The organism is Roseibium polysiphoniae, from assembly GCF_014842925.1.
Lineage (GTDB): Bacteria > Pseudomonadota > Alphaproteobacteria > Rhizobiales > Stappiaceae > Roseibium > Roseibium polysiphoniae.
Window position 1 is genome coordinate 346,030 of the sequence record NZ_JACYXJ010000004.1, and the last position, 56,919, is coordinate 402,948.

Annotated in this window: 54 protein-coding genes (2 of these 54 cut by a window edge); 29 read left to right on the top strand and 25 right to left on the bottom strand. The window is 58.1% G+C overall.

The window, feature by feature from the left end; all coding sequences use genetic code 11:
* The 5 genes in view from IG617_RS11795 to IG617_RS11815 are tightly spaced (at most 33 nt apart) and all read left to right on the top strand, a layout consistent with a single transcriptional unit that may run on beyond the window.
* Positions 1–35, top strand: partial view of an ABC transporter ATP-binding protein gene (locus IG617_RS11795; protein WP_192109410.1) — the end only. 1,033 nt of this gene lie to the left of the window's left edge; 35 of the gene's 1,068 nt are visible here — the last part of the coding sequence; the start codon falls outside the window, past its left edge; the stop codon is at positions 33–35.
* Positions 36–68: 33 nt separating this feature from the next.
* Positions 69–1,133, top strand: a complete 1,065-nt coding sequence (locus tag IG617_RS11800; protein WP_192109411.1) for an ABC transporter ATP-binding protein — start codon at positions 69–71, stop codon at positions 1,131–1,133.
* Positions 1,134–1,143: 10 nt separating this feature from the next.
* Positions 1,144–2,007, top strand: coding sequence for a carbohydrate ABC transporter permease (locus IG617_RS11805; protein ID WP_192109412.1), 864 nt, complete (start codon positions 1,144–1,146; stop codon positions 2,005–2,007).
* Positions 2,007–2,807 carry a carbohydrate ABC transporter permease gene (locus tag IG617_RS11810; RefSeq protein ID WP_153772029.1) on the top strand — a complete coding sequence of 267 codons (801 nt, stop codon included), beginning with the start codon at positions 2,007–2,009 and terminating at the stop codon, positions 2,805–2,807. The genes IG617_RS11805 and IG617_RS11810 overlap by 1 nt, the downstream gene beginning before the upstream one ends.
* Positions 2,808–2,820: 13 nt before the next feature.
* Complete coding sequence (locus IG617_RS11815; protein ID WP_192109413.1) at positions 2,821–3,102, top strand: DUF2160 domain-containing protein; 282 nt, start codon at positions 2,821–2,823, stop codon at positions 3,100–3,102.
* Positions 3,103–3,112: 10 nt separating this feature from the next.
* Here IG617_RS11815 and IG617_RS11820 read toward each other — a convergent pair whose 3' ends face one another.
* The 22 genes from IG617_RS11820 to uxaC all read right to left on the bottom strand — a co-directional run bounded on the left by IG617_RS11820 (position 3,113) and on the right by uxaC (position 30,504).
* Positions 3,113–4,192, bottom strand: a complete 1,080-nt coding sequence (locus IG617_RS11820; protein ID WP_192109414.1) for a siderophore-interacting protein — start codon at positions 4,190–4,192, stop codon at positions 3,113–3,115.
* Positions 4,189–5,481 (bottom strand): MFS transporter, encoded by a 1,293-nt coding sequence (locus tag IG617_RS11825; RefSeq protein ID WP_192109415.1) that lies wholly within the window; start codon positions 5,479–5,481, stop codon positions 4,189–4,191. Before IG617_RS11825 ends, IG617_RS11820 begins: the two co-directional genes overlap by 4 nt.
* Positions 5,482–5,568: 87 nt before the next feature.
* Positions 5,569–7,740 carry a TonB-dependent receptor gene (locus IG617_RS11830; RefSeq protein WP_192109416.1) on the bottom strand — a complete coding sequence of 724 codons (2,172 nt, stop codon included), beginning with the start codon at positions 7,738–7,740 and terminating at the stop codon, positions 5,569–5,571.
* A gap of 188 nt (positions 7,741–7,928) precedes the next feature.
* Positions 7,929–9,713 (bottom strand): IucA/IucC family protein, encoded by a 1,785-nt coding sequence (locus tag IG617_RS11835; RefSeq protein ID WP_192109417.1) that lies wholly within the window; start codon positions 9,711–9,713, stop codon positions 7,929–7,931.
* The gene (locus IG617_RS11840; protein WP_192109418.1) at positions 9,710–10,765 is read right to left on the bottom strand and encodes a GNAT family N-acetyltransferase; all 1,056 of its coding nucleotides are present in this window, start codon (positions 10,763–10,765) and stop codon (positions 9,710–9,712) included. Before IG617_RS11840 ends, IG617_RS11835 begins: the two co-directional genes overlap by 4 nt.
* The gene (locus IG617_RS11845; protein WP_192109419.1) at positions 10,762–12,570 is read right to left on the bottom strand and encodes an IucA/IucC family protein; all 1,809 of its coding nucleotides are present in this window, start codon (positions 12,568–12,570) and stop codon (positions 10,762–10,764) included. The genes IG617_RS11840 and IG617_RS11845 overlap by 4 nt, the downstream gene beginning before the upstream one ends.
* 26 nt (positions 12,571–12,596) lie before the next feature.
* Entirely contained in the window at positions 12,597–13,952 is a 1,356-nt protein-coding gene (locus IG617_RS11850; RefSeq protein ID WP_192109420.1) for a lysine N(6)-hydroxylase/L-ornithine N(5)-oxygenase family protein, read from the bottom strand.
* Positions 13,949–15,199 carry an MFS transporter gene (locus IG617_RS11855; RefSeq protein WP_338109969.1) on the bottom strand — a complete coding sequence of 417 codons (1,251 nt, stop codon included), beginning with the start codon at positions 15,197–15,199 and terminating at the stop codon, positions 13,949–13,951. The genes IG617_RS11850 and IG617_RS11855 overlap by 4 nt, the downstream gene beginning before the upstream one ends.
* 284 nt (positions 15,200–15,483) lie before the next feature.
* Positions 15,484–16,770, bottom strand: a complete 1,287-nt coding sequence (locus IG617_RS11860) for an amidohydrolase family protein (protein WP_192109422.1) — start codon at positions 16,768–16,770, stop codon at positions 15,484–15,486.
* A gap of 33 nt (positions 16,771–16,803) precedes the next feature.
* Positions 16,804–17,748, bottom strand: a complete 945-nt coding sequence (locus tag IG617_RS11865) for an ABC transporter permease (protein WP_192109423.1) — start codon at positions 17,746–17,748, stop codon at positions 16,804–16,806.
* Entirely contained in the window at positions 17,745–18,827 is a 1,083-nt protein-coding gene (locus IG617_RS11870; RefSeq protein ID WP_192109424.1) for an ABC transporter permease, read from the bottom strand. The genes IG617_RS11865 and IG617_RS11870 overlap by 4 nt, the downstream gene beginning before the upstream one ends.
* Complete coding sequence (locus IG617_RS11875) at positions 18,824–20,371, bottom strand: ABC transporter ATP-binding protein (protein WP_192109425.1); 1,548 nt, start codon at positions 20,369–20,371, stop codon at positions 18,824–18,826. Before IG617_RS11875 ends, IG617_RS11870 begins: the two co-directional genes overlap by 4 nt.
* Positions 20,372–20,473: 102 nt before the next feature.
* A complete protein-coding gene (locus IG617_RS11880) occupies positions 20,474–21,484 on the bottom strand; it encodes a BMP family protein (RefSeq protein WP_192109426.1) in 1,011 nt (336 codons plus the stop codon).
* Positions 21,485–21,703: 219 nt separating this feature from the next.
* Positions 21,704–22,888 carry a mannonate dehydratase gene (uxuA, locus tag IG617_RS11885; protein WP_192109427.1) on the bottom strand — a complete coding sequence of 395 codons (1,185 nt, stop codon included), beginning with the start codon at positions 22,886–22,888 and terminating at the stop codon, positions 21,704–21,706.
* The gene (locus IG617_RS11890) at positions 22,885–24,342 is read right to left on the bottom strand and encodes a mannitol dehydrogenase family protein (RefSeq protein ID WP_192109428.1); all 1,458 of its coding nucleotides are present in this window, start codon (positions 24,340–24,342) and stop codon (positions 22,885–22,887) included. Before IG617_RS11890 ends, uxuA begins: the two co-directional genes overlap by 4 nt.
* Positions 24,320–25,048, bottom strand: coding sequence for a 2-dehydro-3-deoxy-D-gluconate 5-dehydrogenase KduD (kduD, locus tag IG617_RS11895; protein ID WP_192109429.1), 729 nt, complete (start codon positions 25,046–25,048; stop codon positions 24,320–24,322). The genes IG617_RS11890 and kduD overlap by 23 nt, the downstream gene beginning before the upstream one ends.
* Positions 25,045–25,869, bottom strand: coding sequence for a 5-dehydro-4-deoxy-D-glucuronate isomerase (gene kduI, locus IG617_RS11900; protein ID WP_192109430.1), 825 nt, complete (start codon positions 25,867–25,869; stop codon positions 25,045–25,047). Before kduI ends, kduD begins: the two co-directional genes overlap by 4 nt.
* Before the next feature lie 24 nt (positions 25,870–25,893).
* Entirely contained in the window at positions 25,894–26,211 is a 318-nt protein-coding gene (locus tag IG617_RS11905; protein WP_192109431.1) for a cupin domain-containing protein, read from the bottom strand.
* A gap of 9 nt (positions 26,212–26,220) precedes the next feature.
* Positions 26,221–27,501, bottom strand: a complete 1,281-nt coding sequence (locus IG617_RS11910) for a TRAP transporter large permease (protein ID WP_192109432.1) — start codon at positions 27,499–27,501, stop codon at positions 26,221–26,223.
* A gap of 1 nt (position 27,502) precedes the next feature.
* The gene (locus IG617_RS11915) at positions 27,503–28,069 is read right to left on the bottom strand and encodes a TRAP transporter small permease (protein WP_192109433.1); all 567 of its coding nucleotides are present in this window, start codon (positions 28,067–28,069) and stop codon (positions 27,503–27,505) included.
* Positions 28,070–28,089: 20 nt separating this feature from the next.
* Positions 28,090–29,070 (bottom strand): TRAP transporter substrate-binding protein, encoded by a 981-nt coding sequence (locus IG617_RS11920; protein WP_192109434.1) that lies wholly within the window; start codon positions 29,068–29,070, stop codon positions 28,090–28,092.
* Between the two features lie 27 nt (positions 29,071–29,097).
* A complete protein-coding gene (uxaC, locus tag IG617_RS11925; protein ID WP_192109435.1) occupies positions 29,098–30,504 on the bottom strand; it encodes a glucuronate isomerase in 1,407 nt (468 codons plus the stop codon).
* 96 nt (positions 30,505–30,600) lie between these two features.
* Here uxaC and IG617_RS11930 point away from each other — a divergent pair, with 96 nt between their 5' ends.
* The 8 genes from IG617_RS11930 (at position 30,601) to IG617_RS11965 (ending at position 39,079) form a co-directional block, all read left to right on the top strand.
* Entirely contained in the window at positions 30,601–31,305 is a 705-nt protein-coding gene (locus IG617_RS11930) for a GntR family transcriptional regulator (protein WP_192109436.1), read from the top strand.
* The gene (locus tag IG617_RS11935; RefSeq protein WP_192109437.1) at positions 31,302–32,210 is read left to right on the top strand and encodes a PfkB family carbohydrate kinase; all 909 of its coding nucleotides are present in this window, start codon (positions 31,302–31,304) and stop codon (positions 32,208–32,210) included. The genes IG617_RS11930 and IG617_RS11935 overlap by 4 nt, the downstream gene beginning before the upstream one ends.
* A 121-nt stretch (positions 32,211–32,331) precedes the next feature.
* Positions 32,332–33,342 carry an NAD-dependent epimerase/dehydratase family protein gene (locus IG617_RS11940; RefSeq protein ID WP_192109438.1) on the top strand — a complete coding sequence of 337 codons (1,011 nt, stop codon included), beginning with the start codon at positions 32,332–32,334 and terminating at the stop codon, positions 33,340–33,342.
* Positions 33,343–33,756: 414 nt separating this feature from the next.
* Positions 33,757–35,367, top strand: a complete 1,611-nt coding sequence (locus IG617_RS11945) for an ABC transporter substrate-binding protein (protein ID WP_192109439.1) — start codon at positions 33,757–33,759, stop codon at positions 35,365–35,367.
* Positions 35,368–35,383: 16 nt separating this feature from the next.
* Positions 35,384–36,451: an ABC transporter permease gene (locus tag IG617_RS11950; protein WP_192109440.1), complete on the top strand. Its 1,068-nt coding sequence runs from the start codon at positions 35,384–35,386 to the stop codon at positions 36,449–36,451.
* A gap of 1 nt (position 36,452) precedes the next feature.
* A complete protein-coding gene (locus IG617_RS11955; protein WP_192109441.1) occupies positions 36,453–37,400 on the top strand; it encodes an ABC transporter permease in 948 nt (315 codons plus the stop codon).
* A 10-nt stretch (positions 37,401–37,410) separates the two neighbouring features.
* Complete coding sequence (locus IG617_RS11960) at positions 37,411–38,277, top strand: ABC transporter ATP-binding protein (RefSeq protein WP_192109442.1); 867 nt, start codon at positions 37,411–37,413, stop codon at positions 38,275–38,277.
* Positions 38,270–39,079 carry an ABC transporter ATP-binding protein gene (locus IG617_RS11965; protein WP_254170525.1) on the top strand — a complete coding sequence of 270 codons (810 nt, stop codon included), beginning with the start codon at positions 38,270–38,272 and terminating at the stop codon, positions 39,077–39,079. Before IG617_RS11960 ends, IG617_RS11965 begins: the two co-directional genes overlap by 8 nt.
* A gap of 36 nt (positions 39,080–39,115) precedes the next feature.
* On the opposite strand, the gene IG617_RS11970 is transcribed toward IG617_RS11965, so the two are convergent.
* Genes IG617_RS11970 through IG617_RS11980 form a run of 3 tightly spaced genes read right to left on the bottom strand, consistent with a single transcriptional unit; the run spans position 39,116 to position 44,033 of the window.
* A complete protein-coding gene (locus IG617_RS11970) occupies positions 39,116–40,240 on the bottom strand; it encodes an ABC transporter permease (protein WP_192109443.1) in 1,125 nt (374 codons plus the stop codon).
* Between the two features lies 1 nt (position 40,241).
* Entirely contained in the window at positions 40,242–43,013 is a 2,772-nt protein-coding gene (gene rbbA / locus IG617_RS11975; protein WP_276529823.1) for a ribosome-associated ATPase/putative transporter RbbA, read from the bottom strand.
* A gap of 27 nt (positions 43,014–43,040) precedes the next feature.
* Positions 43,041–44,033 (bottom strand): HlyD family secretion protein, encoded by a 993-nt coding sequence (locus IG617_RS11980; protein WP_192109444.1) that lies wholly within the window; start codon positions 44,031–44,033, stop codon positions 43,041–43,043.
* A gap of 253 nt (positions 44,034–44,286) precedes the next feature.
* Here IG617_RS11980 and flgB point away from each other — a divergent pair, with 253 nt between their 5' ends.
* From flgB to fliK, 16 genes are all read left to right on the top strand, one after another.
* Positions 44,287–44,664, top strand: coding sequence for a flagellar basal body rod protein FlgB (flgB, locus tag IG617_RS11985; RefSeq protein WP_153772058.1), 378 nt, complete (start codon positions 44,287–44,289; stop codon positions 44,662–44,664).
* 2 nt (positions 44,665–44,666) lie between these two features.
* Positions 44,667–45,083: a flagellar basal body rod protein FlgC gene (gene flgC, locus IG617_RS11990; RefSeq protein WP_192109445.1), complete on the top strand. Its 417-nt coding sequence runs from the start codon at positions 44,667–44,669 to the stop codon at positions 45,081–45,083.
* A 4-nt stretch (positions 45,084–45,087) separates the two neighbouring features.
* Positions 45,088–45,420 (top strand): flagellar hook-basal body complex protein FliE, encoded by a 333-nt coding sequence (gene fliE, locus IG617_RS11995; RefSeq protein ID WP_192109446.1) that lies wholly within the window; start codon positions 45,088–45,090, stop codon positions 45,418–45,420.
* Positions 45,421–45,457: 37 nt separating this feature from the next.
* Complete coding sequence (gene flgG / locus IG617_RS12000; RefSeq protein WP_192109447.1) at positions 45,458–46,246, top strand: flagellar basal-body rod protein FlgG; 789 nt, start codon at positions 45,458–45,460, stop codon at positions 46,244–46,246.
* A gap of 21 nt (positions 46,247–46,267) precedes the next feature.
* Positions 46,268–46,732 (top strand): flagellar basal body P-ring formation chaperone FlgA, encoded by a 465-nt coding sequence (flgA, locus tag IG617_RS12005; RefSeq protein ID WP_192109448.1) that lies wholly within the window; start codon positions 46,268–46,270, stop codon positions 46,730–46,732.
* A gap of 4 nt (positions 46,733–46,736) precedes the next feature.
* Entirely contained in the window at positions 46,737–47,837 is a 1,101-nt protein-coding gene (gene flgI, locus IG617_RS12010) for a flagellar basal body P-ring protein FlgI (protein ID WP_192109449.1), read from the top strand.
* A 76-nt stretch (positions 47,838–47,913) separates the two neighbouring features.
* A complete protein-coding gene (locus tag IG617_RS12015; RefSeq protein ID WP_192109450.1) occupies positions 47,914–48,450 on the top strand; it encodes a MotE family protein in 537 nt (178 codons plus the stop codon).
* Positions 48,450–49,154, top strand: a complete 705-nt coding sequence (gene flgH / locus IG617_RS12020) for a flagellar basal body L-ring protein FlgH (RefSeq protein ID WP_192109451.1) — start codon at positions 48,450–48,452, stop codon at positions 49,152–49,154. The genes IG617_RS12015 and flgH overlap by 1 nt, the downstream gene beginning before the upstream one ends.
* 18 nt (positions 49,155–49,172) lie before the next feature.
* On the top strand, positions 49,173–49,679 hold the full coding sequence (locus IG617_RS12025; protein ID WP_192109452.1) for a flagellar basal body-associated FliL family protein: 507 nt from the start codon (positions 49,173–49,175) through the stop codon (positions 49,677–49,679).
* Positions 49,679–50,419, top strand: coding sequence for a flagellar type III secretion system pore protein FliP (gene fliP, locus IG617_RS12030; RefSeq protein ID WP_153772066.1), 741 nt, complete (start codon positions 49,679–49,681; stop codon positions 50,417–50,419). Before IG617_RS12025 ends, fliP begins: the two co-directional genes overlap by 1 nt.
* 166 nt (positions 50,420–50,585) lie before the next feature.
* Positions 50,586–51,503, top strand: a complete 918-nt coding sequence (locus IG617_RS12035; protein ID WP_192109453.1) for a flagellin N-terminal helical domain-containing protein — start codon at positions 50,586–50,588, stop codon at positions 51,501–51,503.
* Between the two features lie 147 nt (positions 51,504–51,650).
* Positions 51,651–53,300 (top strand): flagellar basal-body MS-ring/collar protein FliF, encoded by a 1,650-nt coding sequence (gene fliF, locus IG617_RS12040; RefSeq protein WP_192109454.1) that lies wholly within the window; start codon positions 51,651–51,653, stop codon positions 53,298–53,300.
* Positions 53,300–53,929: a hypothetical protein gene (locus tag IG617_RS12045; protein ID WP_192109455.1), complete on the top strand. Its 630-nt coding sequence runs from the start codon at positions 53,300–53,302 to the stop codon at positions 53,927–53,929. Before fliF ends, IG617_RS12045 begins: the two co-directional genes overlap by 1 nt.
* Positions 53,926–55,233 carry a MotB family protein gene (locus IG617_RS12050; protein ID WP_192109456.1) on the top strand — a complete coding sequence of 436 codons (1,308 nt, stop codon included), beginning with the start codon at positions 53,926–53,928 and terminating at the stop codon, positions 55,231–55,233. The genes IG617_RS12045 and IG617_RS12050 overlap by 4 nt, the downstream gene beginning before the upstream one ends.
* Positions 55,233–56,441: a chemotaxis protein gene (locus IG617_RS12055; RefSeq protein ID WP_192109457.1), complete on the top strand. Its 1,209-nt coding sequence runs from the start codon at positions 55,233–55,235 to the stop codon at positions 56,439–56,441. The genes IG617_RS12050 and IG617_RS12055 overlap by 1 nt, the downstream gene beginning before the upstream one ends.
* 4 nt (positions 56,442–56,445) lie before the next feature.
* Positions 56,446–56,919: the 5' portion of a flagellar hook-length control protein FliK gene (fliK, locus tag IG617_RS12060; RefSeq protein WP_192109458.1), read on the top strand. Its footprint extends 786 nt past the window's final position; 474 of the gene's 1,260 nt are visible here — the first part of the coding sequence; its start codon is at positions 56,446–56,448; its stop codon lies beyond the right edge, outside the window.

Genomic DNA, 56,919 nt, shown 5'->3' on the forward strand with positions numbered 1-56,919 from the left:
ACTTCGATGCCTCCGGCGCATTGATTGCTGGCTGACGCGCAAGCGAAACGAATTGGGAGACTGCCTTCATGGCAAAAATCACGCTCAAGGGCTTGCGCCACAGTTACAAGCCGGATCCGCAGGAGGATGCGGACTATGCGTTGCAGCAGCTCGACGTGGACTGGGAAGATGGCGGTGCCTACGCGCTTCTCGGCCCATCAGGCTGTGGTAAGACCACGCTGCTGAACATCATTTCCGGCCTTCTGACGCCGAGCCACGGTCAGGTGATCTTCGGCGACAAGGACGTGACCCAGCTGCCGCCGGACCAGAGACATATCGCGCAGGTGTTCCAGTTCCCGGTCGTCTACGACACGATGACCGTTTACGACAATCTGGCGTTCCCTCTGCGCAATCGCGGCGTTCCGGAAGCAGAGGTCGACAAACGCGTCCGCGAGATCGCCGAAATGATCGACCTGACCGCGACACTGGACAATCGTGCCTCTGGCCTGACGGCCGATGGCAAGCAGAAGATTTCCCTGGGCCGGGGGCTCGTGCGGACGGACGTCAATGTCATCATGTTCGACGAACCGTTGACCGTGATCGATCCGCACCTGAAGTGGCAACTTCGGTCCAAGCTCAAGGAGCTTCACCAGCGGGTCCGGACAACGATGATTTATGTGACCCATGACCAGACCGAGGCACTGACCTTCGCAGACAAGGTCGTGGTCATGAAGGACGGTCAGGTGGTTCAGATCGGAACGCCGGTGGAACTCTTCGAAAGACCGCAGCATACCTTTGTCGGCCACTTCATCGGGTCGCCGGGCATGAACGTGATGCCATGCGAAGTTCGCGGCGGAAAGGCCTTCTACCAGGACACGGAAATTTCCAGCTGGAATGCGGCATCCTGTACGGATGCCTCTGACCTGGAGCTCGGTGTCCGGCCGGAGTTCGTGGAATTCGGCCCCACCGGCGTCCCCGTCGAGGTCGCCAAGGTTTCCGATGCCGGCCGGTTCCGGATCGTCGACACCCGCAAGGGAGATCAGAGCATCAAGCTGTTGGTGCCTGAAGGCGGTGAGATTCCGGAAGGAAATGCATTCCTGCAGTTCGCGCAAGACCACACGCAGGTCTACCGCGACGGTTGGCTGATGAGTTGAGGACAAAGCCATGAACAAGACAGAAAACCAGAAAGCCTGGCTCTTCGTCCTCCCGGTGGTCCTGCTGGTCGCGTTCAACGCGGTCATCCCGCTGATGACGGTCGTGAACTATTCGGTCCAGGAAACCTTTGGCGACAACACGTTCTTCTGGGCCGGAGTGATCTGGTTCCAGGACGTGCTGAATTCGGATCGCTTCCACGCATCCCTTGGCCGGCAAATGATCTTCACCTTCTCGATCCTGGCCATCGAGATTCCACTGGGTGTTCTGATCGCGCTGACCTTGCCGCGAAAAGGCCCATGGGTGCCGGTGTGCCTGGTGCTCATGGCTCTGCCCCTGCTGATCCCCTACAATGTGGTCGGCGCAATGTGGAACATCTTTGCGCTCCCGGATATCGGCCTTCTGGGTTACGGTTTGAACGCACTGGGCTTCGACTATAATTTCACTCGTCAGCCGGGAGATGCGTGGTTCACGCTGATCCTGATGGACGTGTGGCACTGGACATCTCTGGTGGTGCTTCTAGCCTATGCGGGTCTGGTATCCATCCCCGACGCTTACTACCAGGCGGCCAAGATTGACGGCGCCAAGTCCTTCGCGATCTTCCGCTATATCCAGCTGCCGAAAATGAAGCGGGTGCTGACCATCGCCGTGCTCTTGCGGTTCATGGACAGCTTCATGATCTACACGGAGCCTTTCGTTCTGACGGGCGGCGGGCCGGGCAACTCCACGACCCTTCTGTCGGTCGATCTTGTGAAGATCGCGCTGGGCCAGTTCGATCTGGGTCCTGCTGCGGCGATGTCGCTGATCTATTTCCTCATCATTCTGCTTTTGAGCTGGGTCTTCTACACTCTCATGATGCGAAACGAGGCCAACTGATGAAAAACCCAAGCCGCTTCGTTCCGGCCCTCTATATTTTCTTCCTGATGTTGCCGATCTACTGGCTCATCAACATGTCGTTCAAGACGACCAACGAGATTCTCGGCTCGTTCTCGCTCTGGCCGCGAGAGTTCACGACCGAGAACTATGTCGCGATCTTCACAGACCCAACCTGGTATATGGGCTATGTGAACTCGCTGGCCTATGTCTCGCTTAACACTGTCCTGTCGGTGTCTGTGGCGCTTCCGGCGGCCTATGCCTTTTCGCGCTATCGTTTCCTGGGCGACAAGCATCTGTTCTTCTGGCTGTTGACCAACCGAATGGCCCCTCCGGCGGTCTTTGCCCTGCCGTTCTTCCAGCTCTATTCGGCCGTTGGACTGTTCGATACCTATTGGGCAGTCGCGCTTGCCCACACGCTGTTTAACATCCCGCTGGCGGTCTGGATCCTGGAAGGGTTCATGTCCGGGGTGCCTAAGGAGCTCGATGAGACAGCCTATGTTGACGGCTATTCCTTCCCGCGATTTTTTGTGAAGATCTTCATTCCCACAATTGCAGCCGGGATCGGCGTTGCTGCCTTCTTCTGCTTCATGTTCTCCTGGGTTGAGCTGTTGCTGGCCAAGACGCTGACATCGGTGGCTGCCAAGCCTATCGCGGCTGTCATGACACGAACGGCTAGCACGTCAGGTTACGAGTTGGGGCTTCTTGCGGCAGCGGGAACACTGACCATCATCCCCGGTGCCTTTGTCATCTACTTCGTTCGCAACTACATCGCCCGGGGCTTTGCCCTCGGCAGGGTCTGAGGAGGATATCGCCATGGGTCTTTCATGGATGGCCTGGACCTGGCCGACTGCTGCGTTCTTCTGTTTCGTCGCTCTGGCAATCGCGACGATGGGCGTTTGGGAGTATTTCTCGCCAGGCGGTGGTCCTCGCGACGGCGTTCTCGGACTTCACACCACGCGCGGAGACCGTCTGTTCATCTCCCTGCTGGGCAGTGCCTTCATCTTCCTCGCGTGGCTGGGATTGATCGGAACGCCACTTTGGGCGCCGCTTGCGATTGCCATCGTTTACGGCCTGGCGGTGTTCCGCTGGGTCTGAGGCTCGAGCTTCAGGCGGTGCCTTTGGCATCGCCCGAGCGGCCGCGCTTCCAATAGGAAATCGCGTATTGCCGCCCTTTGCCGAGCCCAAACTCCTGCTTGAAGACTTTTCGCAGTGACTGGGCATTGTCGTGCTCGCCGGCAAACCAGCAAAAGTCCGGCGCGCAGTCACCGGCGAGGGCTTTCAAGCTGCCTTCGACCTTTTCAGGGAAGTCCTTCGAATCCAGGCACGTGATTGGCAACGTGGTCTCAGGAAAATAGTCGAGGCTCGCCTCCGGCAGGGCGGTGACCACGTGACCCGTGCAGGTCTTGGGAAGGGTCCCAAGAAGGTGTGCAAGGGCCGGCAGAGCGGTCTCGTCGGCGGCCAGCAAGACGGATTGGCACTCTTGCGGCACCCTTTCGCCGCCACCCGGGCCCATAAGGCCAATGGTGTCTCCCTCGATGGCTCTTTCGGCCCAATCGGCGATCATCCCACCCTGATGGCGAACGATGTCGATATCGACTTCAGTCAGGTATGCCCGAACGTCTTTCAGTGTGTAGTAGCGCACGTGAAGCTCGTCTTCTCCCTTCGGCCAAAGCGTGGCCCCATTGGAAGCGACATGAGGCCATTGCGGTGCACGCGTGGCATCCGATGGCAACATAAGCTTGACGTGAATGCCGCCCTTTTGGAGTGAGTTTGCGGTTTTGCAGGCAAAGGTCAGGCGCAACATGCCGGGGAAGATCTCGCTCTTCCCGGACATCTGCAACAGGTGAAAGTTCGGCGGCCTGATATCGTCACTTGCGCCTTCACTTTGACGATCGTCGCTCCAGCGGATCGATGCGGCTGCTTCCGGTGTGAGTTCCTCCAGATGCCGCACCACGCCCTCCTTGAAAACGAAGAGCTTGTTGGGGCTGGGCGCCGAAACGGCGAAGGTCAGTGTTTGAGGCGCCTGGGAAACCAGGATCCGACTGTCCTCATCGATCGGGATCAGGACACTGCCATCGCCCTGATCAACGTGGTTCAGATCGTGGCTCTTGAGGTGCTCCAAAAGCGCGCCGAGAACAGATCCTGGATCAGCAACGACAACAGTCGTTTGGGCTTCGAGGCTCATGACGCAGCCTCGTTCTGGGCCGTATTCTGGCGAAGCGATTTCCCTGATCTGCCTGGCAGAAGCTTGATTGTCGCCAGCACCGCGAGGCCCGACAGCACGGCGGCCAGCACGAAGAGACCGTCATATCCGAAGTGGTCCGCGATCATGCCGGACGTCATGGAGCCGATCAGATAGACAATCAGCTGAGCGCAGGCCAGCAGGGTGAAATCTGTTCCCGGCTGCGACCTGGAGGCGACGCTCATGAAGAGCGAGTACAGAATGACGATTTCCATGTAGCGAATGAAGGTCTGGAACGCAGCTGCCGACATCACCGTCCAAAGGGGCTCGTAGATCCCCAGCGCTTGCAGGGCGAAGGCGGTGAAACAGATGGTGCGCAAAAGGCCAAGAATGATCAGCGACCTGTTGGCTCCTTGCCACTTGATCAGGCCAACGGCGATGACCGACCCGACGATGCCTGCTGTGGCGGCAGAGCCTCCGGACAGATAGCCGATCCAGGAAAGAGACAGGCCGACGTCGACGAGATAGGGGCCTTCCATCGCCTTGACCAGGCCTTCGCTTGCCCGAAAGACCAGCGCAATGAAAAAGATCTGGACCGCTTCCGGACGCATGAAAAACGCACGCAGCGATGGTTTTGAAATTGCTTTCTCTTCGGCATCAGATGGCTGAGGTTCCGCCGCTCGTTCCCGCATCAGGGGCGTAACGAGCAGGGGCAACAGAGACAAGGCGGCGACAAAGAGAAGTGTCGGTGTCCATCCATAGGTCTCAAACAGAATAAGGGACAGGGTGCCTCCGATCACGACGCCGAGGGCGACTGCACCGCCTTGAAAGGCGTTGCCGATGCCTCTGTCTTTTTCCGAAAGACTGTTGGTCGCGTAGCCGTCTGTCGCAATGTCCTGTACCGACATGGCCAGCGCCATCGTCAGACAAACCACGAAGAGCCCTGTGACATTCGTTGGTTCGATGAACGCCAGGACCGCGATGCCAGATGCCGTGACCAGCTGCATGGGAACGATCCAGCCGCGCCGGTGTCCGATCTTGAGAAATCTGAAGCGGTCGATGAACGGAGCCCAGAGGAACTTGAGCACCAAGGGTAACATGAGGAGGGAGAAAAAGCCGATCGCGCTCCGGGAAACACCTGCCTCACGCAGGACCGGAGGAAGGGCCGCCGCAATGAGGTAGGTTGGAATACCTTGTGCCAGGTACAGGCCGCCAAGCGTTGCAAACAGGCGGTAACGTTCGGCGTTTCCGGCGGGATCTGTTCCCTTGAGCTTGGCTCTCGACAGACGCATGGCTGGCTCATTTTCAAAAGTGTCGAGGGTAGGCCCTCGGAAAGGAAAAACCGCAGGCGCCAAGCGCCCGCGGTCAACGTTGATGACTTAGAACTTGACCTGGTAAGACAGGGCAATGGTCCGGCCGAGACCTGCGACACTGATGCCGCGCGTGGCAGTCGCCGTCGGGTTGATGTAGTCGGTATCAAGAATGTTGCGAACGCCGAGTGAGAGCTTTCCGTTGTTCTCGAAGGTTTTCGCGACGGCGGCGTTCAGCAGGACAGCACCATCGATCTTGTTGTCTATGTCGCGAGATCTGCCGGAGAAGAATTCGACTTCTGCGCGGGCAGTGATGTCGTGCTCAAAGTTCATTGTGCTGTACAAGAGGCCCTTGAACGTCGTCGGAATGCGGTTGTTCGGCAGATAACTGTCGAACTCGCCATCATCATCCGTGTCGTATTGGCCTTCCGAATATGCCAGTACGCTGCCAACGGTCATCCAGTCCAGGACATGTGCTTCTCCGTTGAACTCGACGCCCCAGAGTCGCTCTTTCTGCTGCGAGACGCTGTTGGACGAGATGTCAAAGGTCGTGCCCTTGTCGGATGTCGAGAAATAGGCGCTCAGGTTCGCGCGGAACATGTCCCAATCACCACGCAGGCCGATCTCGTAGGTGTTCACAAGCTGAGGCTCGGGGGAGATGTCTGAAAAGCTCGTCGTGCCGCTACCGGTACAGACACCGGCAATGCCGGAGATCGAGCAAAGCTCAGCGGTGGTGTTTGCACCCGCACGGCGTGTAAACGCGCCGACGTCCGCCAAAGCGTAGCCTTGAGAAAAGTTGCCGTAGGCCTGCATTTCCTCAGTGACGTCAAACACGCCGCCGATGTTGAAGGTCCACTGATTGTAGCTGAAGTCGCCGCCGGTCACATCGACCGCGCCAATGGTCGCGACCGGCAAGCCGAGGCTCGACAGCAGGTTGGTCTGCGATTCTGGGCGCGTGAAATCGTCGACACTCAGGAAGAACTGGTCGAACCTGGCACCCGCCTGCATGCGGAAACGGTCGACGATCGGAATTTCAGCCTGAGCAAAGCCGGCGATCTGGTTTTGTGTCATGGGTGCGATGACATCTGCGCCACCGATGGTTTCCTGCGTGGTCCGATCGAAGGTATAATCGACTCCCCAAGTGACGTTTGAGCCTTCTGTAAGGAAATCCAGAGCGCTGTTGACCGAGGCGTTCAAGCCGGCGCGATCGCCGTAAAGAACTGTCTGATTGTCCGATGTATAGACAAAGGTGTTCACGCTCGAGAGCTCGGTCATGAGTGACTGCTTCTCGATGTGATTGTAGAACGCCTTGACTTCCAGACTGCCCAGAGAAAAGTCGGCATCCGTGTAGCGGGCAGTGAAATACTGGGAGTTCTCTTCCAGCGGCTCGCCGTCATATGGATTGGAGTAGTCGGGAACAGATGTGCCGGTGGAGTAGTCCGTGTACCAGTCAGGATCCTGGCGGGCGTAGCTGAGGTCGGCACTTATTTCGAAGCGCTTGGCGTCTGTCTCGTAGCCGATGACGCCAAATGCTTCGCCTTCGCTGATACGGTCCGCGCCGCCCTGTCCAAGCATGCCATCCGATGCGAGCTCGTTGCCGGCTCCATCATAGGTGCGTCTGCTGAAGTCACCTGAGAGAGAGAAGAAGTAGTCGAATTTGCCGTTACGACCCTCGACCGAGACATTTGCGTTAGGCGCAATCGATTCCGGCAGGTTCGCGGTAAAGGCGGTTGCGCCAACTGTTGCGGTGACATTGATGCCGTCTTCGACGCCGCGCTTGGTAATGATGTTGATTGTGCCGCCGGTCGCGCCTGCACCGTAGAGACTGGAGGCGCCATTGACGACCTCGATGCGGGCAATGTTTTCCATGTTGATCAGGGACAGAATGCGCGAGTTGTTCCGCAGTGGTGTGTTGCGTGGAACGCCGTCGACCATGATCAGAACGCTGCGGCCGCGGAAGCTCTCGGACGCGCCCGAGATGGTCTGATTGCTCGGCGCGTAGCCGGGCACCAGCCGAGACACAAGATCGGAGGTGTCTGTAGCGAGGATCTTCGTTTCCTCGATCTGCTCTTCAGAAATGATCTCGACCGACTGTGCGACAGTCCCGAGGGACCCTTCGCTACGGTTTGCCGTCACAACAATCTGATCAAGAAAGACGCTCTCGCCGGAGTTGTCCTGAGCGTGTGCTGGCAGCGTGCACAATGCCGTGCTCGCCCACAGAATGCAGGATCTGATTTTCATGGATGCCCACCCAATAAGGTTTTATTTTCAAGGAATTGGGTGGCTCGATAGCGGCTGCAGTCTGGCTTCCCGTTAAATCTACATCAATCATACATGAATAATTTATTCAAGTTTATACACTGTAAATTGTACGGTTTGGTTGTGTTGTTGCAGATCGGACACATTGGAAAACCCCAGATAGAACTGTCTCAGAGATTGTCCTCTGCAAAGCGAACCAGCGGGTTCCGCAAATCCGTCCCAAGCGCGGGAAGAGGTCGTTCGGCCGCGTCGCCATAGCCAATTTCAAACCGAACCTTGTTGATACAAACGCGCGGCAGGGTTGGATGAAACAGTTCGAAGGTTTTGAAGCGTTCCGCCAGCTCGGGATGCTCGGACATGTATGTCTTCAGCGTCCTGGACAGAAGGCCGTAGAAATCGCCCTCGGTGATTGCGCCCGCCGCGTCCAGCCGCGCTGAGAAGAAACGCAAGACGGTGACGAAATGCGCTGTCTGGATATCATGTACGATGTACTCGGGAGGCTTGTTCGGCAGGATTGAGCGGATCTCGTCAGGTAAGCCAGAATGCTCGGCAAAGGTCTGATTGACGATATCCACATCGCCCTGAAGATCCTTGATCGCGAGGCCGAGGGGCCGATGATCTTCAAGAACGACGGTGATGTTCTGACCGTGGGCAATGAAGCCGACGCCATATTTTGCCAGAAAGTGATAGAGCGGAACGACAGTGGTTTGGAAGAGCTCGGTGAGCCACTCCGAGATAGGCATCCCGGCGCGGTTGGCATGATGGACGGCGAGTGGAACTCCATCTCCCGCGACGTGGAGCAGCGCGGCGTAGAGGCAGGCATCCTGTTTCGTTGAGATCCGGCTTTTGGCATTCTCGCGCCAAATCGCGCCGAGCGTCTCCAGATGCTGATAGGGCGCGTTTGGCACTTGGTCATAGATCGGGTGGCGGTACCAGATGCCGCGTTGTTCCCTAAGGATCGTGACGTTGGCGGCGAGGAGCTTATCGCCGGCGACCAGACCTTCGAGCCAGTCCGAGATGGCGCTGCCGAGCGCGATATACTGTCCAGGAATGCCACGCCATGCGGAGGTGTTCAGGATCATGAGGGCAAGTTTGATGTCAGGTGATCCGGGGCGGTCGATGCTTGTCAGCGTTCTGAGGCTTGGACCCGCGACATAGCGGCCTCCGAAGGCTCCGAGGAAGACGAGCCGTCTTTCCATCAGCTCGCCCACATAGGCCTGTCGCAGCACATGATCCCATTGCCATGGATGCGCCGGGATCAACGTATGTGTGGCGAGCGAAAGCCCTTGGGCTTCAAGGGCTCCGAACAGTCTCTGCTCTTCTTCTTGGCCCAGGCATTGCCTCAAGAATGCACGCTCATCGACGCCGGAGCTGTCTCCAATTCGACATTGAGTGCGGTCGGCGGCAAGCCAGACGATTTCAAAGTCCTGCTGGTGCTCGGGAGAAAAGCGGCGGAGGTCATCCATTCCCCAACCGAGACGGCCTTTGTTCGCGACGGCCTTGGGGTGCCCCTCCAAAAGAGCGTGCCTCTCGTGCGAGGGAGCGTTGACCAGGTCTTCGCCTCGCACTCGTTGGTTTTTCTCCAGAAGAACAAGGTCCTGCCTGAGCGTGTTCGAAAGTTCGCGCAGGAATGTCGCCTCGGTGTCTGGTTTCATGGCCATTTCCGCGCGGGCGTCAACGACGAATTGAAGCGGAGACGGGAAGGTTTCTGCTTCAGGCTGTCGCTGAATGCTCCCCGGCTGGACCAGAAGATTGTCCCAGGCTCCGAGCTTCGCCGCGAAGCTGTAGACGGCATCTGATTGCAGCTTCAGAACAAAGCGGTCACCGCCTTGGGCTTCGGGGGCGATCACCTCTTCATAGCTCAGCTCGTTCAGAAGCTTGGCAAGGCTTTCACGGCAAACGGTTTCCCAGCTCGAAACCGTTTCGATCGCCTGAGGTGCGACAACGACGTTCACAGGCGAACCTCATTGAAAAAGCGATCGCGGCGGCAGCGCATAAGGGCTGAACGCTTGTGCGGGAAATCGAATTCCTTGACCTTTTCATATGCAAGCGCATCAGCGTAGGTGAGAAGTTTGGCGTTATCGACGCGTGGCTCTCCCATGATGTTTTCGGTCATCGGGCAGTCGAGGAAAAGATAGTGGGCAAGGCCGCGCAACCAGGCACCTGTCTTGACCCTTCCAAGGTGCCGGCGCTCGCCAATGAGTCCATGCCAGCCCCGGTCCCATGGACCGCTGTCATAGAAGGGGCCGAGCCGGTCTTCGCGCACCCAATAGGTTTCGAAATAGCCGGCATCCTGACCGTTGAAGGCGCCAATCAACGGGTAGGTGTGGGGCTTTGCGATGAGTTGTTTCAGGTAGGCGCGCAGCTCTTCCTTGGGAAGCGCGAGTTCCCAGAAAAAGGCGACCCGCCCGTCGTTCATCCAGCGATGGAACAGATCGAGGTCCTTGTCGATGTCGACGGTACGGAAAGATACGGTCAACCCAGCCACCGGATCAAAGCGCTGGTAGACGAGGCCTTCGGGATGGGGCGCACGAAGGGGATGGTCGCGCCCGTCAGGGCCATCGACAAGTCCGGCGCGGGTCCGGTTGACTTGGGGATGTCCGAGCCACATCTGCGGCACCTGGTAGAACCCGGATCGCGAGACGAACAGATCGGAACCGTCGCGATAAACAAATGGCAGACTGCGCAGCGGGAAGCTCGTTTCATCGAGATTCAGCACCAGCCTGTCGAGCGCCTCATTTGCAGCGAAAAAGCACTCCAGAGCGACCAGCACGGCGGCGATGGTCACCTCCTGGTCGAGGTCCTGTTTCCAGGTGAAGGAAAGGTCCAGCTCTGCGTCGCCTTGCAGTTCTGCCGATGCAACGGCTTCGCCATCGAGAAACAGTTCTGCTTGGGTGTCCGAGACCAGGCGCGTCAGGATTGGCAACGCGCCAGCAAGGTTCGGGCGTACGAGACTCGGAAGAAACGTATTGTCGGCGTCCTTTTGGACGGATGCGTGAATGTTCATGTGGTTGCCTCCGGATCGGACAAGGGATTTGGAATTTCGAGGAAACTGGCGAGTTGCCCACTGGCGTCGCCGGAGGCTTCGTTCACGCCGCTGAGGCTGGTGCGATAGTTGCCCTTGCTGCAAAGGGTCGGCGCTTCGAGAAGCATGTCGTAAAAGGTCGTGTCCGCATCGCAGGCGGTGCGTAAGGCGACCAGTTTTTCGCGCAATATCGCGTAGGCCGCGCTTTCTGCCAGCAGGCCATCAATCGCCAGCATCGAGACAACGTTCATCAGGTTGTTGACGATCACGTAGTAGCAAAGCAGTCCGTCGCCGAGAGCGGGAGGCGCGACGTTCTCGCTGTATCGGCCAATGTCGGGAACATGACGTTCGAGGGCGTCGTGATGTGTGGTCAGATGTCCTGTCCCCTGGCAGTCGCGCACCCAGACCGCGGACGGCAAGCCATCCTTCAACGAGATCATCATGTTCTGCTGATGAGAGCCGAAGAGGAGGCCATGCCGGGAGCGGACCCTTGCAAGGGGAGCGATTGCCACGTCGACGAATGCGGCCAGCCATTCGCCTGCACTGGCCGCAAGAGCCTGGCTGGTCTCTTCGGCGCGTCTTTCAATCAGCGCGCCAAGTGGGGAGCGCTCATCGAGCCGTTCCTCACAAAGGCTTGCCAGCATGACGGGGCCGTCTGATGCCGGGTCGCGGAAGGGATTTTCCCGAAAGACCACGAAGCTTTCTTCAAGCGCACCACCATCTTGCGCCTTGAGCGCGGCGTAGGCCGGCTCACGCAGGATGTGAAGACCGGGCTCCTGTCGAGCGATGTCAGCGCCGACCGGACTGTCGAGAAGGCGGCACATCTGAATTCCGCGTTCGACTTCTTTACGCGACAGCACCCGCTTGGAGTTGGTGAGGCGCATGCTGAGCGAGAATTTCAGCATGGAGGGGGCGTGATAGGCATGAACGCCGCGCATGGAGGCTGTTGCTGCGAACGGCTGCCCTGCGCTGCCGATCAGGATCAATTTCCCTTCGGCGATCCAGTTGATCACTTGCTGGTCGGTCAACAGTCTCGGCGCTTGCCAGGGGTGCCACGGCACCGGAACAAAGCCTTCCGGGATTTCGACCTTTAGGCTTTTCGGCAGTGTTTCGTCCGCCCAGGCAAGATCACGGCAATAGTCTTCGGCAGAGTGCTTGCCTGCGTCTTTCAAGACGAGGATCGAGCGGTCCGCGAGAACCCAAAAAAGCGGGAACTTGCCTCCAAGCTCGGGGCTGTACAGAGCTGAGCTGGTGTCGTCGACCTCGTCCTTGCTGCGCGGATTGGGATGTGTCGGATGTCCGGACATAAGCGCTTGTTCGGCGTCCTGGAACGACCAAAGATCAGCGGGTTTGTTGTTTCTGCAGGACGCATAGGCACGCTCAGTGCCCAGCCGGCTGTCCAGGATCCGCTGCAAGAGCTTGAGTTGAAATGCGGGATCACCGGGGCTTGCCTGGGGATCGAGGACTAGAAGTGTCAGTGCTTCGGCGAGGGCGATTTCGCGGGGCTGTGTTTTTTTGTCCCAGCGCAGGAACGGTAGCGAGATCCTCTGTCTGAAGCGACCTGCGTGCGGCACCTCAATGAGCAGCGCTTCATCGCTTCTGGCGAGCGGCAGATGGGCATAGGTGCCTGACATGCCAAGCTGTTCGGCTTTCTCTTGCGAGATTAGAGACCAGCCATCCCATTCGCGCAAGAGCGCGTTCAAGAAGGCCGTGGTTGTTGCATGGTCGGCCTTGCGTGCCGCGGTTTGTACGGCGTCGGCAAAGCCATCGGCGGACATCTCGTTCATGATGATCTGGTCCTGTTGCGAAGGGCTCAGCCGGCAGCGGCTGCTTGTTCGAGAGACGTCGCGACAGGTTGGTCCAATCGCGGCCAACTGATGATGTCGGCGCCGGGCTCCACATCGAAAACCTGGCTGCCCGCGAGAGCATTGACGATGACACCGGCGCGCCAAGCCATGAGGCTCATTTGCGGGTCAACGATCCCGTGGGACGCGAGGCCCATATTGAGGCCGAATATGCGGTTCTCGGAGGGGCCGTCGAAGGTCATCCGGTAATCTTGTGACAGATGGGGAACACCTGCAGGGTCAAGGTCGATGCGATCGCGTAGAGGTGCCATGAACTCCGGCAGGCTCGGCTTTGCGCCGATCGCCAGGATGATGACATCGGCACTCACGGTTTCCGCCGTCTGGCAGGCGGTCACGTCTGTATGGATGCGATACCCCGCGGCGTCCCGGTCGAGTGCAAAAACGTTGCGACCCGGCAGAAGGGTGACGGTGTCGGGCGCATTTGCCAAATGTTTCCTGCGGTAGATTTCCTCATAGAGGGCGTCGATGGTGGCGGGCGTGAGGCCGTCGCTGGCGAGTTTTTGTCCTGCGACTTCGCTGCGTTTTCCAGCCCGGGGAAGCGTCTGGTAAGTCGAGACATAGCCCGGTGTGAAGACCTGATCGACGAAACCTCCTTCCTCCAAAGGCGAGAAACGGGGGAGGTTGCTGATCCAGGATACTTGTGCCGGCTCACGGCCCGGTGCGGTCAAGAGGTCAAGAACGATCTCGGCGCCTGTTTGACCTCCACCGATTACCGTGACCCGCTTGCCGCTGAAAGATGCTGCACGGTGGAGATAATCGCCGGCATGAAAACACGTCGGACCTATGTGAGGGGCGGCCCAATCCGGCTTGTTTGGTTTCATGCCGGTGGCGACTGACAGGTTCCGCGCACAGCTCTTCAGGCCGTTATCAAGCTCAACCTGGAACGCCTCGCCATCAAAGCTCACTTCGCGCACTCCGCTGTCCCACCGAGTACTTGGCAGGCGATGCGCGACCCAGGTCATGTAGGCCGAAAATTCGGTGCGGCTGACGCCGTTGAAACGTCCGGCCATGAAATCGTAGAAGCGCTTTTGCTCAACGAGATAATTGACGAAGGAGTGGGGGCTTGTCGGCATGACGGGGGTCACCAAGTCCTTCAAAAATGAAGTCTGCAGGATGCTGCCGGGAAACATCAGACCTGCGTGCCAGACGAACTCCGGCTTCTGGTCAAAGAACGTGGCATTCATCTTCGGCATGCTGTCGAGCAGGGCAGCGACGCTGAGATTGAATGGGCCGATGCCTATGCCGATCAGGTCCTTGATTGCTTCAGGAGCGTTGGGTGATCCAACTGGGGCCAAGGTGGTCATTCAGAAGTTCCTTTGCGCGGACTGAGGGGCTGGACGGGCAGTACCCTGCTGACGAGGACGGCGATGAAAACCAGGCAGGCCAGTAGAGCTGCGAGTTGAAGCGCAAACGTCAGGTCGATGTCGCCGAGGTAGGCAAACAGGGTGGTTCCGCAGGCCAGGCCCAGCATTTGCGCGCTGGCGAGCCACGTTGATGTCTGCGGTCTGTCAGCCTTCGGTGTTTCCTGAAGCCTTGCGGTCAGATTGGCACTCAAGGCCAGCGCCGTGCCAACGGCGAGGGCGCTGGCTGCTAGAGACAACTGAAGTTGGGTCGATGCTTCCGCCAGCCCCAGCAGGCCGAGGAACAGAATGAAGGCCCCGCTTGTCAGCGCGAAGTACAGTCTGTCGGAAAACAGCCGTGTCAGCACTAGTTGGGTGAAAATGCCACACAGGAGCGCAAAGGTCAGGGCGATGCCTGCGGCTGATGTGGCCTCTGTGGCGTCGGTTGAAAGCCTTTCGAGGATCAGCGGTGCGAGGAGCACATAGGCGGCGCCGATCGTGACTTGAACCGCCATAGCAATGGCCATTGCGAACATCGGGAGACCGCCGAGACCCAGCCGTGTCTTGCGATCAGCCTCAGAGGTTGTTTCCGAAAGACTTTGTGGCGCGCGCGCGATGCCTATCAGGGCGTAAAGATATGCGGGTATTACAATCAGGATTGGCATGGCTGCACCAGCAAGGAGCAAAGGCGTCACCAGGGCATTGCCGGCAACCCTGCCGATGCCGTTCATGGCATTCAATGATCCGATCGCGCTGAGCAGTGATTTGCCGTTGCCGTGGTTGGAGCTTAGGGCTTGCGCTACCGGCAAGACCGCAGCAGCGGAGGCGCTGTAGATCAATCGCGCCGCAATCAGCAAAAACAACCCAGGGTACTTATCGTCGGTTGAGCTCTGTGCCAAGGCCAAGGAGCAGCACAGCAAAAGGATTCCAATGAGGCTGCCCGTTGCACTGCGCATCAACGCTTTTCGGGCCCCGGTCTTGGTCGCCTCGTGCCCCCATATCGGGGTCGTGCAGGCCGAGACGAGAAGGCCGCCGCCAATGATGGCGCCGAGCGATGAAAGCGAGAGGTCGTAAATCTCCTGAAGGATAGGCACCATAACCACAAGCGTCGCTTGATGGAATGAATTAGACAGCAATATCAATCTTATAGACGAATTTTCAGACATTGACGCCTTGCTGGGCCATCGTTTCGATGCGCATGGTAAATACATGAGTAATTTACTCAGGTAAATAGGTGCATCTCGTATTTATTACGATTTTCTACAACCATACAGTGCTGCGAAACACGTGGCCTTTGCAGCTTTTGACGCAATTTTGGCGCTGCATTTTTCCCTGCGCTCCGAGCGCAGACACGTAAAAAAATGGCCGAATGGCAATGCAACCAAAGATTTAGGTGCGGTGCGCTCGTTTGAGCAGAGCACCGCGGCGTGACACATCAGGCCCGGACGATGAGGATCGGCCAGGCGTCATTTCGGTATGCTGAAAAATTCAGTTTTTAGGCAGGCGCGTAGGACGAAGGGTCAACCGATTCAGGGCGGCCCTCTAGGGACAGATGCGCTATCCGGGGCGGCGTTTGGGAGATGACTTTGCCGGACCGAACGACGGCGAGGCGCGTTGCCTTCAGCCGTATGGCCTCGATCGTGTCCTTGGCCTGCAGCAGCACAAAATCCGCCTTGCAGCCTTTTTCGACGCCATAACCTTCAAGGCCCAGTGCCTTTGCGGGATGTTTGGTTACACAGTCGAAGGCGTAACGGATGTCGTCACGGCTTGTCATCTGGGCAACATGAAAGCCCATGCTGGCGACCTCGAGCATGTCGCCTGAACCTTGCGAGTACCACGGGTCCATGACGCAGTCGTGGCCAAAGGAAACGTTGATGCCGTAGGAGCGCATTTCCGGGACGCGGGTCTGGCCGCGGCGTTTCGGATAGGTGTCGTGGCGACCCTGAAGCGTGATGTTGATCAGCGGATTTGCGATCGCATGGACGCCGGCTTCGGCGATCAGCGGCAGAAGCTTGGAGACGTAGTAATTGTCCATGGAATGCATGGAGGTCAGGTGAGAGCCAGCCGTGCGTCCCTGAAGGCCAAGGCGCTGTGTTTCGTAAGCGAGGGTTTCGATGTGACGGGACAGCGGATCGTCGCTTTCGTCGCAGTGGAGATCGACCATCAGACCGCGCTCGGCAGCGATCTCGCACAGGCGGCGGACGGATTTGGAACCGTCCTCCATGGTGCGCTCAAAATGCGGAATGCCTCCGACCACATCGACCCCCATGTCGAGGGCACTCAAGAGGTTTTTTTCCGCATTCGGCGAACGGTAGAGCCCGTCCTGCGGGAAGGCGACAAGCTGCAGGTCAATGTAGTCCTTGACCTTTTCGCGCACCTCCAAGAGCGCCTTCACGCCGGTGAGCCTGTCGTCGCAGACATCGACATGGCTGCGGACGGCGAGCAGTCCCTGGGACACGGCGAGATCGCAGTAGCGCAGGGCGCGCTCGACAACGGCCTCGACTGTGAGGATCTCCTTCAGTTCTCCCCATAGTGCTATGCCCTCGAGCAGGGTGCCGCTTTCGTTCATCCGTGGCAGGCCGAGCGAAAGCGTCGCGTCCATGTGGAAGTGGCTGTCTACGAAGGGCGGAGAGACAAGTTGACCGTTCGCATCGATCACCTGCGCCGCGTCAGCCGCAATCCCTGCCTCGACCGCGGCGATCCTGTCATCCTTGCAGGCAATGTCGATGCCTGTCTGGCCGTTGGGCAATGATGCGTTCTTGACGAGGAGATCGAAGCTCATTGCGGCAACTTTCCTTTCTTTGTGGCTTTCGCGTCAGCGCTGGCCGCGGAAATAGGGGACCAGCAGTGCGCGCGGATAATCTGCTTTTCGGGCAACAAGGATAAGGGCGGCAATGGACAGGATATAGGGCATCATCAGGAAAACCTGACCTGGAATGAAGCTACCGACCTCGGTCTGCAGACGAACCTGGAAGGCATCGAAAGCACCAAAGAGCAGAGCCCCGATCAGGGCCTTCCCCGGCCGCCAGGAGGCGAAGACGGTGAGCGCGATGCAGATCCAGCCGCGGCCATTGACCATGCCGAAGAAGAAGGCGTCAAAGGCGGACATCGTTAGAAAGGCGCCTCCGAGCGCCATGAGGGCCGAGCCGGCAATAACGGTTCCCATACGCAGAGCATAGACGGAAAGGCCCTGGGATTCGACTGCTGACGGGTTGTCGCCGACTGCGCGGATCGCGAGGCCGAGCGGTGTGCGATAGAGAACGAAGGCTGTGACTGCAACAATAGCTAGGGCGAGGAAGGTCAGAGGTGTTTGTTGGAACAGGGCCGGGCCGATGAAGGGAAGGTCTGACAGGCCTGGAATATCAAGCGGCTTGAAGGCCTCGATGCGCGGAGGCGAAGAGACGTCCGGCAAGGCCGTTCGATAGATGAAATAGCTAAGCGACGTGGCAAAGAGGGTAACGCCGATGCCTGACACATGCTGGGAGAGGCCGAGCGGGACGGTGAGGATGGCGTGAATTAATCCGAAGAAACCACCGGCAAGCGCTGCGACCAGAACGCCGCCCCAAAGCCCGGTGCCGAGCCAGACCGCCATCCAACCGGCCATGGCACCTGCGGTGAAGATGCCCTCAATGCCGAGATTGAGGACGCCGGCGCGTTCGCAGACGAGGGCCCCGATCACGCCGAAGATGAGCGGCGTTGCGATGCGCAGGGCGGCGGCCCAGAAATTTGCGTTCAGGAGAATTTCGAGAATGTCGCTCATTTCGAAACTCCTTCAGTGGATTTCGCGCCGACGAACCGGACCTTGAACCTCAGGAAGAGGCCCGAAATCAGAACGCAGATCAGCGCCATGGAAACGATCAGATCGGCAAGATAGTTGGAGACGCCCGTGGCCCGGGACATGCTGTCGGCACCGACGAAGATGCTTGCGATGAAGAGGGCAGCAATCACGACGCCAAGGGGCGAGAGGCCCGCGAGCATGGCAACGACGATGCCCGAGTAGCCAAAGCCGGGCGACAGGTCAGCGGTCAGATAGCCCTTCAGACCGGCAACCTCGCCAACGCCCGCGAGGCCCGCCAGCGCGCCCGAAAAAAGGCCAACGCGAATGAAGGTCGCCGTCACCGGAATGCCGGCGTGCCGGGCTGCATTGGCGTTTTCGCCGACGGCACGGATCTCGAAGCCCCAGACCGTGCGCTTCAGCAGGATGTGAATGCCAATTGCAGCGATAAAGGCGATGATCAGACCGCCATGGATCCGCATGCGGGCCATGAGCTTCGGCAGCATGGCTTCATCGAGCATGGGTTCCGACTGCGGCCAGCCCATACCCATGGGATCCTTCATTGGTCCTTCCAGCATCATCTGCACGAAGAGCAGAATGATGAAATTCAGGAGCAGGGTGGTCACGACCTCATCAACGCCGAGCCTTGTCTTCAGAAGCGTTGGTCCGAGCATCATGACGCCACCGGCCAGGGCGCCGCAAAAGACCACCAGCGGGATCAGGACGATACTCGGGGCATCGATCATGCCGGAGCCGATAGCGACTGCTGCGAGCGCGCCGGCGTAAAGCTGGCCCTCGGCGCCGATGTTCCAGAGCTTGGCCCGAAAGGCGAGGGCGGCGGCAAGACCGGTCAGGATGAGAGGTGCTGCGCGGGTTAGCATTTCAGTGAAGGCAAAGACAGAGCCGAATGCGCCCGTCAACATCAAGCCGTAGGCATTGAAAACGGAAAGGCCTGCGAACAGCATCGGGATCGCCGCCAGTGCCAGTGCGACGATCGCTGCCGCAACCGGGATCAGGATCAGGCGCGGAAGGGAAGAAGGTTCACGCGGTTCAAAGCGGATCATGCCGCTTGCTCCTTCGATTGTCCGGCCATACGCAGGCCCAGCGTCGCTCGATCGAGCGTCTCGGTCTTGTCGGGCTGTGAAAGGTTGCCTCGGTGCATGACGGCGATGCGGTCGGATAGTCTCAACAGTTCGTCCAGATCCTCTGAAATGAGGATGACGCCAGCGCCCCGGGCTCGCGCTTCCAAAAGGCGGCGGTGAACGTCGGACGTCGCGCCGACGTCGAGGCCTCGGGATGGCTGCGCCGCCAGAACGACGCTCGGACTGGCATCAAGTGTACGGGCCAGAACGATTTTCTGGATGTTGCCGCCTGAAAGAAGCCGCGCAGGTGCCTTGTCCCCCTGGCATCGAATGTCATAAGCGACGATCGCGTCTTTGGCGCGTCGTGCGATCGCTTCAAAGCGAAGAAAGCCAAAGCGCTGGTTTTGAGGTTTGCGGATGGTTTCGATGGCAAGATTTTCCGCCACGGACATGGGGCCGACGATGCCGTCCTTGTGGCGATCTTCCGGAATGCGGGCGATGCCTGTGTCGATCATCCGCCGGGCGTCCGCGCTTGTGAGCACTTCCCCATCGAGAGCGATTGTGCCTGATGAGGGCGGTAGAAGGCCCGAGATGACCTTTGCCAGGGTGCCCTGTCCGTTGCCCGAGACACCGGCAATGCCAAGGATTTCGCCCGACAGCAATTCCAGATCGACTGAATGAAGGGCGTCGCGGCCGGCGCCGGTTGTTACGCTCGACAGGATGAGGCGCGCTGCTCCGGGGACCTGACTGTCGCGGGTGCTTTCGGGAACCGTCTTGCCGACCATGAGCTCGGCCAATTGGCGCTTGTCGCAACCTTCGGTCGGTTGATCCGCGACCTTGCGGCCACCCCGCAGAACGGCCACGCGGTGCGATGCGGCTATCACTTCATCGAGCTTGTGGGAGATGAAGATGATGCCGAGACCATCTGCAGCCAGCTTCTTGAGTGTGGCGAAAAGCGTATCGGATTCCTGCGGTGTCAGGACAGCGGTTGGTTCGTCAAGAACGAGGACCCGGGCGTTGCGATAAAGCGCCTTCAGGATTTCGACGCGCTGCTTTTCGCCAACCGAAAGTGTTGAGATGCGAGCATCCAGATCCACTATAAGGCCCGACCCAGTCATCAGGTCCGAGAGCCTCTCGCGGGCTCGCGCGCGGCCAGACTTGAGCGCCAACAAAGGTTCTGTGCCAAGGAGAATGTTCTCGAGGGCCGTCAGGTTCTCTGCGAGCGTGAAATGCTGGTGAACCATGCCGATGCCAGCGTTAAGCGCGGCATGCGGAGAGCCTGGGTCAAGCTCTGTGAGGGATCCGTCTTCCGTCAGGACCTCAACCGTGCCTTCATCGGCAACATAGTGGCCGAAAAGAATGTTCATCAGGGTGGTTTTGCCGGCGCCATTTTCGCCAAGCAATGCGAGGATCTCGCCTTTGCGGAGCGACAGGGAGACGTCGCCATTGGCCGTCAGCGCGCCAAACCTCTTGGTGATGCCGTCGAGCTTCAGGACGACAGCGGCATCTGGTGAGGTTTTGGTCATGGCGGGTCTTTCGGCGAAGTCTTGGAGTTCCCGATGACGGGAGCCGTGATCTCGGGAGGTGAGCGCGGGCAAGGATCTCCTCGCCCGCGCTCGACGTGTTGATTACATGGTCGACTTGGGTTCGCTGTCGTTCACGTTGACCCGGAACAGGCCGCCGAGGATTTCTTCCTCTTTTTCCTTGGCTGCTGCCACTGCGTCAGCAGGTGCCAGGGTTTCATCGACAACGAAGCTGCCGCCGCCATAGGACATGAAGCTGTAGGGGCCGTAGTCGGCCGGCTCGAAGCTGTCGGAAAGGACAGCTGCAATGGCCTTGTCGACGGTCGGTTCCATGTGCCAAAGCGCAGAGGACAGGATGGTGCCCGGATAGTCGCCGGCGGTGTCAATGACGTTGCCGATGGCCAGAATGCCCTTTTCCTTTGCCGCATCGGAGACACCGAAGCGCTCCGCGTAAAGGAGGTCCGCGCCCTTGTCGATCATTGCGAAGGCAGATTCCTTAGCCTTGGGCGGATCGTACCAGGAGTTGATGAAGGTCACGAGGAACTTCACGTCCGGGTTGGTCGCGAGCGCGCCTTCCATGAAGGCGTTCATGAGGCGGTTGACTTCAGGAATGGCGTAGCCGCCGACCATGCCGATGATGTTCGACTTGGTGGTTGCACCCGCGATCATGCCGGTCAGATAGGACGGCTCGTGGATCCAGTTGTCAAAGACCGCGAAGTTTGGCTTGGCGGCACCGAAGGACGAGCCCATGAGAAAGGCTGTGTCCGGGTATTCCGCAGCGACCTTGCGCGCAGCCCGTTCGACGGCGAAGGCTTCACCGACGACAAGATCCATGCCCTGTTCCGCATATTCACGCATGACGCGCTCATAGTCGGTGTTGGCCACGTTTTCGGAGAATGTGTAGGTGATGTCACCGCGCTCTTCGGCAGCTTTCAGCGCCTTGTTTATGCGGCTAACCCACTGTTGTTCAACCGGGACCGTGTAGATCGCAGCGACCTTGATCGGCTTGTCCTTGGCAAATGCTGCCGGCATGCCGAGCGACAGGGTCGTCGCAACCGCCATGGCAGCGGTGAGAATGGCCCGGCGGGACCATGAAATCGGTTTCGAATGAGCCATTTAGAACCCCTGAAATTATTGTCATAAGCGCGGAGAGTTGATCACAAAAAAGGCAGGCCCACAATATTGGCGCACTATGTGGCTTGCTGATTTTTTGAACATTCGGTCAAGAAAATCTGCACAAATATAGGCGTCTCAATCAAGAGTGGCGGTCCTGTTGGACCGTCTGCCAAATTGGTGCCGCCGCGGCCGGGGACGCCAAGCGTTCGGGCAATGGTATTATGCGGCGCATTTCACCTGGCTGAGAGCGGCAATGATCCCACGCAATTCCGCAAGGCCACGCATGCGACCATGAAGTGGGTATCCTGGGTGGGCGCCGCGGGCATCATCATCGAAGAGGGTGTGGCCATGGTCAGGGCGGAACGTGATCTGGGCGTCAGCTCTGCCTTGGGACGCGCGCCTGCCTTCTTCTTCAAGAAGGACAGAGACGAGGTCGACCATGTTCGTGTCGCCGCCCAAGTGCTCGGTTTCTTCAAACGAGCCATCGGGTTCTTTGGAGACATTGCGCAAATGCGCGAAGTGGATGCTCCCCGCGAAGCGCCGGGCGATTGCCGGGACATTATTTGCGGGATTTGCGCCGAGCGATCCCGCACAAAGTGTCAGGCCGTTTGCCGGGCTTGGATGCGCCTTGAGGATCCAGTCGATGTCATCGCTGTCAGATACGATGCGGGGCAGCCCAAGGATGTCGCGTGGGGGGTCGTCAGGATGCACGCCGAAGCGCAGCCCAAGATCTTCAGCCGCGGGGATCACCTCATCGAGGAACCGCTTGTAGTTGCTGCGCAGATCCATCCGGGAAATCCCGCGATAGTCCTTCAGCGCTTCTCGCAAGCCTTCGGCGTCGTAGCGGTCATAAGCACCAGGCAGGCCTGCCATGACCGCCTTCAGCAAGGCGTCCCGGTCGCTTTGGGTGGAGGTTTCGAACCAGGCTTTGGCGGCTGCAACCACGTCGTCTGAATAGTCGTTTGCGGCTTCGCCACGCTTGATGATGAAGAGTTCCAAAGCTGCCATCTTGGGAGCAGAAAATCGAAGGCAGGACCCACCGCGGGCGACAGGTGCACTTAGATCGGTTCGGGTCCAATCCAGCAGCGGCATGAAGTTGTAGCAGATGACTTCAATGCCCTCTGCGGCGAGATTGGCCATCGACTGTCGATAGTTTGCAAAGAGCTGCGAAAGATCACCTTCGCCGCGCTTGATCTGCTCATGGATCGGAAGGCTCTCGACAACACTCCAGTTGAAGCTGGCCGCCGAAAGTTCCTGTCTGGTTTCCGCGATCATCTTTTGCGGCCAGACCTCTCCATAGGGGATCTGGTGCAGCGCTGTGACGATCTCGCTTGCGCCCGTCTGGGCGATCTCACTCAAGCTGATCTTGTCGAAAGCACCATACCAGCGCCAGCCTTCCTTCACGAAAGGTCCTCCAAAACCGTCCGTACGCCGTCGGCCATGAGCAGCATGTAGGCTGCCTCGATTTCGAGGCGGATCTCAGCGGCAAGGTCCTGATCGAAGATCTGCTTGACCGAGAGCAACGCCGCGACTTTCTCACCAGGTGTTTCGCCGCCATCTGAAAGCGCTTTCAGTTGATCTGCGAGGGGATCACGCACATCGATTGGAGCACCGGTGAGGTCGGTGCCGCCCACATAGATCATCCAGGCTGCTATGGCTGTGCCCAACCCCTGACAGTGCCGGCCAACAGCAAGATTGTCACGGACTGTTCCAAGAATGCGCTGCGGCAGTTTCTGACTGCCATCCATGGCAATCTGCCAGGTTCGATGGCGTATCGCGGGATTGGAGTAGCGGCCAAACAGGGCGTCGGCATAGGCGCTCAGGTCAACACCGGGCGGGGCTTCGAAGGATGGCATGATCTCCCTGCGCCACAATGCCTTCACGAACGCCGCGAACATCGTATCGGCAACCGTATCGGCAATTGTCTCGTAACCCGCAAGGTAGCCGAGATAGGCAAGAGAAGAGTGGGTGCCGTTCAGCATCCTGAGCTTCATGTGCTCGTATGGCGTGACATCCTCGACGAGCTCGACGCCGACGGCACCGAGATCTGGTCTTGCGCCCGTGCCATAAGCTGGAACGAAGTCGTCTTCGACGACCCATTGCCGGAAGGGTTCATGCTGTACGAGCGCCGCGTCGTAGACGCCGGTTTTTTCCGCCAGCGCGTCGATATCTTCCTGTTTGGTGGCAGGCACAATCCGATCGATCATGGTCGAGGGGAAGCGCCCTTCTTCCTCGATCCAGCGTGCAAGATCGGGATCCAGCTCTTGTGCAAAATCTAGAACAATACGGCTGACGAGTTTGCCGTTTTCCGGAAGATTGTCGCAGGTCAGGACTGTGAAGGGCGGCAAGCCTGCTGCTTTGCGTCGCTGGAGCGCACGGACCAGAAAACCAGGAGCCGAGACAGGAAGCTCGCTTTCGAGATCGTGCTTGATATCAGGATGAGAGACGTTCAAGGCGCCTGTGGCGGGATCGTGACAATAGCCTTTTTCAGTGATGGTCAGGCTGACGATGCGGATCTCCGGATCGGCCATGGCTGCCAGAACCGCTTCGGGATCTTCGCGGGCGACAAGCAAATCCTGAACGATTTCGATCTGGCGCAGTGTCTCGCCGCTCGGGCCGAGTTCCTGCGCTGTGTAGGCAAAGTCCTGCGGGGCGAGTTGGTCGCGCATGCGTGGGCTTTGCAGGCTGACGCCGATGATGCCCCAGTCGCCTCCCGAGGCGTTGACGGCCTCTTCGATGTAAACGGCACCATGTGCGCGAAAGAAAGCACCGAGTCCGAGGTGGACAATGCCAGGCTTGGTCGTTTTGGAATTCTTGCGCCCCAGGCGCGTCAGGTTAGCGGGCAAGCCAGCCTCCATCTACGTTGATTACGGCGCCATGAATGTACTTCGCGGCAGGTGAGGCGAGGAAGACTGCCGTTTCGCCAATGTCCTTGGCCTCTCCCCAACGCCCTGCCGGAATCCGCTCGAGAATCTGCCGGTTGCGGGTCTCGTCATTGCGCAGAGCCTCGGTGTTGCTGGTGGCGATATAGCCGGGCGCGATTGCATTCACATTGATGCCCTTTGCAGCCCACTCATTGGCAAGCAGCTTGGTTATTCCGGCCACGCCATGTTTGGACGCCGTGTATGACGGCACACGTATGCCGCCCTGAAACGAAAGAAGCGAGGCAATATTGACGATCTGCCCTGTTCCGTTGCGCTTGAGCACAGCTTTTCCGAAAGCCTGGCACGTGAAGAAAACCGCCTTCATGTTGACGTCCATGACGTCGTCCCAGTCCGCCTCAGTGAAATCCACGGCATCAGCACGGCGAATGATGCCGGCATTGTTGACGAGAATATCGACGTGCTCTTCTTCAAAAAGATCACGCGCGGCCATGGGGTCGGCAAAGTCGAGGGTTATCGCCTTGCCCTTGCCGATCTGGCTCAGTGTTTCACTGCAATCGCGGCGAGCGGCGCAAAGAACCTCAGCGCCTGCCGTTCCCATCGCGATGGCGATGGCCTGACCGATTCCGGTGTTTGCACCGGTGACCAGCGCACGTTTGCCTTCAAGGGAAAATGGGGTCACCGAAGGTCTCCCATGGCCACCATGTCCATGTCGGTAAAGTCGACATTGTCGCCAGCCATTGCCCAGCAGAATGTGTAGGCGCCAGTGCCTGCACCGCAGTGGATCGACCAGGGCGGTGAAATCACCGCTTCTTCATTTCCCATGACAATGTGCCGTGTTTCTTCCGGTTGGCCCATGAAGTGGAAAACGCGCTGATCATCAGCCAGGTCGAAGTAGAGGTAGGCTTCCATACGACGATCATGAACGTGGGCCGGCATCGTGTTCCACACGGAGCCAGGAGCAAACTGGGTGTAGCCCATCAAAAGCTGACAGCTTTCGGCGACCTCTGGATGAAGGAACTGCAGGATAACGCGTTCGTTGCAGGTTTCCGATGCACCGAGTTCGACGCGACGGGCGTCTTCAATCCGGATCAGCTTTGTGGGGCAGCTGCGGTGGGCTGGTGCGGACAGAATGTAAAAGCGTCCCTTTCCGGACAAAGTCACCGGACCCGAGCCCATGCCGATATAAAGCACATCCCCGTTGTTGACGGTGTAGTTCGTGCCGCCGACTGAAACTTCGCCCGCTTCACCGATGTTCAAGATCCCCATTTCACGGCGATCGAGCATGGAGGGCGTGCCGGTTTCGGCGACATGGTCGAGGGTAAGCGATCCGGCTCCCGGCACAGCTCCGCCCAGTATCAAACGATCATAGTGAGTGTAGACCAGCCGGATTTCACCTTCGGCAAAGAGGCCATCAGCATGGAAATGTGATCGCAGGCCTTGCGTGTCCAGACCCTTGGCGGTCTGCGGGTCTATGGCGTAACGGGTCTCAACAGTGAGCATTGAAACAGTCCTTTTGGAATAATATCAGAGGAAATCGTCGCGGCGCGGCGTGAAGCAATCTATCAGCGTTCCGGGCTGAAGACAGAGGCAGCCGTGGCGGGCATCGGAGGGAATGACGAAGCTGTCGCCGGGGCCAACGTCAAAGGTTTCGCCTGCCACTGTGAACCGGAAGCGTCCGCTTTCGACATAGGTCGACTGAACGTGAGGGTGATTGTGAAGCTTTCCTTCCGCACCTTCCTCCTTGAAGCGGAATGCAACCATCATGAGGGCGGGGTTTTCGGAGAGGACCTGGCGGGTAATGCCCGGATCTGCCGGGACTTCAGGGAAAGGCTGGTGTGACATGGGCATCTCCTAGTGGAAGAGTGAGGGCAGCCAGAGCGACAGGAATGGAACGTAAGTGACAAGCATGAGCGTCGCGAAGGCCGCTCCATAGAAGGGCCAGATGGTCCTGATGGCTTGCCAGACGGAGATCCTGCCGACTGCACACCCGACAAACAGAATTGTACCGACCGGCGGGGTGCAGAGGCCGATCCCCAGATTGAGCACCAGGATAACGCCGAAGTGTACGGGATCGATCCCGAACGCCGTGGCGACGGGCAGGAAAATCGGTGTGGTGATGACGATCAGGGGCGACATGTCCATAAACGTCCCGAGCATCAAGAGGATCAGGTTGATCAGCAGCAAAATGACGATTGGGTTGCTGGAGAGATCCTTCATCATGGCGACCAGTTCGGCAGGAATTCGAAGGAAGGCCAGAAGCCAGCCGAAGGAAGCCGCGCTGCCGATCACGAGCAAAACCATCGCCGTTGTTCTCACGGCAGCCCTTGTTGCAGCCACGAATTGGGGCCAATGCATGGTGCGATAGGCAAGTGTGGTCACAAGAAGCGCATAGACCGCCGCGATGCAGGAGCTCTCGGATGCCGTAAAGATGCCTGAGCGCACGCCTCCAAAGATGATCGCGATGAGCAGGATGCCGGGAATAGCGTTGAAGAACAGCAGCCCGAATGCTGACCAGCCGGGGAATTTTTCCGTCGGATAGCCGCGCTTTTTGGCGACGAACCATGCGGTGATCATCAAGGTGATCGCAAGGAGCAATCCCGGGATGATTCCTGCCGTGAAAAGATCGGCGATCGACAGCCGTCCGCCGGCGGAGATCGAATAGATGATCATGTTGTGAGACGGTGGGAGCATGAGAGCGATGATTGATGAGACGACGGTGACGTTGACACCATAGTCGACGTCGTAGCCCTTCTTCTTCATCTGTGGGATCATCAGACCACCAATTGCGGTTGCGTCGGCCGCAGCGGAACCCGAAATCCCCCCGAACAGGACGGATGCGGCAATGTTGACCTGGCCCAGTCCGCCTCGAAGGTGGCCGACCATCGCGCCGGCAAGTGCAACAAGTCGTCGGGCGATGTCGCCGCGCACCATGAGTTCCCCGGCAAAGATGAAGAAGGGGATGGCCATCAAGGCGTAGACCGAGACGCCGGAATTCAAGCGTTGGAAGACGATCACCGGCGGCATGCCGAGATAAAGCACTGTTGCGAGCGAAGCTGCGCCAAGGCAAAAGGCAACTGGTGTGCCGATGAGGAGCAGAAATACAAATGTTCCGAAGAGGACCCAGACTTCCATATCAGCCTTCCTCCAACTCGGTTTCGCCAAAGCGGGCGGTGGGAAGACCGGCGGCGCGCCGTATCAGGCGTTCCAGCGAGAAAATGGCGATCAAAATGCCCCCGGCGACGAGCGGTAGAAAGTCGAACGCACCTGAAATTCCGAGAGATGGCAGGATCACATTCCAGGAGGACAGCATCAGCTGTGCGCCGAACCAGAGCATTCCCAGTCCAAACGTTCCCACGATGAGATCGGACACACTGTGAAGCCAGAGCTTTGCATTGGTCGGAAGAAAATAAAGAAGCACATCGAAACTCAGGTGGTAACCTTCCCGAATTCCGACCGCCGCTCCAAGGAAGATAAACCATCCCATCAAGATGATGGCAGCGGGTTCGCTCCAGACGATCGAGTCATTCATCACATAGCGCATGAAGACCTGAGCGGAGACGAATGCGGTCATCAGCAAGAGACCGGCACTCGCGAGCCAAAGCGCAAGGCGCGCAATCAAGCCCATCGGGCGCGCGGCATTTTTCATGAAGTCCTGCAAGGTTTCCTCCCGGCACGCAAGGTTCATGGCGACGAGCGCCATGAACCCTCTTTGCGCTCACATCAGTCGGTGGCGCGGATGCGGCTGACGAGGTCTTTCAGCTTGTCTGACGTGACATGCTTTTCGTAGACGCTGTCCATGGCTGCCATGAAGGGGGCCTTGTCGATCTCTTCAACGATCTCGACGCCTGCTGCGCGAACTTTCTCCTCGGACGCTTTCTCGCGGGCAACCCATAGATCACGCATGACAGGAACTGAATCTCGGGCGGCCTGACGAACGGCAGCCTGATCATCAGCAGAAAGCTTGTCCCAGCTGATCTTGGACATGACCAGGACTTCGGGAACGATTAGATGCTGGTCAAGCGTGTAGTACCCGGCAACTTCGTAGTGCCCCGAAGATTCAAAAGAAGGCCAATTGTTCTCGGCACCGTCAATCACGCCCGTCTGAATGGCGGAATAGACTTCACCGTAAGGCATGGGCGTCGCATTGGCGCCGAGAGCGGTCATCATGTCGACAAAGATGTCAGACTGCATCACGCGGACTTTCATTCCGGCCAGATCGTCGATCGATTTGATCGGCTTGACCTTGTTGTAAAAGCTGCGCGAGCCGCCATCGAAGAAAGCCAGACCAACGTAGCCGTGCGGCACGAATGCCTCAAGGATTTCGTCGCCGATCGGACCGTCCATCACAGTGTGCATGTGATCAACGGACTTGAAGACATAGGGCAGCGAGATAACCTTGGTCTCTTCGACCAGGTTGTTGAACGGTCCCGTGGAGACGCGGTTCAAATCGATCACGCCGAACTTTGTCTGTTCGATCGTGTCTTTCTCCTGTCCAAGCTGAGCAGAGTGGAAAACTTCAACACACAGACGGCCGTCCGTGCGCTCCTCCAGAAGTTTGCCCATGTGCTTGACCGCTTCAACAGTCGGATAGCCATCCGGATGTGTGTCGGATGACTTCAGGGTCACTTCGCAAGCCATGGACGTGGTCGCAAGCGCGACGCTGGCAAGCAAGGCTGACGCCAGGGTTTTTACGATCTTCATGATATTCCTCCCATCATGATTGGCTCGTCAGAGCCGATAGGCTTGCTTCGCAAGCCGGTAGCTGAGGTCTTGTGCAACCTCATACGCCTCGTCCGCCGCTAACCTCCCAGTTGCGACGAGCGTTGCGAGATAGGCGCAGTCCACCCGGCGTGCCACATCGTGGCGCGCGGGAATCGAGCAGAAAGCGCGTGTGTCATCGTTGAAGCCGACGGTGTTGTAAAAACCGGCGGTTTCGGTCGTTGTTTCCCGGAACCGGCGCATGCCTTCCGGGCTGTCGTAGAACCACCAGGCTGGGCCAAGCTTGAGGGCCGGATAAACACCCGCAAGCGGTGCGAGCTCCCGGGCGCATGTGGTCTCGTCCAGGGTGAAAAGGATGATCGTCAGATCGGGTTCCATGCCGACGGCATCGAGAAGCGGCTTAAGCGCCTGCACATATTCGGTGCGTGTGGGAATATCGAAGCCCTTGTCGCGGCTGAATATGCCCATGGTGGGCGCAGAGTGGTTGCGGAAACTGCCGGAATGAATTTGCAGCACGAGGCCGTCCTCGAGGCTCATCCGGGCCATTTCAGTCAGCATGTGACCGCGGAACGCATCAGCTTCTTCCGGAGTGCAACTGCCCTTCAAAGCCTTGGCAAAGAGTGCAGCGGCATCAGCGGCAGAGAGGTTCTCGGTGCGCGCGGTCGGGTGCCCATGGTCGGACGAGGTTGCGCCGAAGTCCTTGAAGTAGGCGCGGCGGATCCGGTGTGCCTGGAGATAGCCCTCCCAGGTTGAGGTGTCTTCTCCGGTCAGCTCGCCAAGCGCCTCGACATTGCCGGCAAAGCCGTCGAACTCCGGGTCGACCACCGCATCCGGTCGATACGCCGTGATGACTTTGCCTGTCCAGCCGCTTTCGCGGATCTGCCGGTGCCATTTGAGATCATCAAGGGCGCCCTCAGTCGTCGCAATGGCCTCGATCTTGAAACGTTCGAAGAGCGCGCGGGGGCGGAACTCGGGCTTTGCAAGGCAATCGGCGATGTGGTCATAGGCGGCGTCCGCCGTTTGGGCGTTCAGACGCTCGGTCCAGCCGAAGACTTCCTCGAAAGCATGATCAAGCCACATGCGCGATGGCGTGGCGCGGAACAGATGATAGTTCTCGGCAAAGATCCGCCAGATCTTTCGGCCGTCGGTTTCCGTCCAACCGCCATCTGCACGCGGGATGCCGAGGCTTTCCAATGCGAGGCCCTGGGAGCAGAGCATGCGAAAGACATAGTGGTCGGGGGTGATGAACAGCTGTGCGGGATCGGGAAAGGCTTCGTTTTCTGCGAACCAACGCGGATCCGTATGTCCGTGAGGGCTGATGATCGGCAAGTCTTTCACGGTCTGGTAGAGCTCGCGGGCCACCTGCCGCGTATTTTCTTCCAAGGGAAAAAGCCTGTCCGGATTCAACTGACTCACGTTTACGCTCCTATTGGATACCTTGAAGGCAAGGGCTTTTCATATAACTAGTTTGGTAATATGCTAGTACGCAGAATGAGTCAACGGAGGGAAATCATGTCGCGATCGAGCCCATTGAGGGCCTTGGAGCCACTCAACAGACCGTCGGTCGCCGATACTGTTTTCGATGAGTTGCATCAGCAGATTCTCTCGCTCGAGCTGCCGCCGGGCATGAAGATGTCGGAGGCTGAAGTTGCCAAGGCTCTTGGAGTTTCGCGGCAGCCGGTGCGCGACGCGTTTTATCGCCTGTCCAAACTCGGGTTCCTGTCAATCCGGCCCCAACGTGCGACGATCGTCTCCGAAATTTCGGAGCGAGCCGTCTTTCAGGCGCGGTTTGTACGCAGCGCGATCGAAGCCGAGACGGTGCGCGCTGCCTGCGAGAAACTGACCGAAGAGGATCACAAGGCGCTGGACGATCTTCTGGAGCTGCAGCGCAAGGCGGTCGAAGCGCGCGACGCTGTAGAGTTTCATGCGTACGACGACCAGTTCCACCGGGAAATCTGCGAGCGGACCGGTCTTGCCTTTGCCTGGGAAATCATCCGCGAGAACAAGGCGCATATGGACCGCGTCCGTTTTCTCTCGCTGTCGTTTGCCTCGCAAGCCGCCTTGGACGATCACGTCAAGGTTCTGGAGGCGATCAAGGCACGCGACAGCACCAGTGCCATGGCGCTGATGCACCTTCACCTATCGCGGATCAAGGAGCAAATTCCACGTATTCGTGCCAATTATTCCGAGTTCTTTGCCGGAGAGACTGAACAGTGACAAATCGTTTTCTCTCCATCGGCGAATGCATGGTCGAAATGGCGCCCACCAGTGATGGCACATTCGCCATGGGCTTTGCCGGCGATACGCTCAACACGGCCTGGTATGCGCGCAAGCTGCTGCCTGAGACCTGGGACGTGTCCTATCTCACAGCGGTCGGCGAGGATGCTCTGTCCGACAATATGGTTCATTTTCTGGACAGTGCCGGGATCGATACGAGCCTGATCGAACGGCGGGCTGACAGAACCGTTGGCCTTTATATGATCCAGCTCAGTGAGGGCGAGCGAAGCTTTGCCTATTGGCGCTCGGAGTCTGCAGCGCGCTGTCTTGCCGCAAACGCCGAGGCCTTGCAGGGAAAACTTGATCGGGCCGGGCTGATCTACTTCTCGGGCATAACGCTTGGAATTTTGTCGGTGCCGGATCGACACAAGTTTCTGGATGCTGTCGGCAAGGCACGATCCAATGGCTCTACAATCGCCTTTGATCCCAATCTTAGGCCACGGCTCTGGGCCAGCGAAGAGGACATGTGCGCCGCGATTACCGAAGCCGCAGGTTTCAGCGATATTGTGCTGCCATCATTTGAAGATGAGGCATCTCATTTCGGCGATGGGTCCTGCGAGGAGACGGCGCGACGCTATGCGGCTGAAAGAGCGGGGCTGGTGATCGTCAAGAACGGTCCTGGCAATGTGATCTGCCTGCAAGACGGCGAGATGACTGCGCTGCCTGCAAACGCCGTCGGAAGCATCGTTGACACCACCGCGGCCGGCGACAGTTTCAATGCAGGTTTTCTCGCCGCACACTTACAAGGCAAGTCCCTGGCGCTGTGCGTTGAGGCGGGAAACAGGCTGGCCAGCGCAGTCATCGGGCAGCGAGGCGCGTTGGTGGATGTTGTCGAACATGTGTGACGTTCCCAAGTGCCTTCTCGGCCCGTTGAAAACTGCCGGCCGTGTGTCGGGGTTTGAATTGTAAAATCAAAGGCGCCGGGTTAAGGAAGCGCGTCCTTGGTCCATATTGGTTTTGAGCTCGATGCGCACTGCTTTGGTTACTGGATCGGCCGGCTTCATCGGCTACTTCCTTTGTACGCGGCTCCTGGATGATGGCTTCCGCGTCATCGGGCTCGACGCCATGACGGACTATTACGACGTCAAGCTCAAGCAGCGCAGGCAGCAGATGTTGCTGCAAAATGAACATTTCACAGCCCTGAACGACCGGATTGAAACACCGGATCTGCTCAAGGAACTGTTCTCCCGAGAGACCCCCGATGTGGTGGTTCATCTCGCGGCGCAGGCCGGGGTTCGCTACTCGATTGAGAACCCGCGATCCTATCTGGAAAGCAACATCAACGGCACATTTGAGCTGCTGGAGGCAGCGCGCGCCCATCCGCCCGAGCACATGCTGCTGGCGTCAACCTCGTCGGCATATGGCGCCAACACCCACATGCCATACACCGAGACCGACAAGGCCGATCACCAGATGTCGTTCTATGCTGCGACAAAGAAGGCCAATGAGAACATGGCGCATTCCTATGCGCATCTGTTCGAGCTGCCCATTACCATGTTCCGGTTCTTTACAGTCTATGGCCCGTGGGGCCGCCCGGATATGGCGCTGTTCAAGTTCACCAAGGCCATCCTCGAAGGCAAGCCGATCGACGTCTATAACTTCGGCGACATGAAGCGTGACTTCACCTACGTCGAAGACCTTGTCGAGGGCATTCGGCTTTTGATCGATGCGGTGCCGGTACGTCCGGCCGAGGGCGTTGTTCCAGAGGGGGACAGTCTTTCACCGGTTGCCCCCTGGCGGGTGGTGAACATCGGCAACTCGAATGCGGTTCAACTGACCGACTTCATCGCCGCGATCGAAAAGGCGACCGGACGCGCTGCAGAGCGCAATTTGATGCCGATGCAGCCGGGCGATGTGCCGGCAACCTGGGCCAATGCGGATTTGCTTCAAGAGCTGACCGGTTACCGACCGAAGACTGATGTTGAAACCGGCGTCAAACGCTTTGTCGAGTGGTATCGGGCCTACTACGAAATCTAAATGCGAGTGTGAAACGGTGCCCGGACGGATGCATCTGCATCGCGGGCCTCGTAAGGCTTCATCCCTGAGTGCCCGAGAGAAGTTCCGGCAGAGCGATCTGCTCTTGCTGCCTGCGCAACTGGTCGCGGCTGCTGCTTGTTGATCATATTATGACCATGCCGAACATGGCGGCAGTGAACGCCTAGAAAGACGCCAGTCTGCTATGTGCCTGGTTCGCATGCGAGATTATTCTCGCCCACGTTGTGGAAATGCAGGTTCGAGCGTTCCCTGCGATTGTCACGATCTCCATGCCCTTGTGAAAATTGCACAAATTCTTGCCCTTGCAACTTTAGTAGGCTGAAGGGCAGACTGTCATCTCTCGCGAGCCAATGCCCTTCCACCTTCGCGATCTTAAATAATCAAGGGGAGCACCAGATGCTTTTTGGAAAAACAATTGCAGCGCTTTCGCTGACAACCGCTCTTGTCATGCCGATGATCGGCGCCATTCCGGCTGCCTATGCTGAAACGCCACCGAACATGCTTGTGGTTGCTGCGGAAATCGACGATCTGATTTCCCTCGATCCTCAGGAAATGTTTGAATTCTCTGGTTCAGACTACGCAAACAACGTTTATCAGCGTCTGATTGCCTACGATCCGAAGGATTTCTCCAAGGGTTATCAGCCGGCAATCGCCGAGAGCTGGGAAATTTCTGAAGACGGCAAGACATTCACCTTCAAGATTGCCGAGGGACTGAAGTTTGCGTCCGGCAACCCGGTGACGGCAAGCGATGTCGCATTTTCCTTGCGCCGCGCCGTTCTCCTTAAGAAGACGCCGTCCTTCATTCTCACACAGTTCGGTTTCACTGAAGAGAATGCTTCAGAGACGTTGATGGCCAAGGATGACGGAACATTCGTCCTGGTGACCGACAAGAAATATGCGCCGTCTTTCGTGCTGAACTGCATGACCGCGGCAATCGCCAGCATCGTCGATAGCAAGCTGGTTCTGGAAAACGAAGTTGACGGCGATCTGGGCAACGGATGGCTGAAGACAAACTCTGCCGGTTCCGGCCCTTACCAGCTGACCAGCTGGAAGCCGAATGAATCCCTGACGATTTCGGCGAACCCGAATTTCTCCGGCGACGCTCCGGCAATGAACCGTGTGGTTGTGCGCCATATTGCAGAATCTGCATCGCAGCGTCTGCTTCTTGAAAAAGGCGACGTGGACATCGTTCGCAATCTCTCGCCTGAAGATGTTTCTGGCGTTCTGAAGAGCGAAGACGTCAAGGTCATGACCGACCAGCGCGGCCGGATCATGTATATCTCCATGAACCAGCAGGACCCGACCCTGTCCAAGCCCAAGGTCATCGAGGCGATCAAGTATCTGATCGACTACGACGGAATGGTGAATTCCTTCCTCAAGGGCCAGTACATGGTTCACCAGGCATACCTGCCGCTTTCCTACCTCGGCGAACTCAAGGACAAGCCTTATTCCCTGAACATCGAAAAGGCGAAGGCCCTGTTGGCAGAAGCCGGACTTGCGGATGGCTTCGAGGTTGAGTTCATCGTACGGACCGCACAGGAGCGCGTTGAAATTGCTCAGTCGCTCCAGAACACCTTCGGTCAGGCCGGCATCAAGGCATCGATCGTTCAGGGCACAGGCAAGGAAACGCTTGGCAAATATCGCGCTCGCGATTTCCAGATCTATGTTGGCGCCTGGGGCCCGGATTATCCGGATCCGCACACAAACGCTGATACGTTTACGTCAAACCCGGACAACAGCTTCGAAGCGAAGCTGACTGGCAAGCTTGCGTGGCGGAACGCCTGGGCGGCTGACGGCTACACGGAGCGTACGGCTGCTGCGGCTCAGGAAACCGACACGGCCAAGCGCGCTGAAATGTATGTTCAGCTGCAGAAAGACTTCCAGAAGGAGGCTCCCTTCGCGATCATGTTCCAGAAAACTGAACAGAACGCGCTGCGGGCCAATGTGGAAGGTTATTCCATCGGTGCCGCGATCTCGGCCGTCTACTACGGCAACGTAACCAAGTAAGCGCGGCAAGCAAAACATGACGAGTGTTGAAAGCACTCCTGGGGAGAGGCGAACAAAAAACGCCTCTCCTTTTTTCAGGGGTTTGAAGCGGCTGGGTGCCGGCCTGTTTTCCATGGTCGCAACCATGTTCGGGTTGTTGCTGGTAACGTTCCTGATCGCACGGGTGATGCCCATCGATCCGGTGCTTGCGCTGGTTGGCGAGCGTGCCAGCCAGGAAGTCTACGACGCGGCCTACAAACAGCTGGGCCTGGACCAACCCCTTGTTGTTCAATTCTTCTACTATGTACGGGATGTCGTTACGGGCAACTTCGGCACCTCGGTTCTGACGGCCCGTCCAGTTATCGAGGACATTGGCCGGGTTTTCCCGGCGACACTCGAACTGGCAACCCTTGCGACCATTATTGGCGTGGTGCTCGGCATTCCCGCTGGTGTGGTTTCGGCCGTCTATGAAGGGCGCTGGCCTGATCAGATCGTCCGGTTCATAGGCCTTTTTGGCTACTCCATGCCGATTTTCTGGATCGGCCTGATCGGTTTGCTGGTGTTCTACGGTAAGCTTGGATGGGTTGGCGGACCCGGGCGGCTGGACATCTACTATGAGGACATCATCCCCTCGGTCACGGGAATGATCCTCATCGACAGCCTGATCGCCCGCGACTGGACCATTTTCTGGAATGCGGTCAGCCACATCATTCTGCCAGCGTCGATCCTTGGCTACTATTCGCTGGCCTATATCAGCCGGATGACCCGGTCCTTCATGCTTGAACAGCTGAGCCAGGAATACATCACGACGGCCCGCGTCAAAGGCTTGTCGGAAACCAAGGTGATCTGGCGGCATGCGCTCGGCAACGTCATGATCCCACTGATCACTGTGATTGTGCTCAGTTATGCAAATCTTCTGGAAGGGTCTGTTCTGACTGAAGTCATCTTCGCATGGCCAGGTCTTGGCAATTACATCACCAACGCGCTTTTGTCGGCGGATATGAACGCGGTGCTCGGAGGGACTGTCGTCGTGGGCCTCGTCTTTGTCGGGCTCAACCTTCTATCTGATGTTCTCTACAAGCTTGTTGACCCGAGGGCGCGCTGACATGAACCTCGACACTCAACAGAGCCCCGAGACGGCGGCGCCAAAGCAGAGCCTGAAGGCCTGGCTGAACTCCGATGTTCCGGCATCGCGATTTCAGGCCAATATGGTTCAGCTCTATAGTGGCTGGCTGAAACTCGTTGCAAATCCGCTGGCCTTCTTGGGTTTCCTTATCCTTGTCGGTTTGCTTGCCAGCGCTGTCTTCGCGCCCTGGCTTGCGACTGCAGATCCGGTCGCCCAGGATCTTGCGGCACGGCTGACACCCCCAGGCACTGATGGCTTCATCCTGGGGTCTGACGAGCTTGGACGAGATATCTACAGCCGCATTATCTACGGTTCGCGGATCACGCTTTTGATTGTGACCCTGGTTGCGGTCACCGCGCCCGTCTTCGGACTTCTGGTTGGCACTTTCGCAGGCTATCTCGGCGGCTGGGCCGACGAAGTCCTGATGCGCGTGACCGATGTCTTCCTGGCGTTTCCAAAGCTGGTTCTTGCCCTTGCATTCGTAGCTGCTTTGGGAGCGGGAATTGAAAACGCAATCCTGGCGATTTCCATCACGGCCTGGCCGCCTTACGCCCGTATTGCGCGGGCGGAGACGCTGACAATCCGCAATTCGGATTTCATTTCCGCAGTGCGCCTGCAAGGGGCCGGAACCTTGCACATCATCGTCCGGCACATCTGGCCGCTGTGCCTGTCCTCGATCATCGTTCGCATGACGCTGGACATGGCGGGCATCATCCTGACTGCTGCAGGTCTCGGATTTCTGGGCCTGGGTGCGCAGCCGCCCATGCCGGAATGGGGTGCAATGATCTCGGCCGGCAGGAAGTTCATTCTGGACCAGTGGTGGGTTGCGACGATGCCGGGTTTGGCGATCTTCATCGTGTCGCTTGGCTTCAACCTCTTGGGCGATGGTCTTCGTGACATTCTCGACCCCAAGAAATCGAAGTCGTGAGGTCGGGGCAATGAGTGAACAAGAAACCCTTCTGCGTGTTGAGGACCTGTGGGTTCGTTTTCCAACCCGAAACGGCATTGTTGAGGCTGTTCGCGGCATTTCATTTGCCGTCGGCCGCGAGCGTGTCGGCATCGTCGGCGAGAGTGGTTCAGGCAAGTCCATGACGGGCCGGTCGATCTTGCGTCTGATCCGGCCGCCAGGCCAGATGACCGCCAAGGAGATATCCTTCAAGGGCGATAATCTTCTGGATTATTCCGAGCGCCAGATGCGCGATGTGCGCGGACACAAGATCTCAATGGTGATGCAGGACCCGAAGTTCTCGTTGAACCCGGTGATGACAGTCGGCAAGCAGATTTCGGAAGCCTATCGACTGCACAGCGGAGCGTCCCGTGGCGACGCCAAACGCAAGGCACTCGAAATGCTGGAAGCGGTGCAGATCCGCGAGCCGGAGCGCGTCTACAACAGCTACCCCCATGAGGTCTCTGGTGGTATGGGGCAGCGCATCATGATTGCAATGATGCTCATCCCCGATCCGGATCTGTTGATCGCGGACGAGCCGACATCAGCTTTGGACGTCACGGTCCAGATGCGTGTTCTTGCGATCATGGACAAGCTGGTGAAGGACCGGGGCATGGGGCTGATATTCATCAGCCATGACCTGCAACTGGTGTCCTCTTTCTGCGACCGCGTGATCATCATGTATGGCGGCAAGATCGTTGAGACCTGCAAGGCCAGCGAACTTCACAATGCCAAGCATCCGTATACGCGCGGACTTCTCGCGGCCTTGCCGCAGATCGATGACCCCAAGGCAAAACTCGCGGTGCTTGACCGGGATCCGGTTTGGCGAGATCAGGAAAGCGTTGTTGCCTATGACTGAGGGTGCAGGAACGGAACGGATGAACCAGCCGATGCTGGAAGTGGCAAATCTGAATGTCTATTTCGGCGAGGGCGGCGACATTTTTCAGGCCGTGGACAGTGTGTCCTTCAAGGTCAAGAAAGGTGGCAGCTACGGCCTCGTTGGTGAGAGTGGGTCTGGAAAGTCGACTGTGCTGCGGGCGATCAGCGGCTTGATCGCGGACTGGGATGGCCGAATTTGCGTCGAAGGTGAGGTGCTTGAACCCAAGCGCGAGAAAGCGTTTTACCGGAAGATGCAGATGGTGTTTCAAGACCCCTACGCATCGCTGCATCCGCGCCATACGGTCGACCGAATCCTGTCTGAACCTCTAGGACTCCATGGCATCGGTGATGTGGAAACCAGGGTCCTGAAGGCGCTCGACGATGTGGGGCTCGGCAAGGCCTTTCGCTTTCGCTATCCGCACCAGCTTTCCGGCGGACAGCGCCAGCGTGTTGCGGTCGCCAGAGCGCTGATGTTGGAACCGCAAATTCTGCTGCTGGACGAGCCGACGTCGGCGCTCGATGTCTCCGTACAGGCTGAAGTCCTGAACCTTCTTTCGGATCTCAGGACTGAACGGAACCTCACCTATCTGATGGTGACCCATGATCTCGCGGTCGTTGCTCACATGTGCGAGGAGATTGCAGTCATGAGCCACGGCAAGGTTGTTGAGGTGATGAGCGTCGAACAAATGCGTCGCTCGGAGCCGAAAGAGGCCTATACCCGGGAGCTTCTCATGGCCAGCAAGGGCTATGATCCCGAGTTCTTTGCAGGTGAAGCGGTCTAGCGTCAAAGCTGGACCTGTCGACGTGGACCGCATGGGTCATTTGCCGGTTGAAATGCTGCTCCTGAAACGATGGGCTGCCAGCGCGAACAGCGCAAGACCGACCAGGGTCACTGTCAGAAATTCGAACCAGACGATGTCGAACCCGGCCCCCCGGTAAAGGATCGCCTGCGCGAAGCTGACGAACTGTGTCGACGGGACGAGCCGCATGAAGCTTTGAAGCAGAATTGGCTGGCTTTCGAGCGGTGTCTCGCCACCAGACAAGAGGTTCATCGGAAGCACGATCAAAATGAACAGGAGTCCGAATTGGGGCATGGACCGGGCGATCGTTCCAAGCAGGATCCCTAGCGCTGAGGCAAAGAAAAGATAGAGCGTGGTGCCGAGCAAAAACAGCGGAATAGACCCGGCGATCGGCACCTTGAGCATTGTCTCGATGACGACCCAGAGCGCAAAGGCGACGGCCACCACGATCACCAGGCCATTTGCCCAGACCTTCGCCATCATGATCTCGAACGGACTGACCGGCATGACCATGAGATGCTCAAGGGTTCCGTGCTCCCGCTCGCGAATGAACGCGGCGCCGGTGAGGACGACCGTCAGCATCGTGACGTTGTTGATCAGCTCCATGACAGAGCTGAACCAGCTGCTGGTGAGGTTGGGATTGAACGCAAAGCGTGTCACCAACTCGAGCGGCAGGCTCGTGGTTTCGCCCAGTTCGGCTGAAAAGCGGGTAATCTCCTGAGAGATGATGTTGGCGATGTAATTTGCCCCGATCCCCGCCTGCATGGTCGCCGTCGCATCGATATTGACCTGCACTTCCGGCTGATTGCCCGCAAGGACGTCCTGCTCAAACCCGTCTGGAAAGACCAGAACGAAGGAGTAGGTCCCCGTGTCCATGCCCGGGTCGATCTCCGGGAAGGAGATCAGCACCGGTTCCTTGAATTCGGGTGGAAGCAGGGCGTCTCGGATGCGAATGGTCAGCTGGGAGCGATCTTCATCGACGATGGCAATGGCCGCATTTCTGAGGTCAACCGAAAAGCCTGAGGCTGCGGCATAGATGCCCACGCTGAAGGCCCAGCCGATGAGGATGAGCAGCACGACATCCCGACGAAGGCTGTAGAGCTCCTTGATGCCCAGTCGCAGAATGTTTCTCAGCTGCCTCATCTCACGGCTCCTGTTTCGGCAGCAGCAGAACGCTGGCTGCCAGAAGAAGCGGACCAGCCGGAGCCAGCGCAAGAAAGTTGGCTGACAGATCCATCAGGCCGAGGCCCTTGGTGAAGGTGCCAACGCTGATGAGCAAAAAATGCGACATCGGATAGGTTGCGCCGATGAACGCGCCAACTCCCTCCAGTGATGAGACAGGCTGCATGAGCCCCGAGAATTGGACAGCCGGCAGCATGGTTCCGATTGCTGTGCCTGCGATGGCGGCAACCTGGGTTCGGGTAAAGGTCGAGAAGAAGAGGCCAAAGGCAGTGGTTGTGAAGATGTAGATCACGGCGCCGAGCAAGAGTGTCGGCAGGCTGCCCTTGATCGGGACATCAAAGACGAAGACCGCCATCAAGGCCATAAGAGTGAAGTTGACCAAACCAATGCCGATGTAGGGAAGCTGCTTGCCGACAAGAAACTCAAAGCGGCTGATCGGTGTCACATAGAGGTTTGTGATCGAGCCCAGTTCTTTTTCACGCACGACACTGACGGCGGTCAGGATCGCCGGAATGAAAAGGAGCAGGAGGGCCAGAACAGATGGCACCATGGCGTAGACGCTCTTGAAGTCCTGATTGTATCGATAGCGCGGCTCGATATCGACAGACAGCAGGTCCGGTTGTTCCCCATAGACCCTTGCGTATTGCTCCAGAATGTAGGTCTGATGCAGCCCGTCGACATAACCGGAGATGGTCTCGGCGCGGTACGGCATTGCCCCGTCGATCGTCACTGCCACTTCCGGCACGGAGCCCTTGATCAGATCCTTGCCAAAGTCGGGCGGTAGTTCGACCGCAAGCGCTATGTCGCCGCTTCTCAGCCTCGTCTGTAGTTCGGTCTGGTCTTTGAGAGCGGGTTCTTCACTAAAGTATCGAGAGCCGGCAAGGCTTTCGACATATTGCCGGCTTTCGACGGACTGATCGTTGTCGAGGACCGCATAGGTCAGGTTCTCAACGTCCGTGGTGATGCCAAAACCGAAGACGAGCATCAAGACCATGGTTCCAGCGAGCGCGACCGCGAGACGGACCGGATCCCGCAGAAGCTCCTTGGCTTCCCGAATGGAATAGGCCTTCAGTCTGCGTAGGGAGAAGCTCGTCTGCGCGGCTGCATGCTGAGCATCTGCCACGTCGGCCGTTTCAACAGCAAGTGCGAGTTGCGGCTGCGTGGCTTGCTCTTCATGTTCTCCGGTTGCATCTTCCAGATAGGTTATGAAGGCCTCTTCAAGGGTGCTTGCGCCAATTTCCTTGATCAGCTCCTGCGGCGCCGCGCAGGCAAGGACCTTGCCTGCATGCATGAGGGAAATGCGATCGCAGCGCGCGCCTTCATTCATGAAATGTGTGCTGATGAAGATGGTCACGCCCTGATTGCGCGAGAGATCAATCAAGAGCTTCCAGAATTCGTCCCGGGCGATCGGGTCGACGCCTGAGGTCGGCTCATCCAGGATCAGGACTTCAGGCCGATGGACGATGGCGATAGCCAGGGACAGGCGCTGGCGTACACCCAGAGGCAGCTTTGTTGGCAAGTCGTCGAGGTAGTTTTCGAGACCAAAACGCTTCGTCAATTCTTCGACGCGCGGGGGGATGTCTCCAGGAGGCATTTGAAACAGCTGCGCGTGAAGAACAAGGTTTTGTGCGACGGTGAGCTCGGTGTACAAGGAGAATGACTGGGACATGTAACCGACGCGTTCGCGGCTCTCGAGGCGCTTGCCGTCGATCTTTTCGCCGAACATCCAGGCTTCACCTTCCGTCGGCTCGAGCAATCCGGTCAGCATCTTCATAGTCGTGGTCTTGCCGCAGCCATTTGATCCGAGAAAGCCGAATATTTCGCCTCTTTCGATCTCGAAACTGACATGGTCGACCGCAGTGAAATTTCCGAACTTCTGGACGAGACCATGGGCCTCGATCGCCTTTCCATCGATGCTGTCTGGCCTGGGTGGCACCGTCAGCGGTTCATGCGATTTGCCGTCATTGCCGGGCAGAAGATTGACGAAGGCCTCCTCCAGGCTTTCGGCGTGACCACTTGCCTTGATTTGGACCGGGTTTCCCTGAGCAAGGACAGCGCCATCATTCATGGCAACGAGCCAGTCGAAGCTTTCAGCCTCGTCCATATAGGCGGTCGCCACCAAGACACTCATACCTAGCCGGGTCTCGCGGATGCGATCAATGAGCGACCAGAACTGGCGTCTGGACAGAGGATCGACGCCGGTGGTCGGCTCATCGAGAATAAGGAGGTCGGGATCATGAATGAGGGCGCAGCACAATCCGAGTTTCTGCTTCATCCCGCCGGATAGCTTTCCTGCCGGGCGATCGAGAAAGCCAAAGAGACCCGTGCTGCGGGTCAGGTCCTCGATGCGCGCCTCGCGCTCGGCACGAGCCTGGTTGAACAATCGGCCGAAGAACTCGAGGTTTTCATGGACAGTCAGATCCATGTAGAGGTTCTTGCCCAATCCCTGAGGCATATAGGCAATGTGCGGCAGCAGACTGGACCGGTGGCTCTTGTCCGACATGTCACCTTGAAGCACATGCACGGACCCAGACTGCAGTTTCCGAGCGCCTGACAACAGTCCGAGCAGAGTGGATTTGCCGACACCATCCGGCCCGATGAAGCCGGTGATCAGACCTGCGGGAATATCGAGAGAGATGTCCGCCAGAGCCTTCGTCTTGCCATAAGCATGACTGACGCCAGCGACGTGGGCAACGATCGGATCCCCGTCTTTCTCAGCGTCGCGCATCGTCATCTTTGCGCTCCTGGCTGTCAATCTGGATCATTCTGCGACCGGTGGCAGATTGACGGTCAAGCGCTCCGGCCATGCGGTGCCGGGTGCCATCATGACGTAGGCTTCTCCAGGCAGTCCGGTGCGCACCTTCTCGATATGCTCGCGCAGCAGATCGGCCGGTATCTTGATCTTCACACGAAACATGAGCTTTTCCCGCTCGGTGCGGGTTTCGACCTCTTTCGGCGTGAACTGGGCATCGGCGGAAACGAAGGACACGCTGGCTGGAATTACATATTCCGGAGCCGCGTCGATAATGATCCTGGCCTCAGCACCGATGAAAATACGCCCGACGTCAGCTGTCGGTAAGAAGATCGTCATATAGACGTCCGCCAGATCGATAAGCGTGATCGCGCGTCCACCGGCGGACAGCACTTCGCCCGGCTCTGCCAGGCGATATTGCACCCGGCCGGCGATGGGAGCCGTCAATTCCGCTTCTTCGATCAGGGTGCCAATTCTGCGCACTTCAGCTCTTGCAGCATCGACTGAACTCTCGGCATTTGCGAGCTGCGCCTTCGCGGCGGCCAGTGCTGCTTCTGCTGTTTCCTTGGATGTCTGTCGCTGATCGGCTTCTTGTTGTGAGATGTGCCCTTTGGCCACAAGCGTTTTTGCTCTCTCGAGTTCTTGCTCGGCGTATTTGAGTTCGCTCTGACGTTGCGCGATCAGCGCGGTGGCGGATGCAACAGTGTCCGTTGCTGCGGCTACATTCGCCTCGGCGCCCGCCAGGGACGCGGTGAGTTCGTTTGTGTCTATCCGCGCCAAGACCTGTCCGGCGGTGACGTAGTCGCCTTCCTGTACCAGGACTTCCAGAACACGTCCGCCGGACTTGGTCGCGACCTGAACCGTCTCCGCTTCAATTCTGCCATTGCCGGACGCGATCTCAGCCGGCAGGTCGGATCGTGTCTGTGTCCACCAGTACGCGGCCCCGCCGCCCGCCAGAAGGACGGCTACGACCAATCCGACCAAGATGTTTCGAATGCGCATGATGTTTTCCTTGGGCGGGCAACGGGATAGATGACTGGCGCTGCGCGCTCGTCACTTCAGACAGTCGGGGGCATATTCTTTGCGATGCGCAGCACATCGCGGCCCTGACCTATATGGACACATCCCGCGCAAATTGGATTGACGCAGGTCAATCGAGTTGACGCACATATGCGCCAGACGATCCCGCCAGCCTCGGACAAGCTAGATCGCTTATCCCTTCAATCGAACATAACGTGTCGTTTGGAGGATCCTCGTGGAACCGGTCTATCTCACGAAGCTCATTTCGCAGAGCAATGGCTGGCTGTCGACGCGCCAGGCCACGATCGCGGAAAACATCGCTAATGCCAACACGCCGGGCTTCAAGGCCAAGGACGTCGAGCCCTTTGTCTCTGTCATCGACAAGACACGGCTGGCGATGACGGCAACCCATGGCAACCACATGGGTACGAACACGGACATGCCGGAAGCCTCGAAAGTGCGCAAGTCTGACAGCTGGCTTGTGACCCACTCCGGCAATTCGGTCAGCATTGAACAGGAGCTCGTCAAGACCGGCGAAGTCGCCCGGGCGCACTCCTTGAACGCAAGCGTCGCCAAGTCATTCCACCGCATGTACCTAGCCAGCGTGAAGTAACCATGTCCGATCCCCTTTCAGCCACCATGCACATCGCGTCCTCCGGCCTTCAGGCACAATCGGAGCGGCTGCGGGTTGTCTCCGAAAACCTCGCCAATGCGCGTTCGACTGGCGAGACCGCCGGCTCCGATCCTTACTCGCGCAAGACCATCACATTCGAGAGCGAGTTCGACCGTGCCCAGTCGGCATCGCTCGTGAAGGTCAAGGACATCGGCACAGACAAGGCGCCTTTCCTCGTCGAGTACGAGCCGGGACATCCGGCGGCAGACGAGAACGGTTACGTGAAAATGCCGAACGTGAATGTCCTCCTGGAACTGGCGGACATGCGCGAGACCAACCGGTCGTATGAAGCCAATTTGAAAGTCATGACGCAGGCCCGCGAAATGGTCATGCGTCACATCGGTTTGTTGAGGGACTAAAGCCATGATTGAACAGCTTTCCGGACTGAGTTCCGCAACCGACGGGATCATGAAGTCGGTTTCCGAGACCCGCTACGTCACGACCCCGAACGGCATAGATGGCGTGGGCGGTGTTGAACAGGTCAGCTTCACGGACACGCTTGCAAATGTTTCGCAGGAAGCCGTGGACCGGATCAAGGCGGGTGAGGCGGCCTCGATCGCCGGTGTCGACGGACAGGCATCCGTGCAGCAGGTGGTTGAGGCGGTGATGGCCGCAGAATCCAGTCTGCAGACGGCCATCGCCATCCGGGACAAAGTCGTAACCGCCTATCAGGAAATCAGCCGGATGACGATCTGAGGATCGACTTCGGCGCTTTAAACCTCAGGAGACTGATATGAAGGCTCTGGCCATCGCAGCGACCGGCATGAGCGCACAGCAGCTCAATGTCGAAGTGATCGCGAACAACATCGCGAACATGAACACGACAGCATTCAAGCGGGCGCAGGCCGAGTTCTCCGACCTGCTTTATCAGGCAGAACGCCTGCAGGGCGTGCCGAACCGGGGCGGTGAAGATCCTGTTCCCGAGGGCGCGCAACTCGGACTGGGGGTCAAGACTTCCGGCATACGCAAGCTGCATGTTCAAGGCACGCTTGCCAACACCGGCAACCAGCTTGACGTTGCACTCAATGGCCGCGGCTGGTTTGAAGTAACTGGGCCTGACGATGAAACACTCTACACCCGTGCTGGGTCGTTCAACAAAAATGCAGACGGGCGCCTGGTGACGATCGATGGCTACGCGGTTGAGCCGGCGATTGTCTTCCCTGAAGATACGATTTCCATCGTTATAAATGAGTCCGGCCAGGTCTATGCGCAGGTTGATGGAGAGCTCGATCCTCAAGAACTTGGTCAGCTGACACTAGCGAATTTCGCCAATGATGTTGGGCTTGAAGCCATCGGCGGCAATTTGTTTCGTGAGACGTCGGCGTCAGGTGTCCCCGTGGCCGGGGTAGCCGGTGATCCGGGTTTCGGGGTTATTCTTCAGGGCTATCAGGAAGAATCCAATGTCGATCCGGTGAAGGAGATCACCGCACTGATATCCGCACAACGTGGTTATGAGATGAACTCCAAGGTCATCAAGGCAGCCGACGAGATGGCTGGCACAGTGACCAACGGCATCCGCTAGATCTCAAAAGGGAGAAACCGGATGCCCCGGAAATCCAAATTTGCCCGGCTTTTTCTCTTCGCCGTAGGGGCGCTTGTTCCAGCACAGCTTTATGCGGCTGGCGTCCAACTCCCTGTGCCGCGCGTGACGATCCACCCAGGCGACCAGCTGTCAGGGCAGAACATTGTCGAACGACGTTTTCCTAAGCGGACGACCCAGCAGTTCGCGGTGGTGTCCCACCGCAATGAGCTGATTGGCATGGTCGCCCGGCGGACGCTGCTGCCGGGCAAACCCGTGCCGATCAATGCGATCACCGAGCAGCTTCTGGTGAAGCGCGGCGATGCGGCCAAGCTGGTTTTTCGTGAGCAGGGATTGCGGATCGTGATGCAGGTGGAGGCCCTGCAGTCCGGAGGCTCCGGGGCGACGGTCAGGGTCCGGAACATTGATAGCGGCGTTGTGGTGATTGGCACCGTGCAGTCCGACGGATCCATTCGAGCAGGGAATTAAACGCATGCGCCGACTTCTGATTTTTCTTCTGGTGCTGCTGGCGGCCGCGCCGTCAAATGCAATGGTGCGGATCAAGGATATCGCTTCCCTTCAGGGTGTACGAGACAACCAGCTCGTCGGTTATGGCTTGGTGCTCGGTCTAAAGGGATCGGGCGACAGTCTCAGGAATTCGCCATTCACCGAGCAATCCCTTCAATCGATGCTCGAGAGCCTTGGCGTCAATGTTCGTGATTCAAGACTACGAACACGTAATGTGGCAGCGGTTGTGGTGACAGCGGATATGCCCGCTTTCATAGGCAAAGGCTCGCGCGTCGATGTCAGTGTGGCATCGCTTGGAGATGCCACGTCTCTTGCCGGCGGTACGTTGATTGCAACGCCTCTCCTTGGTGCCGACGGCCGCATCTATGCGGTGGCGCAGGGTGCAGTGGCTGTCTCTGGATTTGCCGAGGCGGGCCAGGCGGAAAGTCTGACACAGGGCATTCCAACTGCGGGGCGTGTGCCCAATGGTGCGCTGATCGAACAAAATATTCCTGCTCGCTTTGCTAATATTCCGAACCTGGTCCTGGAGCTGAACAACCCGGATTTCCGGACGGCCGTGCGGATTACAGATGCGATCAATCGTCATGCGCGCCAGAGGTATGGAAAGGCTGTTGCCAAGGAGCGGGACCTTCGGACCGTCGACCTTACTCCTCCGGGCAAGATCAGTCTGACGCGTTTTGTCGCCGAGATCGAGGCTCTCAGGGTTCAGCCCGATCAGTCGGCGAAGGTTGTGATCGACGAGCGCACGGGAACGGTGGTGATTGGCCGAGAGGTTCAGATTTCAACGGTCGCGATCACTCATGGCAATTTGACAGTCCGGATCACCGAAACGCCGGAGGTCTCACAGCCTTCTCCGTTCTCGCAAAATGGTGAAACCGTCACGGTGCCGCGGACCTATGTCGATGCGCAGCAGGACGGTGGGCAGCTGGCTTTTGTCGGCGGCACGGATCTCCCCACACTTGTGCGCGGCCTGAACCGTATCGGGCTTAAACCGACCGGTATCATCGCGATTTTGCAGGCGATCAAGACGGCGGGTGCGCTTCAGGCGGAATTGGTGATCCAGTAAGCCGCTGGCACCAGCTCCGCACAAGCATCCTGCGAAATAGTCTTTTCAAAGAAATTCCCAGAAAGGACGACAGTCCATGGCCACAAACAATGCAGGTTCCGGTTCGGTGAGAACTCATCTTCTCGCCGGTTGTTTTGCGATTTCTCTTTCGGTCCTGCCATTGGCCGCACAGCCAGTGTCAAAGCCGGTCCTGGCTGCAGAGGAAGAGTTGCAAAGCGACGCAGAGCTTTACTGCAAGAACATTGCAGCTTCGGCGGAGGAGGCGCGCCTGTCCTGGCAGACATGGCAGTTGGTTTCACTGGAAGCGAAGGTTCGACAACAGGTCGAAAAACTCGAGCGCAAGCAACAGGAGTTTGAAGCTTGGGTGGAACGACGGGAGCGGCTGCTTTCAGAAGTTGAGGGCCACGTTGTCTCCATTGTTTCGCGGATGCGCCCTGAAACTGCCGCAGCGCAGCTGGCGACGACCGATGAAGAAACCGCGATGGGCGTTCTGCTGAAGCTCAAGGCCCGCGTTGCGAGCAACATTCTCGATGAAATGGACCCGGCTCGTGCCGCCCAACTCACCCAGGCCATGGTCGGATTTACCGACCCAGAAGGCGCCGGAGGTTTTTGATGCGTTTGATTGTTCCAATCTGCCTCAGTCTGGGTCTGGCGGCTTGTGCCGGCCAGCTTCAGGATGTGGGAAAAGCTCCCAACATGTCACCCGTTGGCTATGGGCTTGCGGCCCAACCGCGTGCGGCCTATCCGCTGAACACGTTCACGCCCGGTGCGGTTAAGGACTACAATTCGCTTTGGGTCAGTGACCGGGAAGACTTTTTCTCCGATCCGCGTGCGCGCCGGGTCGGTGATGTCGTGACCGTCAAGATCGCAATCAACGACAAGGCAACTCTGGACAATACGTCTGACCGCAGCCGCACCTCCTCGCTGGGCATTGGCGGCGACCTGTCCGCAGGATGGGATGGCAGCTCTGTGGGCGGCGACGCTGATCTCGGTCTCGATTCCGGTTCGTCATCGGCCGGCAAGGGGTCGATCGACCGCTCAGAAGAGATTGAATTCTCGGTTGCTGCAGTGGTCACGGACCGTCTTCCCAATGGAAACCTGGTTATTGCAGGCTCCCAGGAGATACGCGTCAATTACGAGATGCGGGTGCTAAACATCGCGGGCATCGTGCGTCCACGTGACATCCAGAGCAACAACACCATTCCTTACGACAAGATCGCAGAGGCACGCGTTTCCTACGGCGGCCGCGGGCGCCTGACCGAGGTGCAGCAGCCTGGCTGGGGACAGCAGATCTACGATGTCGTCACGCCATTCTAAGCTGGAAGGTCAATTCTCATGAAGCTTCTTTCAGCGCCCTCGGGGCATGAACCTTACGGATCCAATGACACACGTGCGTCCTTCTGGATTGGCTTTGTTGTGCTGACGATGATCTCGGTTGGAACAGGCGCAATGCTTGCCGCACATCTGGTGGATTTCACGCGCACAAGCGTTCAGAGGGATTTTCTGAACCTAGAGGATGATGCCACAGGTGTTCCCCTGCAGGTCCAAAATGCGAGGTTGCGTACCTTGAATCCGCTGGTCACCAATCTGGCGGCACCACGCGATGCCTGGATCCGGGTCCAAGCCTCGGTGGTTCTCTCCGAGCAACCCGTCGATGATATCGGCATTCTGACAGGTCATATCGAAGAAGACATTCTGGCCTATCTCAGAACGCTGACGATCTCCCACATAGAGGGAGCTGTCGGTCTGCAACATCTACGGGAAGATCTGAACGAGCGAGCCGTCGCTCGGTCAAAAGGTGCCGTCCGCGAAATCATCCTTGAATCCCTGGTGATCCAGTAATGCGTATTGGCATAGCCGCTTTGCTTCTTCTGGCCACAGCCGGTACGGCTGCTGCTCAGGTTCCCGATCTCTCGACACTTCTGCCGGAAGGTGAGGGCAGTGCCAGCGGTCGCATAGTTCAGATCATTGCCTTGATGACCGTTCTGTCGGTCGCGCCGGGCATCTTGATCATGGTGACAAGTTTCACACGCTTTGCGATCGCTTTTTCGTTTTTGCGCAGTGGTATCGGCCTGCAAACCACGCCAGGCAACCTGATCCTGATCTCCCTGTCTCTGTTCATGACATTCTACGTCATGGCGCCGACTTTCGATGCGGCCTGGACCAAGGGCGTAACGCCTTTGATGAACAACGAGATCACTGAAGCGCAGGCCTATGAGGAGATCACCGAACCGTTCCGGGAGTTCATGCTGACCCAGGTGCGCGAAGAGGATCTGGTTCTGTTTGATGATCTTGCGCTGGGCCGGGTGACGGATGAAGAAGCAGCCTCCGCAGAGGAAGTTGAGCTGCGCGTGCTTATTCCGGCCTTCATGGTTTCGGAACTCCGCCGTGGGTTCGAGATTGGCTTTCTCATCGCGCTGCCTTTTTTGGTCATCGATATGATCGTTGCGACCATCACCATGTCCATGGGCATGATGATGTTGCCGCCGACCGTGATTTCCCTCCCGTTCAAGGCGCTGTTTTTCGTTCTGATTGACGGCTGGAATCTTCTGGTTGGCAGTCTTGTCAGATCCTTTTTCTGACGCCAGTTCACCTGGCAAGCTTCGCACAAGCATCGCTTGCTAGGTTGAAATCACGACAGGTTGAGCCGAACCTAACTAAGGCTCAAAGGCATGAAGCCGCCCTGCCGTGCCGGTGAGAACCCGGCATGTCCCATTCTTCCAACTTAAAACTTGAAAGGGACACATCATGTCTAGCCTTATGACAAACGCTTCTGCAATGACCGCTTTGCAGACCCTGAACTCAACCAACAAATCCATGTCGGAAGTTCAGAGCCGTATTTCTACCGGTTACCGTGTGAACGGCGCCGAAGACAACGCGGCTTACTGGTCCATCGCGACCACCATGCGCTCTGACAACATGGCACTGTCCGCTGTTGAAGATGCTCTTGGTCTCGGTGCCGCTACGATCGACGTCATGTACACATCAATGGAATCGACCGTTGATGTCATGAACGAAATCAAGGCGAAAGTGGTTGCAGCCAGCTCGGAAGGTGTTGACCGCGCGAAGATCCAGTCCGACATCACTGAACTTCAGAACCAGCTGCAGACCATCGGCGACTCTTCTGTGTTCAACGGTGAGAACTGGCTTTCTTCCGACGTCACGACTGTGACGACTGCTGAAATCGTGTCCTCGTTCACCCGTGCAGGTGGTTCCGTTGACATTCAGACGACTTCTGTCGATCTGACTGCAGTTCAGCTCTATGATTCTGCTGGTGGTACCACTGGTATCCTGGATCAGGACCGTGGCTTTGCTGCTCTTGCAGGTATCACAGGTGACGGCATTGCGGATTTCGACATCTCCGCACTGACCGACGCTGACGCTGCCAGCATCGACACCCTCGTTGCCGGTATCGACGCTGCTCTCGAAGACATCACCGATGCAGCAACCCTGCTCGGTTCCGTCAAGAGCCGCGTTGACCTTCAGATGGACTTCGTGTCCGAACTGACGGATGCCATCGACCGTGGTGTTGGCCAGCTGGTTGACGCTGACATGAACGAAGAATCGACACGCCTCCAGGCTCTGCAGGTTCAGCAGCAGCTCGGTATCCAGGCTCTGTCGATTGCAAACTCCAACAGCCAGAACATTCTGTCGCTGTTCCAGTAATCCATTCGACCTTCGGATGGCTGAAAGCCGCGCCCTTGGGCGCGGCTTTTTTCGTTTTCAAGATGGTCTGAGCTTGCGCAACCCTCGCACAAGGTCGCCCGCCAATACTCGCCTTCAATATCGGACGTCTCACTTTAGGGGTGTGGAATGCCAGGCCGTGAACACGCAGAAAAACTCTGGGCTAACTTACAAGAACTCGGCGCCAAGCGGCTGATGGCGCTTGCGCTTATCGGGCTGGCGACGATCCTGACGGTCGGGGTCGGTGCTTATTATCTCAGCCGTCCCGAACAGGCGGTGCTTTATACCGGCCTTGAGGGCGAGGACGTTACCCGCATCGGATCGGCCCTGCAGGATGCTGGCATCGACTATGATGTCAGTGCCGATGGCACGGCCGTCATGGTCAACCATGGATCAACGGCCAAAGCGCGTATGTTGCTTGCCGAGAAGGGCCTTCCGCGTGGCGCTGATGCCGGCTACGAACTCTTTGATGAGCTGGGGTCGCTCGGACTGACGTCCTTCATGCAGGAAGTGACCAGAGTTCGTGCGCTTGAAGGTGAGCTTGCCCGGACCATTCAGCTGATGCAGGGCGTACGCGCCGCACGGGTCCATATCGTGCTTCCGGAAAAAGGTTCCTTCCGGCGTGATCAACAACCGCCATCGGCGTCTGTGGTGATCCGGTCTGATATACCCGATGACATCCGCACTGCGGACGCCATACGCCATCTGGTTGCAGCTGGCGTGCCCGGTATGAAGGCCGACAAGGTGACGGTTCTCGACACATCCGGCGGTATCCTTGCGGCTGGGCAGGACCCCGCGAAAGCGTCGGCAGGTCAGCTGGCCAATCTGGAAACAGCAGTCAGTAATCGCATCCAGGAGAGCATTCGAAAGACCCTGACGCCCTATCTTGGGCTGGAGAATTTCGAGGTCAGCGTTGCTGCCGATTTGAATACGGACCGCCGGCATATCGCGGAAACGATTTTCGACCCAGATTCTCGTACGGAGCGCTCGGTGCGTTCGGTGCGCGAAAGCGAGAACGCTCAGAACTCCAGCGTCGAAGCGCCAACGACGGTCGAACAGAACCTTCCGGAGGAAACGGTCGATGCCGACAATGGCGAGCGATCCTCCGAGGAAAACCAGCGCCGTGAGGAGACCGTCAACTACGAGATTTCCTCCAAACGGATCGAGACCTCGCAGGATGGCTACAAGGTTGAACGCCTTTCGATCGCCGTCCTTGTCGATCGCGCAAGGCTACATGCTTCGCTCGGAGGCGATCCGACAGAAGAACAGGTGCAGGCACAGCTTATAGAAATCAGCGAGTTGGCGGCATCCTCGGCCGGTGTCGACGATGCGCGCGGCGACCATGTGAAAGTCTCACTAGTTGACTTCGTCAATGGAGGCCGCGATCTCGAGCCGATCCCGCCGCTTTCGGTTTCCGAATATCTTCTGCGGCAGTCCGGCAACATCATCAATGCGGTCGCCATCCTTGCAGTCGCGGCGCTGGTGGTCTGGTTTGGATTGCGTCCCGCAGTCGCTGTTTTGGTCCCGCAAGTCACCAAGTCGGAAACGGAGATTGCCGAGCTTGCGATGCTTCCGGCCGAAGGCGAAGAGCAGGCCGCAACCGGCGAATATGCCGAGCAGGCCTACCTGGTGCCGCCGGATCACTCCGACATGCTGCAGGATCTGACCAGCAAGATGAACCAGTCTCCGCTCAAGAAGCTCGAGTCCTTGCTTGAGTACAACGAAGAGCAGTCAGCCGCGATCCTCCGCCAGTGGCTTTATGACGGGGAGAACGCGTGATGACGTCTATCGCAGCTCATATTCCTGTCATTTCCGAAGCCTCGCTTAAGTCCTTCGAGAATGCATCGGCCATGCTCGTTGATGTGGTGCATGCCCCAGAGCCGGAAAACATCGGTCAGGAAGACCTTACGGAAACGGCCTATCGACGCGGGCTTGATGAGGGAACGCGGCTTGCCGAAGAAAGCATCGCAACGCAACTCAAGGCGTTGCAAGAAGAGCATCAGGCGCAGCTTCAAGAGCTTCGAGATACGACCGATCGACACTATGCCGAGATGCTGGCCGAAGGGCTTCAAAAGGAGTTCGTCGGCCTCGAACAGCGCCTGGCTGCGTCCCTAGCAAGTCTGCTTGGACCTCTGGTCGAAGAGCGCCTGAGCGAGATCGTGGTGGGCTCATTTGCCAGCACTCTTAAGAACCTTTGGGATCGTGAGCAGGCGCTGAGCATAAAGGTGCAAGGTCCCGCTTCCTTGCTTGAACGGCTCGTCGAACAGCTTGGACCAGAGGCCTCGCGCATCGAAACGGAAGAAGCAGCGAACGGCGATCTGCGAGTGGTGCTGAACGACACGCTTGTCGAAAGCCAGCTGTCGAATTGGCTGTCCATGATCTCAGAGGCAGGAGCAACCGAAAAATGACGCCAGATAACCAGCCAAATGAAATCGTCATTGTCCGCCGGAAAGCTGCCTGGGAAGAAGAGGGTGGACAGCACGGGGTCTGGAAGATTGCCTATGCCGACTTTATGACGGCGATGATGGCTTTCTTTCTGGTGATGTGGCTGATCAATGTCACCGACGACAGCGTCAGACGTGGGGTTGCGCAGTACTTCAATCCGGTGAAGCTCGCCTCTACAGCTCCCAACCAGAAAGGTCTGAATGACCCGAATGTGGCGGGGGACACAAATGAAAACGGAGCAGACCAGCCGGAGGGCGACCTTGGTGCGGGCGGAGCCCCGGAAGGTGGTTCCGAGGCTGCCGGGGCACAGGGTGCCGAAGTCTCAGCAGGACGGTTTGCTGCAAGCCATTCGGAAGAACGGCTTTTCAATGATCCTTATGCGGTCCTCGATACGCTTGCTCAAACGGTGGCAGTCGATCTTGGTGACTTGGATATGCCCACTGCCATTGGAGCAGGACAGGCGCGGGAAGCCGGCGCCCAGGGCGGAGATGCCTTTCGGGATCCGTTCGATCCGCTCTATTGGCAGTTCCTGCCGAACCGGGATCTCGGATCGGAGCGGACAGGTGGCGAGCAATCGACACAGCCGCGTGTGATCGGTGGGTTGACGCCGACGCCGGCAGCTGACCCCTCATTTGATCGGCAGCGCAACGACAACTCCGCGATCGAAATCGAAGATGGTTCTGTCCCGGAGATTCTCGCCCACTTCGACGGTGGTGAAGGCGAGTTTGAAGAGACCGAGTTTGTTGCCGTTGGCGAATCGAATGAACTGCAGGAAATTGCCGAAGAAGTACTTGAGGACAGCATGACGGCCGTTGCGTCGCGTGTTGAGGCTGTTCTTGACCAGGCCGCAGAGTCCGGTCTTGGAGCAACCGTGGACCACGTCAGTGTTTCGCGGTCTGATGAAGGCCTTTTGATCTCCCTCACGGATGACCAGGCATTCGGCATGTTTGCCATAGGTTCTGCGGAACCGCGTCCGGAGCTGGTGGCTCTCCTGGGCCGTATCGGCAAGGAACTGGCCGGTACAAACGGCGCAATCGTCATCAAGGGGCATACGGACGCCCGGCCCTTCCGCACGAAGGCTTATGACAACTGGCGGCTCTCGTCGGCACGAGCCCACATGGCTCTCTACATGCTGGCACGTGGTGGCGTATCGACCTCGCGCTTCGAGCGGGTGGAGGGATATGCGGACCGTGATCTCAAGTTGCCTTCCGACCCCAAAGCCGCCGCAAACAGGCGTGTTGAAATCCTGATCAGGGAGACAGACTGATGCAATCCAGCCAATGCCATGCGCTCAGTTTTGCAATCGTGCTCGCGGTTTTGCTCGCCTTGCTGTTTCCGGCGATGGGGCACGCCAGCGAACCTATGCCAAAACAACCATATGAGATGGTGCGCACGCTTCAGTCCCTCCAGGCCAAGGTCGCAGAAGGCAACAGTCACGCCTTGAAAACCCAGCGGGCGCTGCTGCTTGAAATGGATGCGTATTTTCAAGTTTTGCCGGCTGAGACCTGGCAAGAACCGCGCAACGCACGAGCTGCCATTGTTCACGTGTTAAGCGGAGGACATCCAAAGATCGTCTATCGCTTGAGGGCTTTTGATCCCCAGCCTGCGGTCGACGCCGCATTGATGGAAGGGGCCCTGGCCTATGTCGAAGGGCGCGAAGAGGATGTCGTGGCGCATCTTGGCGACATTGATCCGATGGATCTGCCATCCGCGTTGGGCGGTCATGTTGCCCTCATCAAGGCAGCTGTCTTGGTCAAGGAGCAGCCTGCCGAGGCCATGGAGTTCCTGTCGGTCGCGCGTCTCCTCATGCCAGGCACCTTGATCGAGGAAGCTGCACTTAGGCGTGAGGTGTTCGTCGCTGGCAAGCTCGGTGACATTGAACGGTTTCAGTCTCTTTCCCTTCGCTATTTGCGCCGGTTCAGAGGATCCATCTACGCAGGAGATTTTCAGCGTCGGTTCTCCCTTGCGCTCGACAGTCTCGGTTTCGGCGAGAGCGAAGGCAAGTTTGCCCTTCTGGAGAGCCTTCTGGCGGAGTTCGACGAGGACACACGGCGATCTTTGTATCTGCGCCTGGCCCGTACGGCTGTTCTTAGCGGGCAGAGGGATATCGTCGAAAAAGCCACGGACAGAGCCATGTCTTTGGCAATGTCGGGATCGCACGAAGAAGCACTCTTCAAACTCTATCGTGCAGGCGCGTTGGTCGAGCTGGAGGACATCAAACAGACCCGCAATCTGCTTTGGTCGATCGACGAGAACGATCTCTCGCGTGAAGAAAAAGATCTAATGGCAGCGGTGTATCGTGTGCTGAATTCGGTTCGCAGCTGGCCCGCCCCGCCTGAAGGCATCATCGGCGAGTTCAGCGTTTATGAGAAGATGGCGCCGCCGTCCGATGAAAGGTGGGTCCTGCCGGTGATGAGCCGTGCCGACGACCTGATTTCATCAACCGATGAACTGCTGGCGAAGATTGGGAGCTGAAGTCATGACCATCGGAACAGCAGCGTTGATCCAGAACTTGAAGTCTACGGCAAAGCCTGAGGGCCGGCAGGAGCCGGAAGGCAATGACGCCAAGGGCGGTGATGGTGACAATGCTTTTCTCGACCTCTTGCAGTCGATGAAGAACGGCGGTGGTTCAGCCAGTCAGCAAGCTGTGTCGTCTGAAACGGGCGCGGCAACAGCTGGCAACCTTTCGCCGGAGGATGTTTTGGCAGCCACAAAATCGGGTGAAGGCGCAACTGGACAAGAGGCAGGAACCGCAGCCCAGTCCTTCGCGAATGACCTCGCCAAGGTGATCGGGACAGTTGCGCCAAAGAATCCGGAAGCTCTTGTGCTCCCACAGCAAAACAACAATATGCCGGCCGCTGCGACAACGCCGCAAAATCAACCGGATACCGCCCAGAGGCCCCAGACTACCACACCGGCGTCTGGCGTTGTTCCACCGGTTGCCAATGCGGTT

What these genes read in the sequence shown, in the direction of transcription:
- IG617_RS11800 (WP_192109411.1), top strand. Translation starts at nt 69, where the DNA reads ATGGCAAAAATCACGCTCAAGGGCTTGCGCCACAGTTACAAGCCGGAT.
- IG617_RS11805 (WP_192109412.1), top strand. Translation starts at nt 1,144, where the DNA reads ATGAACAAGACAGAAAACCAGAAAGCCTGGCTCTTCGTCCTCCCGGTG.
- IG617_RS11810 (WP_153772029.1), top strand. Translation starts at nt 2,007, where the DNA reads ATGAAAAACCCAAGCCGCTTCGTTCCGGCCCTCTATATTTTCTTCCTG.
- IG617_RS11815 (WP_192109413.1), top strand. Translation starts at nt 2,821, where the DNA reads ATGGGTCTTTCATGGATGGCCTGGACCTGGCCGACTGCTGCGTTCTTC.
- IG617_RS11820 (WP_192109414.1), bottom strand. Translation starts at nt 4,192, where the DNA reads ATGAGCCTCGAAGCCCAAACGACTGTTGTCGTTGCTGATCCAGGATCT.
- IG617_RS11825 (WP_192109415.1), bottom strand. Translation starts at nt 5,481, where the DNA reads ATGCGTCTGTCGAGAGCCAAGCTCAAGGGAACAGATCCCGCCGGAAAC.
- IG617_RS11830 (WP_192109416.1), bottom strand. Translation starts at nt 7,740, where the DNA reads ATGAAAATCAGATCCTGCATTCTGTGGGCGAGCACGGCATTGTGCACG.
- IG617_RS11840 (WP_192109418.1), bottom strand. Translation starts at nt 10,765, where the DNA reads ATGAACATTCACGCATCCGTCCAAAAGGACGCCGACAATACGTTTCTT.
- IG617_RS11845 (WP_192109419.1), bottom strand. Translation starts at nt 12,570, where the DNA reads ATGAACGAGATGTCCGCCGATGGCTTTGCCGACGCCGTACAAACCGCG.
- IG617_RS11850 (WP_192109420.1), bottom strand. Translation starts at nt 13,952, where the DNA reads ATGACCACCTTGGCCCCAGTTGGATCACCCAACGCTCCTGAAGCAATC.
- IG617_RS11855 (WP_338109969.1), bottom strand. Translation starts at nt 15,199, where the DNA reads ATGTATTTACCATGCGCATCGAAACGATGGCCCAGCAAGGCGTCAATG.
- IG617_RS11860 (WP_192109422.1), bottom strand. Translation starts at nt 16,770, where the DNA reads ATGAGCTTCGATCTCCTCGTCAAGAACGCATCATTGCCCAACGGCCAG.
- IG617_RS11865 (WP_192109423.1), bottom strand. Translation starts at nt 17,748, where the DNA reads ATGAGCGACATTCTCGAAATTCTCCTGAACGCAAATTTCTGGGCCGCC.
- IG617_RS11870 (WP_192109424.1), bottom strand. Translation starts at nt 18,827, where the DNA reads ATGATCCGCTTTGAACCGCGTGAACCTTCTTCCCTTCCGCGCCTGATC.
- IG617_RS11875 (WP_192109425.1), bottom strand. Translation starts at nt 20,371, where the DNA reads ATGACCAAAACCTCACCAGATGCCGCTGTCGTCCTGAAGCTCGACGGC.
- IG617_RS11880 (WP_192109426.1), bottom strand. Translation starts at nt 21,484, where the DNA reads ATGGCTCATTCGAAACCGATTTCATGGTCCCGCCGGGCCATTCTCACC.
- IG617_RS11890 (WP_192109428.1), bottom strand. Translation starts at nt 24,342, where the DNA reads ATGGAGGCTGGCTTGCCCGCTAACCTGACGCGCCTGGGGCGCAAGAAT.
- kduI (WP_192109430.1), bottom strand. Translation starts at nt 25,869, where the DNA reads ATGCTCACTGTTGAGACCCGTTACGCCATAGACCCGCAGACCGCCAAG.
- IG617_RS11905 (WP_192109431.1), bottom strand. Translation starts at nt 26,211, where the DNA reads ATGTCACACCAGCCTTTCCCTGAAGTCCCGGCAGATCCGGGCATTACC.
- IG617_RS11910 (WP_192109432.1), bottom strand. Translation starts at nt 27,501, where the DNA reads ATGGAAGTCTGGGTCCTCTTCGGAACATTTGTATTTCTGCTCCTCATC.
- IG617_RS11915 (WP_192109433.1), bottom strand. Translation starts at nt 28,069, where the DNA reads ATGGCGCTCGTCGCCATGAACCTTGCGTGCCGGGAGGAAACCTTGCAG.
- IG617_RS11920 (WP_192109434.1), bottom strand. Translation starts at nt 29,070, where the DNA reads ATGAAGATCGTAAAAACCCTGGCGTCAGCCTTGCTTGCCAGCGTCGCG.
- IG617_RS11930 (WP_192109436.1), top strand. Translation starts at nt 30,601, where the DNA reads ATGTCGCGATCGAGCCCATTGAGGGCCTTGGAGCCACTCAACAGACCG.
- IG617_RS11940 (WP_192109438.1), top strand. Translation starts at nt 32,332, where the DNA reads ATGCGCACTGCTTTGGTTACTGGATCGGCCGGCTTCATCGGCTACTTC.
- IG617_RS11945 (WP_192109439.1), top strand. Translation starts at nt 33,757, where the DNA reads ATGCTTTTTGGAAAAACAATTGCAGCGCTTTCGCTGACAACCGCTCTT.
- IG617_RS11950 (WP_192109440.1), top strand. Translation starts at nt 35,384, where the DNA reads ATGACGAGTGTTGAAAGCACTCCTGGGGAGAGGCGAACAAAAAACGCC.
- IG617_RS11955 (WP_192109441.1), top strand. Translation starts at nt 36,453, where the DNA reads ATGAACCTCGACACTCAACAGAGCCCCGAGACGGCGGCGCCAAAGCAG.
- IG617_RS11960 (WP_192109442.1), top strand. Translation starts at nt 37,411, where the DNA reads ATGAGTGAACAAGAAACCCTTCTGCGTGTTGAGGACCTGTGGGTTCGT.
- IG617_RS11965 (WP_254170525.1), top strand. Translation starts at nt 38,270, where the DNA reads ATGACTGAGGGTGCAGGAACGGAACGGATGAACCAGCCGATGCTGGAA.
- IG617_RS11970 (WP_192109443.1), bottom strand. Translation starts at nt 40,240, where the DNA reads ATGAGGCAGCTGAGAAACATTCTGCGACTGGGCATCAAGGAGCTCTAC.
- rbbA (WP_276529823.1), bottom strand. Translation starts at nt 43,013, where the DNA reads ATGACGATGCGCGACGCTGAGAAAGACGGGGATCCGATCGTTGCCCAC.
- IG617_RS11980 (WP_192109444.1), bottom strand. Translation starts at nt 44,033, where the DNA reads ATGCGCATTCGAAACATCTTGGTCGGATTGGTCGTAGCCGTCCTTCTG.
- flgC (WP_192109445.1), top strand. Translation starts at nt 44,667, where the DNA reads ATGTCCGATCCCCTTTCAGCCACCATGCACATCGCGTCCTCCGGCCTT.
- fliE (WP_192109446.1), top strand. Translation starts at nt 45,088, where the DNA reads ATGATTGAACAGCTTTCCGGACTGAGTTCCGCAACCGACGGGATCATG.
- flgG (WP_192109447.1), top strand. Translation starts at nt 45,458, where the DNA reads ATGAAGGCTCTGGCCATCGCAGCGACCGGCATGAGCGCACAGCAGCTC.
- flgA (WP_192109448.1), top strand. Translation starts at nt 46,268, where the DNA reads ATGCCCCGGAAATCCAAATTTGCCCGGCTTTTTCTCTTCGCCGTAGGG.
- flgI (WP_192109449.1), top strand. Translation starts at nt 46,737, where the DNA reads ATGCGCCGACTTCTGATTTTTCTTCTGGTGCTGCTGGCGGCCGCGCCG.
- IG617_RS12015 (WP_192109450.1), top strand. Translation starts at nt 47,914, where the DNA reads ATGGCCACAAACAATGCAGGTTCCGGTTCGGTGAGAACTCATCTTCTC.
- flgH (WP_192109451.1), top strand. Translation starts at nt 48,450, where the DNA reads ATGCGTTTGATTGTTCCAATCTGCCTCAGTCTGGGTCTGGCGGCTTGT.
- IG617_RS12025 (WP_192109452.1), top strand. Translation starts at nt 49,173, where the DNA reads ATGAAGCTTCTTTCAGCGCCCTCGGGGCATGAACCTTACGGATCCAAT.
- fliP (WP_153772066.1), top strand. Translation starts at nt 49,679, where the DNA reads ATGCGTATTGGCATAGCCGCTTTGCTTCTTCTGGCCACAGCCGGTACG.
- IG617_RS12035 (WP_192109453.1), top strand. Translation starts at nt 50,586, where the DNA reads ATGTCTAGCCTTATGACAAACGCTTCTGCAATGACCGCTTTGCAGACC.
- fliF (WP_192109454.1), top strand. Translation starts at nt 51,651, where the DNA reads ATGCCAGGCCGTGAACACGCAGAAAAACTCTGGGCTAACTTACAAGAA.
- IG617_RS12045 (WP_192109455.1), top strand. Translation starts at nt 53,300, where the DNA reads ATGACGTCTATCGCAGCTCATATTCCTGTCATTTCCGAAGCCTCGCTT.
- IG617_RS12050 (WP_192109456.1), top strand. Translation starts at nt 53,926, where the DNA reads ATGACGCCAGATAACCAGCCAAATGAAATCGTCATTGTCCGCCGGAAA.
- IG617_RS12055 (WP_192109457.1), top strand. Translation starts at nt 55,233, where the DNA reads ATGCAATCCAGCCAATGCCATGCGCTCAGTTTTGCAATCGTGCTCGCG.